The sequence below is a fragment of the Streptomyces sp. NPDC056479 genome (genome assembly GCF_042795335.1).
Classification (GTDB): domain Bacteria; phylum Actinomycetota; class Actinomycetes; order Streptomycetales; family Streptomycetaceae; genus Streptomyces.
Genome location: NZ_JBHTRZ010000007.1, coordinates 114,202 through 169,671, shown reverse-complemented (window position 1 = coordinate 169,671; position 55,470 = coordinate 114,202). Strand labels below are relative to the sequence as shown.

55 protein-coding genes (2 of these 55 cut by a window edge) are annotated in these 55,470 nt (G+C 70.2%); 24 read left to right on the top strand and 31 right to left on the bottom strand.

Translation table 11 applies throughout. The features are described 5' to 3' along the window. A protein-coding gene (locus tag ACFQ6S_RS27110; RefSeq protein ID WP_383414942.1) for an ATP-dependent 6-phosphofructokinase crosses the window boundary here: on the bottom strand, nt 1-666 show its 5' portion. It extends 360 nt beyond the left edge of the window; only the first 666 of its 1,026 coding nucleotides appear in the window; it begins with the start codon at nt 664-666; its stop codon lies beyond the left edge, outside the window. 192 nt (nt 667-858) lie between these two features. Between ACFQ6S_RS27110 and pta the strand changes: the two genes are divergently transcribed. The 3 genes from pta to pyk all read left to right on the top strand — a co-directional run bounded on the left by pta (nt 859) and on the right by pyk (nt 5,686). After that, complete coding sequence (gene pta, locus ACFQ6S_RS27105; protein WP_383414940.1) at nt 859-2,961, top strand: phosphate acetyltransferase; 2,103 nt, start codon at nt 859-861, stop codon at nt 2,959-2,961. Beyond that, nucleotides 2,958-4,172 (top strand): acetate kinase, encoded by a 1,215-nt coding sequence (locus ACFQ6S_RS27100; protein WP_383414937.1) that lies wholly within the window; start codon nt 2,958-2,960, stop codon nt 4,170-4,172. The genes pta and ACFQ6S_RS27100 overlap by 4 nt, the downstream gene beginning before the upstream one ends. 86 nt (nt 4,173-4,258) lie before the next feature. Then, entirely contained in the window at nt 4,259-5,686 is a 1,428-nt protein-coding gene (gene pyk, locus ACFQ6S_RS27095) for a pyruvate kinase (protein WP_383414934.1), read from the top strand. Nucleotides 5,687-5,817: 131 nt separating this feature from the next. Here the strand turns inward: pyk and ACFQ6S_RS27090 are convergent, their stop codons facing one another. From ACFQ6S_RS27090 to ACFQ6S_RS27075, 4 genes are all read right to left on the bottom strand, one after another. Continuing rightward, the gene (locus ACFQ6S_RS27090) at nt 5,818-7,200 is read right to left on the bottom strand and encodes a hypothetical protein (protein ID WP_383414931.1); all 1,383 of its coding nucleotides are present in this window, start codon (nt 7,198-7,200) and stop codon (nt 5,818-5,820) included. Then, on the bottom strand, nt 7,190-7,762 hold the full coding sequence (locus ACFQ6S_RS27085) for a DUF6114 domain-containing protein (RefSeq protein ID WP_383414928.1): 573 nt from the start codon (nt 7,760-7,762) through the stop codon (nt 7,190-7,192). The genes ACFQ6S_RS27090 and ACFQ6S_RS27085 overlap by 11 nt, the downstream gene beginning before the upstream one ends. A gap of 149 nt (nt 7,763-7,911) precedes the next feature. Beyond that, nucleotides 7,912-8,550 (bottom strand): DUF6230 family protein, encoded by a 639-nt coding sequence (locus ACFQ6S_RS27080; protein ID WP_383414925.1) that lies wholly within the window; start codon nt 8,548-8,550, stop codon nt 7,912-7,914. 662 nt (nt 8,551-9,212) lie between these two features. After that, entirely contained in the window at nt 9,213-10,187 is a 975-nt protein-coding gene (locus tag ACFQ6S_RS27075) for a tetratricopeptide repeat protein (RefSeq protein ID WP_383414922.1), read from the bottom strand. Nucleotides 10,188-10,399: 212 nt separating this feature from the next. Here ACFQ6S_RS27075 and ACFQ6S_RS27070 point away from each other — a divergent pair, with 212 nt between their 5' ends. Further along, nucleotides 10,400-11,032 (top strand): TetR/AcrR family transcriptional regulator, encoded by a 633-nt coding sequence (locus ACFQ6S_RS27070; protein ID WP_383414919.1) that lies wholly within the window; start codon nt 10,400-10,402, stop codon nt 11,030-11,032. A 40-nt stretch (nt 11,033-11,072) separates the two neighbouring features. Here the strand turns inward: ACFQ6S_RS27070 and ACFQ6S_RS27065 are convergent, their stop codons facing one another. The 5 genes from ACFQ6S_RS27065 to ACFQ6S_RS27045 form a co-directional block, all read right to left on the bottom strand. After that, entirely contained in the window at nt 11,073-12,773 is a 1,701-nt protein-coding gene (locus ACFQ6S_RS27065; RefSeq protein ID WP_383414916.1) for a methylmalonyl-CoA mutase, read from the bottom strand. 141 nt (nt 12,774-12,914) lie between these two features. Beyond that, nucleotides 12,915-13,253 (bottom strand): DUF3817 domain-containing protein, encoded by a 339-nt coding sequence (locus ACFQ6S_RS27060; RefSeq protein WP_383414914.1) that lies wholly within the window; start codon nt 13,251-13,253, stop codon nt 12,915-12,917. 44 nt (nt 13,254-13,297) lie between these two features. Beyond that, nucleotides 13,298-13,807, bottom strand: coding sequence for a MarR family winged helix-turn-helix transcriptional regulator (locus ACFQ6S_RS27055; RefSeq protein WP_383414911.1), 510 nt, complete (start codon nt 13,805-13,807; stop codon nt 13,298-13,300). A 64-nt stretch (nt 13,808-13,871) separates the two neighbouring features. Continuing rightward, on the bottom strand, nt 13,872-14,201 hold the full coding sequence (locus tag ACFQ6S_RS27050) for an antibiotic biosynthesis monooxygenase family protein (protein WP_383414909.1): 330 nt from the start codon (nt 14,199-14,201) through the stop codon (nt 13,872-13,874). Next, nucleotides 14,198-15,466 (bottom strand): cytochrome P450, encoded by a 1,269-nt coding sequence (locus ACFQ6S_RS27045; RefSeq protein ID WP_383414907.1) that lies wholly within the window; start codon nt 15,464-15,466, stop codon nt 14,198-14,200. The genes ACFQ6S_RS27050 and ACFQ6S_RS27045 overlap by 4 nt, the downstream gene beginning before the upstream one ends. Nucleotides 15,467-15,611: 145 nt before the next feature. Between ACFQ6S_RS27045 and ACFQ6S_RS27040 the strand changes: the two genes are divergently transcribed. Both ACFQ6S_RS27040 and ACFQ6S_RS27035 read left to right on the top strand, forming a co-directional pair. Then, a complete protein-coding gene (locus ACFQ6S_RS27040; protein WP_383414905.1) occupies nt 15,612-17,243 on the top strand; it encodes an FAD-dependent oxidoreductase in 1,632 nt (543 codons plus the stop codon). Nucleotides 17,244-17,302: 59 nt separating this feature from the next. After that, nucleotides 17,303-18,268: an amidohydrolase family protein gene (locus ACFQ6S_RS27035; RefSeq protein WP_383414902.1), complete on the top strand. Its 966-nt coding sequence runs from the start codon at nt 17,303-17,305 to the stop codon at nt 18,266-18,268. 84 nt (nt 18,269-18,352) lie between these two features. Here ACFQ6S_RS27035 and ACFQ6S_RS27030 read toward each other — a convergent pair whose 3' ends face one another. The 9 genes from ACFQ6S_RS27030 to ACFQ6S_RS26990 all read right to left on the bottom strand — a co-directional run bounded on the left by ACFQ6S_RS27030 (nt 18,353) and on the right by ACFQ6S_RS26990 (nt 24,460). Next, nucleotides 18,353-18,676 carry a TcmI family type II polyketide cyclase gene (locus ACFQ6S_RS27030; protein ID WP_383414899.1) on the bottom strand — a complete coding sequence of 108 codons (324 nt, stop codon included), beginning with the start codon at nt 18,674-18,676 and terminating at the stop codon, nt 18,353-18,355. Beyond that, a complete protein-coding gene (locus ACFQ6S_RS27025) occupies nt 18,661-19,116 on the bottom strand; it encodes an SRPBCC family protein (protein WP_383414896.1) in 456 nt (151 codons plus the stop codon). Before ACFQ6S_RS27025 ends, ACFQ6S_RS27030 begins: the two co-directional genes overlap by 16 nt. 1 nt (nt 19,117) lies before the next feature. Further along, nucleotides 19,118-19,384 carry an acyl carrier protein gene (locus ACFQ6S_RS27020; RefSeq protein WP_383414893.1) on the bottom strand — a complete coding sequence of 89 codons (267 nt, stop codon included), beginning with the start codon at nt 19,382-19,384 and terminating at the stop codon, nt 19,118-19,120. An 18-nt stretch (nt 19,385-19,402) separates the two neighbouring features. Continuing rightward, entirely contained in the window at nt 19,403-20,653 is a 1,251-nt protein-coding gene (locus ACFQ6S_RS27015; RefSeq protein WP_383414890.1) for a beta-ketoacyl synthase N-terminal-like domain-containing protein, read from the bottom strand. Beyond that, nucleotides 20,650-21,921 (bottom strand): beta-ketoacyl-[acyl-carrier-protein] synthase family protein, encoded by a 1,272-nt coding sequence (locus ACFQ6S_RS27010; RefSeq protein WP_383414887.1) that lies wholly within the window; start codon nt 21,919-21,921, stop codon nt 20,650-20,652. The genes ACFQ6S_RS27015 and ACFQ6S_RS27010 overlap by 4 nt, the downstream gene beginning before the upstream one ends. Beyond that, nucleotides 21,918-22,382, bottom strand: a complete 465-nt coding sequence (locus ACFQ6S_RS27005; RefSeq protein ID WP_383414884.1) for a cupin domain-containing protein — start codon at nt 22,380-22,382, stop codon at nt 21,918-21,920. The genes ACFQ6S_RS27010 and ACFQ6S_RS27005 overlap by 4 nt, the downstream gene beginning before the upstream one ends. 45 nt (nt 22,383-22,427) lie before the next feature. After that, on the bottom strand, nt 22,428-23,537 hold the full coding sequence (locus ACFQ6S_RS27000) for a SchA/CurD-like domain-containing protein (RefSeq protein WP_383414882.1): 1,110 nt from the start codon (nt 23,535-23,537) through the stop codon (nt 22,428-22,430). Nucleotides 23,538-23,822: 285 nt separating this feature from the next. Continuing rightward, nucleotides 23,823-24,119 (bottom strand): MTH1187 family thiamine-binding protein, encoded by a 297-nt coding sequence (locus tag ACFQ6S_RS26995; protein WP_383414879.1) that lies wholly within the window; start codon nt 24,117-24,119, stop codon nt 23,823-23,825. Continuing rightward, entirely contained in the window at nt 24,116-24,460 is a 345-nt protein-coding gene (locus tag ACFQ6S_RS26990; protein ID WP_383414877.1) for a DUF3817 domain-containing protein, read from the bottom strand. The genes ACFQ6S_RS26995 and ACFQ6S_RS26990 overlap by 4 nt, the downstream gene beginning before the upstream one ends. 434 nt (nt 24,461-24,894) lie before the next feature. Here ACFQ6S_RS26990 and ACFQ6S_RS26985 point away from each other — a divergent pair, with 434 nt between their 5' ends. From ACFQ6S_RS26985 to ACFQ6S_RS26970, 4 genes are all read left to right on the top strand, one after another. Then, the gene (locus tag ACFQ6S_RS26985; protein WP_383415856.1) at nt 24,895-25,527 is read left to right on the top strand and encodes an AIM24 family protein; all 633 of its coding nucleotides are present in this window, start codon (nt 24,895-24,897) and stop codon (nt 25,525-25,527) included. A 1-nt stretch (nt 25,528) separates the two neighbouring features. After that, nucleotides 25,529-26,179: an AIM24 family protein gene (locus tag ACFQ6S_RS26980; RefSeq protein ID WP_383414875.1), complete on the top strand. Its 651-nt coding sequence runs from the start codon at nt 25,529-25,531 to the stop codon at nt 26,177-26,179. 44 nt (nt 26,180-26,223) lie between these two features. After that, complete coding sequence (locus tag ACFQ6S_RS26975) at nt 26,224-26,979, top strand: AIM24 family protein (protein WP_383415854.1); 756 nt, start codon at nt 26,224-26,226, stop codon at nt 26,977-26,979. A 102-nt stretch (nt 26,980-27,081) separates the two neighbouring features. Continuing rightward, nucleotides 27,082-27,558 (top strand): MarR family winged helix-turn-helix transcriptional regulator, encoded by a 477-nt coding sequence (locus ACFQ6S_RS26970; RefSeq protein ID WP_383414872.1) that lies wholly within the window; start codon nt 27,082-27,084, stop codon nt 27,556-27,558. A 37-nt stretch (nt 27,559-27,595) separates the two neighbouring features. Here the strand turns inward: ACFQ6S_RS26970 and ACFQ6S_RS26965 are convergent, their stop codons facing one another. Further along, complete coding sequence (locus tag ACFQ6S_RS26965) at nt 27,596-29,026, bottom strand: sensor histidine kinase (protein WP_383414869.1); 1,431 nt, start codon at nt 29,024-29,026, stop codon at nt 27,596-27,598. Next, nucleotides 29,023-29,742, bottom strand: a complete 720-nt coding sequence (locus ACFQ6S_RS26960; protein ID WP_383414866.1) for a response regulator transcription factor — start codon at nt 29,740-29,742, stop codon at nt 29,023-29,025. Before ACFQ6S_RS26960 ends, ACFQ6S_RS26965 begins: the two co-directional genes overlap by 4 nt. Nucleotides 29,743-29,873: 131 nt before the next feature. Between ACFQ6S_RS26960 and ACFQ6S_RS26955 the strand changes: the two genes are divergently transcribed. After that, nucleotides 29,874-30,500, top strand: coding sequence for a PepSY domain-containing protein (locus ACFQ6S_RS26955; RefSeq protein ID WP_383414863.1), 627 nt, complete (start codon nt 29,874-29,876; stop codon nt 30,498-30,500). 10 nt (nt 30,501-30,510) lie between these two features. Here ACFQ6S_RS26955 and ACFQ6S_RS26950 read toward each other — a convergent pair whose 3' ends face one another. From ACFQ6S_RS26950 to ACFQ6S_RS26940, 3 genes are all read right to left on the bottom strand, one after another. After that, nucleotides 30,511-31,746, bottom strand: coding sequence for an MFS transporter (locus tag ACFQ6S_RS26950; RefSeq protein WP_383414860.1), 1,236 nt, complete (start codon nt 31,744-31,746; stop codon nt 30,511-30,513). 195 nt (nt 31,747-31,941) lie between these two features. Then, on the bottom strand, nt 31,942-32,898 hold the full coding sequence (meaB, locus tag ACFQ6S_RS26945) for a methylmalonyl Co-A mutase-associated GTPase MeaB (RefSeq protein WP_383414858.1): 957 nt from the start codon (nt 32,896-32,898) through the stop codon (nt 31,942-31,944). 34 nt (nt 32,899-32,932) lie between these two features. Beyond that, on the bottom strand, nt 32,933-34,135 hold the full coding sequence (locus ACFQ6S_RS26940) for an acetyl-CoA C-acetyltransferase (RefSeq protein ID WP_383414855.1): 1,203 nt from the start codon (nt 34,133-34,135) through the stop codon (nt 32,933-32,935). A 149-nt stretch (nt 34,136-34,284) separates the two neighbouring features. On the opposite strand from ACFQ6S_RS26940, the gene mce reads away from it, so the two are divergent. The 7 genes from mce to ACFQ6S_RS26905 all read left to right on the top strand — a co-directional run bounded on the left by mce (nt 34,285) and on the right by ACFQ6S_RS26905 (nt 44,007). Further along, the gene (gene mce, locus ACFQ6S_RS26935) at nt 34,285-34,725 is read left to right on the top strand and encodes a methylmalonyl-CoA epimerase (protein WP_383415851.1); all 441 of its coding nucleotides are present in this window, start codon (nt 34,285-34,287) and stop codon (nt 34,723-34,725) included. Nucleotides 34,726-34,936: 211 nt separating this feature from the next. Further along, nucleotides 34,937-38,785: a polarized growth protein Scy gene (gene scy / locus ACFQ6S_RS26930; protein WP_383414852.1), complete on the top strand. Its 3,849-nt coding sequence runs from the start codon at nt 34,937-34,939 to the stop codon at nt 38,783-38,785. Between the two features lie 183 nt (nt 38,786-38,968). Continuing rightward, entirely contained in the window at nt 38,969-39,907 is a 939-nt protein-coding gene (locus tag ACFQ6S_RS26925; protein ID WP_383414850.1) for a cellulose-binding protein, read from the top strand. Nucleotides 39,908-39,993: 86 nt separating this feature from the next. Further along, nucleotides 39,994-40,956, top strand: coding sequence for an ABC transporter ATP-binding protein (locus ACFQ6S_RS26920; RefSeq protein ID WP_383414847.1), 963 nt, complete (start codon nt 39,994-39,996; stop codon nt 40,954-40,956). A gap of 2 nt (nt 40,957-40,958) precedes the next feature. Then, complete coding sequence (locus ACFQ6S_RS26915) at nt 40,959-41,732, top strand: ABC transporter permease (RefSeq protein WP_383414844.1); 774 nt, start codon at nt 40,959-40,961, stop codon at nt 41,730-41,732. 143 nt (nt 41,733-41,875) lie between these two features. After that, complete coding sequence (locus ACFQ6S_RS26910) at nt 41,876-43,138, top strand: ABC transporter ATP-binding protein (RefSeq protein WP_383414842.1); 1,263 nt, start codon at nt 41,876-41,878, stop codon at nt 43,136-43,138. Continuing rightward, nucleotides 43,135-44,007: an ABC transporter permease subunit gene (locus ACFQ6S_RS26905; RefSeq protein WP_383414839.1), complete on the top strand. Its 873-nt coding sequence runs from the start codon at nt 43,135-43,137 to the stop codon at nt 44,005-44,007. The genes ACFQ6S_RS26910 and ACFQ6S_RS26905 overlap by 4 nt, the downstream gene beginning before the upstream one ends. An 8-nt stretch (nt 44,008-44,015) precedes the next feature. Here the strand turns inward: ACFQ6S_RS26905 and ACFQ6S_RS26900 are convergent, their stop codons facing one another. Next, the gene (locus ACFQ6S_RS26900; RefSeq protein ID WP_383414836.1) at nt 44,016-44,348 is read right to left on the bottom strand and encodes an ATP/GTP-binding protein; all 333 of its coding nucleotides are present in this window, start codon (nt 44,346-44,348) and stop codon (nt 44,016-44,018) included. A gap of 223 nt (nt 44,349-44,571) precedes the next feature. Here ACFQ6S_RS26900 and ACFQ6S_RS26895 point away from each other — a divergent pair, with 223 nt between their 5' ends. Beyond that, nucleotides 44,572-45,600 carry an LLM class flavin-dependent oxidoreductase gene (locus ACFQ6S_RS26895; RefSeq protein ID WP_383414833.1) on the top strand — a complete coding sequence of 343 codons (1,029 nt, stop codon included), beginning with the start codon at nt 44,572-44,574 and terminating at the stop codon, nt 45,598-45,600. A gap of 104 nt (nt 45,601-45,704) precedes the next feature. Here the strand turns inward: ACFQ6S_RS26895 and ACFQ6S_RS26890 are convergent, their stop codons facing one another. Then, nucleotides 45,705-46,097: an SCO5389 family protein gene (locus ACFQ6S_RS26890; protein ID WP_383414831.1), complete on the bottom strand. Its 393-nt coding sequence runs from the start codon at nt 46,095-46,097 to the stop codon at nt 45,705-45,707. A gap of 265 nt (nt 46,098-46,362) precedes the next feature. Between ACFQ6S_RS26890 and nucS the strand changes: the two genes are divergently transcribed. Further along, complete coding sequence (gene nucS, locus ACFQ6S_RS26885; protein ID WP_383414828.1) at nt 46,363-47,034, top strand: endonuclease NucS; 672 nt, start codon at nt 46,363-46,365, stop codon at nt 47,032-47,034. A gap of 82 nt (nt 47,035-47,116) precedes the next feature. Here the strand turns inward: nucS and ACFQ6S_RS26880 are convergent, their stop codons facing one another. From ACFQ6S_RS26880 to ACFQ6S_RS26865, 4 genes are all read right to left on the bottom strand, one after another. Then, complete coding sequence (locus ACFQ6S_RS26880; protein WP_383414825.1) at nt 47,117-49,720, bottom strand: ATP-binding protein; 2,604 nt, start codon at nt 49,718-49,720, stop codon at nt 47,117-47,119. Between the two features lie 257 nt (nt 49,721-49,977). After that, the gene (locus ACFQ6S_RS26875) at nt 49,978-50,301 is read right to left on the bottom strand and encodes an STAS domain-containing protein (protein WP_019760944.1); all 324 of its coding nucleotides are present in this window, start codon (nt 50,299-50,301) and stop codon (nt 49,978-49,980) included. Nucleotides 50,302-50,508: 207 nt separating this feature from the next. Beyond that, complete coding sequence (locus ACFQ6S_RS26870; protein ID WP_383414822.1) at nt 50,509-51,357, bottom strand: 3-hydroxyacyl-CoA dehydrogenase family protein; 849 nt, start codon at nt 51,355-51,357, stop codon at nt 50,509-50,511. A gap of 136 nt (nt 51,358-51,493) precedes the next feature. Beyond that, complete coding sequence (locus ACFQ6S_RS26865) at nt 51,494-52,135, bottom strand: TetR/AcrR family transcriptional regulator (RefSeq protein WP_383414820.1); 642 nt, start codon at nt 52,133-52,135, stop codon at nt 51,494-51,496. Nucleotides 52,136-52,214: 79 nt separating this feature from the next. On the opposite strand from ACFQ6S_RS26865, the gene ACFQ6S_RS26860 reads away from it, so the two are divergent. The 3 genes from ACFQ6S_RS26860 to ACFQ6S_RS26850 are packed head-to-tail and all read left to right on the top strand — an operon-like array spanning nt 52,215 to nt 54,346. Beyond that, the gene (locus ACFQ6S_RS26860; protein ID WP_383414818.1) at nt 52,215-52,997 is read left to right on the top strand and encodes an ABC transporter ATP-binding protein; all 783 of its coding nucleotides are present in this window, start codon (nt 52,215-52,217) and stop codon (nt 52,995-52,997) included. Nucleotides 52,998-53,010: 13 nt separating this feature from the next. Next, nucleotides 53,011-53,760, top strand: a complete 750-nt coding sequence (locus tag ACFQ6S_RS26855; protein WP_383414815.1) for an ABC transporter permease — start codon at nt 53,011-53,013, stop codon at nt 53,758-53,760. Nucleotides 53,761-53,773: 13 nt separating this feature from the next. Continuing rightward, nucleotides 53,774-54,346, top strand: a complete 573-nt coding sequence (locus ACFQ6S_RS26850; RefSeq protein ID WP_383414812.1) for a cob(I)yrinic acid a,c-diamide adenosyltransferase — start codon at nt 53,774-53,776, stop codon at nt 54,344-54,346. Nucleotides 54,347-54,459: 113 nt separating this feature from the next. Here the strand turns inward: ACFQ6S_RS26850 and ACFQ6S_RS26845 are convergent, their stop codons facing one another. After that, complete coding sequence (locus tag ACFQ6S_RS26845) at nt 54,460-55,044, bottom strand: hypothetical protein (RefSeq protein ID WP_383414809.1); 585 nt, start codon at nt 55,042-55,044, stop codon at nt 54,460-54,462. 89 nt (nt 55,045-55,133) lie between these two features. Here ACFQ6S_RS26845 and ACFQ6S_RS26840 point away from each other — a divergent pair, with 89 nt between their 5' ends. Continuing rightward, a protein-coding gene (locus ACFQ6S_RS26840) for a sensor histidine kinase (RefSeq protein WP_383414806.1) crosses the window boundary here: on the top strand, nt 55,134-55,470 show its beginning. It continues 914 nt past the right edge of the window; 337 of the gene's 1,251 nt are visible here — the first part of the coding sequence; the start codon lies at nt 55,134-55,136; its stop codon lies off the right edge, out of view.

Genomic DNA, 55,470 nt, shown 5'->3' with positions numbered 1-55,470 from the left:
CTCGGCGACGCAGATCACCGCGAACTTCTTGCCGCGCGAGAAGCGCTCCTCGACCATCTTCACCAGGTCGGCGGGGTCGAAGGGGCGCTCCGGCAGGCAGATGCCGTGCGCGCCGGCCGCCATGCCGGACTCCAGCGCGATCCAGCCGGCGTGGCGGCCCATGACCTCGACCACCATCACACGCTGGTGCGACTCCGCGGTCGTCTTGAGCCGGTCCATGGCCTCGGTCGCGACGCCGACCGCCGTGTCGAAGCCGAACGTGCGGTCCGTCGAGGAGATGTCGTTGTCGATCGTCTTCGGTACGCCGACCACCGGCAGACCGGCGTCGGACAGCATCCGGGCCGCGGTCAGCGTGCCCTCGCCGCCGATCGGGATCAGCGCGTCGATGCCGAAGTCACGGGCGATGTCGGGGGCGCTCTCGCAGGCCTCGCGCAGCCGGTTGCGCTCCAGTCGGGACGAGCCGAGGATCGTGCCGCCGCGGGCCAGGATGCCGCTGACCGCCTCCAGGTCGAGGCTGCGGTAGTGGCCGTCGAGCAGGCCCGCGAAGCCGTCCTCGAAGCCGATCACCTCGTCGCCGTACTGTGCGACGGCTCGGTGGACGACCGACCGGATCACGGCGTTCAGGCCGGGGCAGTCGCCGCCTGCGGTGAGAACTCCGATACGCATCGTGCTGTGTCTCCTGCTCGCTGTTGACACCGGTGAGCCAGTCCGATTGTTTCACGTCGCCGAGGGCGATGTCGCTCCCCTACTGACGGGCGCCTTATCCAGCGCCAAGGGTATTGTCAAGAGGGTTTCGCTCACCTCACTGGGCGATTTTGCGACCCCGACGATGGACGACAGACGAAACGGAGACGACGCGTGACGCGCAGCGTGTACGTGACCGGGATCGACCGAGGAGACGGCCGTCAGGTCGTCGAGCTGGGGGTCATGGAGCTCCTGACCCGCCAGGTCGACCGGGTGGGGGTGTTCCGGCCGCTGGTGCATCACTCCCCAGACCGCCTGTTCGAGCTGCTGCGCGCCCGCTACCGCCTCTCCCAGGATCCGGCGACGGTCTACGGCATGGACTACCACGAGGCGTCCGCCCTCCAGGCCGAGCGCGGCACGGACGAGCTGGTGTCCACGCTCGTCGACCGGTTCCACGCCGTCGCCCGCGACTACGACGTCGTCCTCGTCCTCGGCACCGACTTCGCCGACACCCAGCTCCCGGACGAGCTGTCCCTCAACGCCCGGCTCGCCAACGAGTTCGCCGCGTCCGTGATACCCGTCGTGGGCGGGCGGGGGCAGACCACCGAGTCGGTGCTCGCCGAGACCCGCAACGCCTACCGGGCGTACGAGAACCTGGGCTGCGACGTCCTCGCCATGGTCACCAACCGGGTCACCAGGGCCGACCGGGACGAGATCGCCGAGCGGCTCGACTCGCGGCTGCCGGTGCCCTGTTACGTCGTCCCGGACGAGCCGGCCCTGTCCGCGCCGACGGTCTGGCAGATCGCCCAGTCGCTGGACGCGAAGGTGCTGCTCGGCGACGACTCGGGGCTCGCGCGCGACGCCCTCGGCTTCGTGTTCGGTGGCGCGATGCTGCCGAACTTCCTGACCGCCCTGACCCCGGGCTGCCTGGTCGTCACCCCGGGCGACCGCGCCGACCTGGTCGTCGGCTCCCTGGCCGCGCACAGCGCCGGTACCCCGCCGATCGCCGGTGTGCTGCTCACCCTGGACGAGCGCCCCGGCGACGAGATCCTCACCCTCGCCGCCCGCCTGGCCCCGGGCACGCCGGTGCTGTCGGTCCCCGGCTACAGCTTCCCCACCGCCGAGCAGCTCTTCTCGCTGGAAGGGAAGTTGAACGCGACCACCCCGCGCAAGGCGGAGACCGCGCTCGGCCTGTTCGAGCGGTACGTCGACACCGGTGACCTGCTGAAGCGGGTCTCGGCGCCGAACAGCGACCGGGTCACGCCGATGATGTTCGAGCACAAGCTGCTGGAGCAGGCACGCTCGAACATGCGCCGCATCGTGCTGCCCGAGGGCACCGAGCCGCGCGTCCTGCACGCCGCGGAGGTGCTGCTGCGGCGGAACGTCTGCGACCTCACCCTCCTGGGCCCGGTCGACCGGATCCGCAAGCAGGCCGCCGATCTCGGCATCGACCTGGGCGACACCCAGCTGATCGACCCGGCGACCAGCGAGCTGCGTGACTCGTTCGCCGAGCGGTACGCCCAGTTCCGGGCCCACAAGGGGGTCACGGTCGAGCTGGCGTACGACGTCGTCTCCGATGTGAACTACTTCGGCACGCTGATGGTGGAGGAGGGTCTAGCGGACGGCATGGTCTCCGGGTCCGTCCACTCGACGGCGGCGACCATCCGGCCCGCCTTCGAGATCATCAAGACCAAGCCGGACGCCGACATCGTCTCGTCCGTCTTCTTCATGTGCCTGGCCGACCGGGTCCTCGTCTACGGCGACTGCGCGGTGAACCCGGACCCGAACGCCGAGCAGCTGGCCGACATCGCCATCCAGGCGGCCGCCACCGCCGAGCAGTTCGGCGTGGAGCCGCGGTTGGCGATGCTGTCGTACTCCACGGGTACGTCCGGTTCCGGCGCCGATGTCGACAAGGTGCGCGAGGCGACCGAGCTGGTGCGCGAGCGGCGGCCCGATCTGAAGATCGAGGGGCCGATCCAGTACGACGCCGCCGTGGAGCCCACCGTCGCCGCGACCAAGCTGCCGGAATCCGAAGTGGCGGGGCAGGCAACGGTTTTGATCTTCCCGGACCTCAATACGGGTAACAACACCTACAAGGCCGTGCAGCGCTCGGCCGGCGCCATCGCGGTCGGCCCGGTGCTGCAAGGTCTGCGCAAGCCGGTCAACGACCTGTCCCGGGGCGCTCTTGTCTCGGACATCGTCAACACCGTCGCCATCACGGCGATCCAGTCCCAGTCCCCCGCCCTCTCCTCCGACACGAAGGCCTCCGCCCAGTGATCGCCACCCGCGTCCTCGTCCTCAACTCCGGCTCCTCGTCGGTGAAGTACCAGCTGCTCGACATGCGCGACGGCAGCCGGCTGGCCGCGGGCCTCGTCGAGCGCATCGGCGAGCAGGTCTCCCGGCTCAAGCACAGCCCGCTGGCGGGCGGCGGAGAGAGCCGCGAGTGGACCGGGTCGATCACCGACCACGACGCCGCCCTCAAGGCCGTGGCGGCGGAGCTCGCCCAGGACGGCCTCGGGCTCGACTCCCCGGAGCTGGCCGCGATCGGCCACCGGGTGGTTCACGGCGGCAAGCACTTCACCGAGCCGACCGTCGTCGACGACGCCGTACTCGCCGAGATCGAGCGGCTCATACCGGTGGCCCCGCTGCACAACCCGGCCAACCTCACCGGCATCCGCACCGCCCAGGCGCTGCGGCCTGACCTGCCCCAGGTCGCCGTCTTCGACACCGCGTTCCACACCACGATGCCGGAGTCGGCCGCCCGCTACGCGATCGACGTCGAGACCGCGGACCGGCACCGGATCCGCCGGTACGGCTTCCACGGCACCTCGCACGCCTACGTCTCCCGGGCCACCGCGGAGCTGCTGGGCAAGGCGCCCGAGGACGTGAACGTCATCGTGCTGCACCTCGGCAACGGCGCGTCGGCGTCCGCCGTGCGCGGCGGGAAGTGCGTGGACACCTCCATGGGGCTGACGCCCTTGGAGGGGCTCGTGATGGGTACGCGATCGGGTGACCTGGATCCCGCCGTCATCTTCCATTTGGCGCGTGTTGGCGAAATGTCCATCGCGGAAATCGACACTCTTCTCAACAAGAAGAGCGGATTGATCGGCCTGTGCGGCGACAACGACATGCGGGAGATCCGCCGGCGGATCGACGAAGGTGACGAGCGGGCCCAATTGGCCTTCGACATCTACATTCACCGACTGAAGAAGTACATCGGCGCCTATTACGCCGTGCTCGGCCGGGTGGACGCCATCGCGTTCACGGCCGGCGTCGGCGAGAACGCGGCACCGGTGCGGGAGGCCGCCATGGCGGGCCTGGAACAACTGGGCCTCACGGTGGACCCCGGGCTGAACGCCGTTCGCGGTGACCAGCCGCGGCTGATCTCGCCCTCGGGCGCGAGGGTGGCGGTCGCGGTGGTGCCGACGGATGAAGAACTGGAGATCGCGACGCAGACCTACGCACTGGTGGGGAAGAGCAACGGCTGAGTAACACGGCTGAGCAATGCGCAGCTCATTTGTATCTTCCGCCAGACGGAATATTCCGTAGCGAAACAAACCGATAGGATCGTCCCATGCGCCGTTCGAAAATCGTCTGTACTCTCGGCCCCGCGGTCGACTCCCACGAACAGCTTGTCGGGCTGATCGAGGCGGGCATGAATGTGGCCCGCTTCAACTTCAGCCATGGCACGCACGAAGACCACCAGGGGCGTTACGAACGCCTGCGGGCCGCCGCCGAGGAGACCGGGCGGGCCATCGGTGTCCTCGCCGACCTCCAGGGCCCGAAGATCCGTCTGGAGACCTTCGCCGAGGGTCCGGTCGAGCTGGAGCGCGGTGACGAGTTCGTCATCACGACCGAGGACGTCCCGGGCGACAAGCAGATCTGCGGAACGACCTACAAGGGCCTGCCGGGCGACGTCGCCAAGGGCGACCAGATCCTCATCAACGACGGCAACGTCGAGCTGAAGGTCACCGAGGTCGAGGGCTCCCGGGTGAAGACGATCGTCATCGAGGGCGGCGTCGTCTCCGACCACAAGGGCATCAACCTGCCCGGCGCGGCCGTGAACGTGCCGGCGCTGTCCGAGAAGGACGTCGAGGACCTTCGGTTCGCGCTGCGCATGGGCTGCGACATGGTCGCGCTGTCCTTCGTCCGGGACGCCCACGACGTGCAGGACGTCCACAAGGTGATGGACGAGGAGGGCCGCCGCGTCCCCGTCATCGCCAAGGTGGAGAAGCCGCAGGCGGTGGCGAACATGGAGGACGTCGTGATGGCGTTCGACGCCGTGATGGTCGCCCGTGGTGACCTCGCCGTCGAATACCCGCTCGAGAAGGTCCCGATGGTGCAGAAGCGGCTCATCGAGCTGTGCCGTCGCAACGCCAAGCCGGTGATCGTGGCGACCCAGATGATGGAGTCGATGATCACCAACTCCCGTCCGACCCGCGCCGAGGCCTCCGACGTGGCCAACGCGATCCTGGACGGCGCGGACGCCGTCATGCTGTCGGCGGAGTCCTCGGTCGGCGCCTACCCGATCGAGACCGTCCGGACGATGTCGAAGATCGTCACCGCGGCCGAGCAGGAGCTGCTGTCCAAGGGCCTGCAGCCCCTGGTCCCCGGCAAGAAGCCGCGCACGCAGGGCGGTTCGGTCGCCCGCGCGGCCTGCGAGATCGCCGACTTCCTCGGCGGCAAGGGCCTGGTCGCCTTCACCCAGTCCGGCGACACCGCCCGCCGCCTGAGCCGCTACCGCGCCGCCCAGCAGATCATCGCGTTCACCACGGACGAGTCCACCCGCAACCAGATGACCCTCAGCTGGGGCGTCGAGCCGCATGTCGTCCCGTTCGTGAACAGCACCGACGAGATGGTCGACCTGGTGGACCAGGAGATCGTCAAGCTCGGCCTGTTCAACGAGGGCGACATCGTGGTCATCACGGCCGGCTCCCCGCCCGGAGTCCCCGGCACCACCAACATGGTGCGGGTGCACCACCTCGGCGGCGGACAGAACTGACCGCAGCAGCCTCATGAGCGCCCATAAGGGCCTTGCAAGACACTGAGGGCGCCCCCTGTGGAAGGGGGCGCCCTCAGTGTTTCTGCGGCTCCCGAACGGGCTTGTGGAGGCGTGCGCCTCGGACGTCCGGCTCAGTCGGTCACGTAGTTGTGCAGACCCGGCACGTGCAGGGTGCCGCCGAACTGGCCGGCCTGGGTGACCTTCACCTTGGTGAAGTAGATCAGCGGGATGTTCAGCGGCGGCGGGTGCTCCGGATCGAAGGTGATCGGGATCAGGCCGAGCAGATTCCCCGAGATGCTCTCGGTGTACATCACCGTCTTGCCGTTGCGGATCGTGGACGTCGAGCCCTCGGCCGCCTGCACGTGGTAGGTCTTGCCGGACTGCTTGTCCTGCACCGTCTGGTGCAGGTCGCCGATGTCGGTGCCGTCGGAGATGACGTACTTCAGCACCTTCTTCTTGGTGCCGTTGGCCGTCTTCACCTCGACGACGCCCTGGTAGTCGGCGCCCTTCAGCAGCAGCGAGCTGGCGTTCAGGAACCACGGGTCGTCGGGGAGCGGCACGGTGTTGTCGACGCCGCCCTCCTCGTCCGTGGCGACCGGGCAGTTCTCCGGGTCCGTGGTGGAACTCTCGGAGGGGCTCGGCGTGGCGGTGGCCTCGCCGGCCGCGTCCTCGGCCGCCTCGGTGACGTCCTTCGCCGCCTCGGACGCCTTGTCGGTGGCGCCCCCGACGGTGTCCTTGACCGTGTCGGTGACCTTGTCGGTCGTCTCCTTCACGGGGTCGGACGCCTCGTCGGTGTCCTTGTCGGAGGAGTCGGAGGAGTCGGACGAATCCGAGGAGCCGGACGAGGCCGTCTCACTCTCGCTCGCGGACGGCGTCGGGCTCGCGCTCTCCTCGGCCGTCGAACCGCCCGTGAAGACGCCGGAGATGGCGTCGCCGATGTCCTCCAGCAGGTTGCCGCCGCTCTCGGACGGCGAGGGGGACGCCGTGGCCGTGTCGCCGGACTGGGCCTCGCTCGACTTGCTCGCCGACGGTGACGGCGTGGGCTCGGCCGCGTCGTCGGAACCTGAATCCGACGAAGAGGAGTCGCCCGCGGAGTCCGACGAACCCGAAGAGTCCGAGGAACCCGAGGAGTCGGAGGAGTCCGCGGAGTCCTGGTCGTCGGAGGCCGACGGAGTGGGCTCCGCCGTCTCGTCCTTGTCCGTGGACTCACTGGCGCTCGGGGACGGGGACGCCGACGCGTCGTCCGTCAGCGCCGCCACGCAGTCCTTGTACTCGTCCGCCGTCAGGCTGTTGGACGTCGGCTTGGTGGCGTTGTCGCTGTCGGCCTGCGCGAGCGTGGGCGTGAAGCCCATGCCCATGAGGACGGCGGTCGGCATCGCCGCCAGGGCTATCGCCTTGCCTGCCGGCATGTGGAACCTGGTGAACAGCGGCTTCTTGGGCGCCGCGTGTCGCGGCCCGGTTCTCGCACGGGACTTGTCCACCTCAGTCCCGTGGGTCACCTCGTCAGCCGGCACTGTGCCTCCCGTTCGCCCCGTTCGCCGGGCTCGTTCCTGACAGATCGTTCGGCTCGCCCACCACGGGCTTCAGGATCGTGGTGTCGGGGTCCGCGGCACCCTCGGGTGCGTTCCCCCCGCCCGTCGTGTCCGTCTTCGCCGGAGTTGCGTCGGCGTCCCCGCCGGGCACCCATGACACGGCCATGGCCCCGCCCACGAGGGCGAAGAGGAAGCCGATGAGGAAGCCACCGAGGTTGGACAGCGGGATGGAAACAAGCGCCAGCAGGATCGCCGCGACGCCCGCGAAGGTGCGGACGTGCTTCTGGAACCAGAGAGTGAAGCCGAGGACGACGAGCAGCACACCGATGATCAGGGAGCTGGAGCCCCCCGCGGTCTGCATCGCCAGCGTCAGGTGGCCGATCTGAAGGTTCGCGTAAGGGAAGTAGGCGATGGGGAGTCCGCCGAGCATGACGAACAGACCGGCCCAGAAGGGCCGCGCACCGCGCCAGGCGCGGAAGTTCCGCCGAAAGACCCGGAGGTAGTGCTCGTCATGACCGGGCGCGGCAGGAGTCTCGGCGCTCATCGAAAACAGCTCCCTGGTACGGCTTCGCTGTGGTGGTGGTGCGAAGGTGATGCGGTGATGTGTCGCGGCCGTGTGACCACATGTGAAGAAAGCGGGCTTAGAGTTGACGGGCGGGGGCGCCATCGGCTCCCCCGCCCGTCAGAGAGTGCTTAGTAGCACTCCTTGACACCCGTCGACAGCGACATCTTCAGACCGCTGAGCTTGAAGGTTCCGGCGGTGGTCGCCCACGCCGTCTGCTTCACGTTGCTCAGCGTGGCCTTGTCGGCCTGCTGGGCGAACCCGAAGGGGTTGGCCTGCTCGCCGCCGCCCTTCATGCCCGGACCCTTGTTGGCGTCCTTGGCGGCAACACCGATGTCGATGTTCTCGAACGTCGCGTCGGCCTCGAGGTCGGCGACGTCGATGTAGAGGTTCTTGGCCTCGACCGGCTTGTTCGGGTCTTCGCCCGCCCGCAGGATCAGGCTGACGCTCCCGAGGATCGGGATGTCGGGCGTGACCACGGACTGGCACATGTTGCTGATCGTCGCGGTCTTGAATCCCGAGACGGCGACGGGGTGAACCGTCTTCTTGCCGGAGAGCGTGTAGCCCTCGTCAAGAGCGCCGTACTGCGAGAAACCGTTACCGACCAGCTTGTCGGTGGTGACCTTGAACGACTGGCCGGAGACACTGAACGACGCGGCGAGAGCGCCCTGCGCGAGGGCGACACCTATCGCAGCCGTGGCGGCGACGCTGGGCACCATGACCACAGCGAACCGCTTCCATCTGGTCCCGCCACGCACCTGGGACTCCATATTTCCTCCTTCTCGGACGTACATCTCCTGACCCTGGCTGCCACTGTCGGCACGACGGCTCAGCCGGGCAGGGATGGGAGAAGTGCTACGTCCTCGGGAAGGAGAGCGCCCGTACTCGGAGGCGCGAATCGCACCCGAATCACCGGCGATCACCCCCGAGCGACAACCACTGGTCGCGCCTGACACGCATCACGCACAACCCTGCCGGACAGGCTTCGCCGGGTGGGCGAAGACCCCCCTGTCCAAGAGCCGGCGCCACTGCCGCCGACTCTGCTCGGTGGGGACCCAGGAACTCCCGCGACCCAACCGGCTGTCGGGGTACGGGAACGGACCGAGCGTGGCCGATCGTGGTGCATTCTCGCCGCCCGCACAAGGGGCTTCGTTACTCAGTAGTAACGGCCGGATAACCGAACAACGACCCGCCGGTCTCGGCCGACGACGCAGGGTGGCCTCAAGTGACCGGACAAATCCAGGAATCACGAGACAGAAACCGACAGAACGACGCCCGCGACTTACCCGCAGTAACTGCGGCCGCGATTACCAAGATTTGGTAAAGCGCGGCCGCACTGGTCCTCTGTCGGCAGATCTTTCACTCGGGCAACACATGCCCTTGCGTTTAGCGACTGGTCAGAACAGGGCTACCGCCCCGCTCGCAAACACGGTCAGAACAAGGCACGCGCCAGCGCCCTGCGGGCCGCCGCCACCCGCGGATCGTCGGCGCCCACGACCTCGAAGAGCTCCAACAGCCGAATCCGTACGGTGTCCCGGTCGTCACCCACCGTGCGCCGCACGGCCTCGATGAGCCGCCCGAAGGCGTCCTCCACATGTCCGCCCACCAGATCCAGGTCGGCGGCGGCGATCTGCGCCTGCGCGTCGGAGGGCTTCTCGGCGGCGTCCTTGCGCACCTGCTGCGGGTCGGCACCCTGCACCCGCTGGAGCAACTCGGCCTGGGCGAGCCCGAGTTTGGCCTCGGAGTTCGACGGATCGTCGCTCAGCACGTTCTTGTACGCCTGGACGGCACCGGCGAAGTCGCCCGCGTCCAGGGCCTGTACGGCGGCCTCGAGCAGGACGTCGTGGGGACCGGCCGCGACGGTGGGAGCGGCCGGCGCGGCGCCCGGCTCGGCTTCCGGGTCGACCGTGAGACCGGTCAGGCCGAACCGCTGCTCGGCCACCGTGACGAGCTGGTCGAGCGTCTCGCGGATCTGCCCCTCGCCGGCGGCCCCCTGGAAGAGCGGCAGCGCCTGCCCGGCGACGACGGCGAACACGGCCGGGATCCCCTGCACGCCGAACTGCTGCATCAGCATCTGGTTGGCGTCGACGTCGATCTTGGCGAGGAGGAACCGGCCGTTGTACTCGACGGCGAGCCGCTCCAGCAACGGGCTGAGCTGCTTGCAGGGCTCGCACCACTCGGCCCAGAAGTCGATGACGACGGGCACTTCGGCGGACCGCTGAAGGACGTCCCGCTCGAAGCCCGCCTCATCCACATCGATGACGAGGTCGGCGGGCGAGACAGCACCCGCTCCGCCCTGTCGCGCGGTCTCGGCACGCGCCTGCTCCGCCTTTGCCTTGGCCTCTTGGGCCGCCTTCACCGCGGCGAGGTCGACGACTCCGCTCATGGACATGTTCCGTGGCTGCATGCGTCTATCCTCCCCCGTCCGGCGCGCGCGTGTGAAAAGTGGTCGGAAAGCAGGTTCTGCTCGATGGTGTTCGGCGCCGGGTCCCCACCCCACGCCTGTGGTCGTCGCTTTCGCTACGAGTCGTAGCGTAATGCCAACACGACCCCCGCGAACACCACCCTCCCGTGATCTCCCTCACGAGCACACACGAACCGTCCGGTTATGGTCATGGGATGCAGAGCCGCACCGCCGCCACCCGTCCCGGACGCCCCCGCAGCGCCGCCGCCGACGCCGCGATCCTGGCGGCGACGCGGGAGGCGCTGGTCGAACTGGGCTGGTCCAAGCTCACCCTGGGAGACGTGGCCACGCGCGCGGGGGTTGCAAAAACGACCTTGTATCGCCGTTGGTCCGGGAAGAACGAGCTGGTCGTCGACGCGGTGGCCGAACTCTTCGACGAACTCCGGCTGCCCGACCGGGGAAGTCTCGCCGCGGACATCGAGGGCGTCGTGCTCCAGTTCGCGGCGATCCTGGCCCGCCCGGAGGCGAAGAGTGGCCTGATGGCGGTGGTCGCGGAGTCCACACGCGACGACGCCCTGCGCGAACGCATCCGTGCCTCGATCGTCGACCGCCAGAAGCGGCTGGTCGTGGAGGGCCGGGAGCGCGCCCAGTGCAGGGGCGAGCTCCCCTCGGAGACCGACCCCGCGGATTCCGCCCGCACGGTCGACCTCATCTTCGACCTGGTGGCGGGTGCGGTGGTCCACCGCACGCTGGTGAGCGGCCACCCGGCGGACGAGGAATGGGTGCACGGCTTCACACAGGTACTGCTGCTGGGGCTGACGGGAGCCGCAGACGCCGCCGGGGACTGAGAACAGGAGGGCGGACGACCGCCCTCCTGCTCAGAGCACCTCAGAAGCCCGCGGGCTCGGTGTACACCCCCCACTCGTCCCGCAGCACGTCGCAGATCTCGCCCAGGGTCGCCTCGGCGCGTACGGCGTCGAGCATCGGCTCGATCATGTTGGTGCCGTTGCGGGCGGCGGTGAGCATGGCCTCGAGCGCGGTGCGCACCGCGGCGTCGTCGCGGCCGGACTTGCGCGTGGCCAGCACCCTGACCTGATCGCGCTCCACCTCGTGGCTGACCCGGAGGATCTCCAGATCGCCGGTGACGGAGCCGGTGTTGACGTTGACGCCGACGACCCGCTTCTCGCCCTTCTCCAGGGCCCGCTGGTACCGGAACGCCGACTCGGCGATCTCCCCGGTGAACCAGCCGTCCTCGATCCCCCGCAGGATGCCGGAGGTGATCGGCCCGACGGGGTGCTGCCCGTCCGGGTGGGCCCGCAGCCCTCGTTCCTTTATCTGCTCGAAGATCTTCTCGGCGTCGGCCTCGATCCGGTCGGTCAGCTGCTCGACGTACCAGGAACCGCCCAGCGGATCGGCCACGTTGCCGACCCCGGTCTCCTCCATGAGGACCTGCTGCGTGCGCAGGGCGATCTCCGCGGCCTGCTCGGAGGGCAGCGCGAGGGTCTCGTCGAGGGCGTTGGTGTGCAGCGAGTTGGTCCCGCCGAGCACGGCCGCCAGCGCCTCCACGGCCGTACGCACGACGTTGTTGTACGGCTGCTGGGCGGTCAGCGAGACACCGGCGGTCTGCGTGTGGAAACGCAGCCACTGCGCCTTGTCGGTCTTCGCCCCGTACACGTCCCGCATCCAGCGCGCCCAGATCCGGCGGGCGGCCCGGAACTTGGCGATCTCCTCGAAGAAGTCGACGTGCGCGTCGAAGAAGAAGGACAGGCCGGGGGCGAACACATCGACGTCCATGCCGCGGGACAGGCCCAGCTCCACGTACCCGAAGCCGTCCGCGAGCGTGTACGCCAGCTCCTGCGCGGCCGTCGCGCCGGCCTCGCGGATGTGGTAGCCGGAGACGGACAGCGGCTTGTAGGCGGGGATGCCGGCCGCGCAGTACTCCATGAGGTCGCCGATCAGGCGAAGGTGCGGCTCGGGCTGGAAGAGCCACTCCTTCTGGGCGATGTACTCCTTGAAGATGTCGGTCTGGAGCGTGCCGTTGAGGATGCCCGGGTCGACGCCCTGGCGCTCGGCCGCCACCAGATACATGCAGAAGACCGGCACGGCCGGGCCGCTGATGGTCATCGACGTCGTCACGTCGCCCAGCGGGATGTCCTTGAACAGGACCTCCATGTCGGCGGCGGAGTCGATGGCGACACCGCAGTGCCCGACCTCGCCCAGCGAGCGCGGGTCGTCGGAGTCGCGGCCCATCAGCGTCGGCATGTCGAAGGCGACCGAGAGACCGCCTCCGCCGTTGCCGAGGATCATCTTGTACCGCTCGTTGGTCTGCTCGGCGTTCCCGAACCCGGCGAACTGCCGGATGGTCCACGTCCGCCCTCGGTAGCCGGTCGGATACAGTCCGCGCGTGAAGGGGTACTCTCCGGGCCACCCGATCCGCTCGAAGCCCTCGTAGCCATCACCCGGCCGGGGCCCGTACACCGGCTCCACGGGATCCCCGGAGAGCGTGGTGAAGTCACCGTCGCGCTTGCGCGCGGCGTCGTACCGGGCCTGCCAGCGACGGCGGCCCTCCTCGATGGCGTCAGCGTCCATACCATCAAATTTACTTGGACGTCCTAGTAAATGTCGACGGCTGGCGAAGATTTACTTGGACGTCCTAGTAATATGGCCAGGAAAACCGCCGCAAAAGCGGACTTTGCGGCGGCTTCGATCAGGTGTCGGCCAGGTGTTCGATCAGGCCTTCGCGACCGCTGCCGCGTCCTCCGCGACCTGGGCCTCGAGCTCGTGCGTGACCTTGCGCTCCACGAAGAAGGCGGCCGTCGGGATCGTTCCGGCCAGCAGCACCCACAGCTGTCGCTTCACCGGCCACTTCGCCTTGGAGCCCAGGTCGAAGGCGAAGACCAGGTACAGCACGTAGAGCCAGCCGTGCGCGATTCCGACGACGCTCGTGAAGCCGTCGGCGCCGTCCATCTTCAGCAGGTACTTGGCGATGACGCCCAGCGTGAGCAGGACGAGGAGGACACCGGTCACGTAGGCCATGACGCGGTAGCGCGTCAGCACGCTCTTCTTCATGCCTATGAGCGTAACCACCCGTTCCGGCGGATCTTGCCCCGGGCTCAGCTCTCCTCGAAGTCCTGCGCCGCCACCCGCAGCGGGCGCAGCATGGCGAAGATCTCTCCGCACTCGTCGGCGTCGTACACCCCGAGCCCGAAGTCCATGGCCATCAGGTCACGGGTGGCCGCCTCGACGGCCTCGCGGCCCTTGTCGGTGATGGAGGCGAGCGTGCCACGTCCGTCGTTGGGGTTGGGACGCTTGTCCACGAAGCCCGATCTGACCAGCCGGTCGACGGTGTTCGTCACGGACGTGGGATGCACCATGAGCCGCTCGCCGATCTTGGACATCGGCAGCTCGCCGCCCTTGGAGAAGTTGAGCAGCACCAGCGCCTCGTAGCGCGCGAAGGTCAGGCCGTACGGCTTGACCACCGCGTCGACCTCGGCGAGCAGGATCTGGTGTGCGCGCATGATCGACGTGATGGCGGCCATGGACGGCACGTTTCCCCAGCGCTGCTTCCAGAGTTCGTCGGCGCGCGCGATGGGATCGAAGGGCAGACTGAGCGGCTTCGGCACGGGGCCGACCCTACCGGCCGGTCATATGCTGGTCAGCCCCGTCTCGCCTATCGGTCGGCCCGCCCTAGTGGTCCTCCACCGTCTCTCTCACATGGAAGACCCCTGTCCACCGATCGTCGTGCAGACAGGCGTTCATCGGCTCGACCAGGGTCCGGTGGGCGGAGCCGGTGCGCCAGCTCTTGATGGCTTCGAGGTCGGCCCATTCGCTGGTGAGCAGCCATTGGGCCGGGTCCTCCAGGGAGCGGCACAGTTGTTCGCCGAGGTGCCCGGGCAGTCGTTCCGCTCCGGCACGGACATCTCCGTACGTCCGTACGAACTCCTCCTCCATCCCCTCGCGCACCCGCAGCAGCCGGATCACCCGCACCCGCGCGGGGTCCGAGGTGCCGGCGGTCATGACGGGTCGAGGACGACGGGAAGTTCCGCCAGTCCGCGGAAGGCGGGGAACGGCACGGTCATCCAGCGGGCGTCCTCGGGGGCGCCGGCGAGTGCCATGCGGGGGTGGCGGCCGAAGAGCGTGCCCAGGGCGATCTGCATCTCCAGCCTGGCCAGGGGCGCGCCGACGCAGTAGTGCGGGCCGTAGCCGAAGGCGAGATGCGTGGCCTGGACGTTCGGGCGCGAGATGTCCAGCTCGTTCGGCGCGGTGAACATATCCGGGTCGCGGTTGGCCCCGGTGATGGAGATCTGGACGAGCGCACCCTTGGGGATGAGCGTGTCCCGGATGACGATGTCCTCCTTGGCGTGACGGAACGTGGAGTTCTCCACGGAGGTCTCGAAGCGGAAGATCTCCTCGATGGCCGCGTTCATCGCGCTCGCGTCCCGCAGCGCCAGCTCCTTCTGGTCCGGCCGGCTGAGCAGGTGGTAGACCGCGTTCCCGATCTGGTACGCCGTCGACTTGTGGCCCGCGAAGAGGAGCACCCACGCCGTCGAGACGAGTTCGTGGTCGGTGAGCGAGCCCTCCTGGTCCTGAGCGGTGACGAGCGCGCTGAGCAGACCCGCGTCCGGCTCCCTGCGCTTTCTCGCGCACAGGTCCACCAGATAGTCGCGCAGATTTCCCTCGGCGATCTCCAGCTTCTTCCTCGCCTCCGGTCCAAAACCGGTCTGTGCGACGGTGGCGGACCATTCCTGGGCCTGTTTCCGCTCGTCCTCCGGAACGCCCAGGAGTTCACAGATCACATGGAGGGGCAGCGGGAAGCAGAATTCCGGGAGCAGATTCACCGGGCCGGTCGTCGGACACTGGTCGAGCAGGTCGTCGGTGATCTGCTGCACGCGCGTCCGCAGCGATTCCACCCGCTTCGGGGTGAAGGTGTTGCCGACGATCCGGCGGAGCCTGGTGTGCTTCGGCGGGTCCGAGAAGAGCATGTTGTCGTCGAGCGCGATCGACGAGTCACCGAAGATGCGGTGGTAGGCGTCGATGGCGCCGTACATGTCCTTGCTGAGCCGGGGGTCGGCCAGTGCGGCTCGGGCGTCGTCATAACGCGTGATCAGGTACGTCTCCACACCGTGGGGCGGCGACAGCGGGCACACCGGCGCCGTCTCCCGGAGCGCGGCATAGACGGGATGCGGGTTGGCGCGGAACTCCCGGCTGCATGAGGAAGCCGCGGCCGCGGCCTCCTCGGACGACATTGCCTCGGATTCCTCGGATGCGAACGCTTGCGTCATGACTGGTCCCCGGGTCGGCGTGAATTTTCCGTGATCAGTGCCACCGTTTCCCGGGCCGCAGGGCGCCGCAAACGGCGCTGCGCCATATGGGTCGGGTCGCCGGACGACGTGTGTGTGACAGTCCGACTTGGTAAACATCGTCGACGTGAGCGGACACGAAGCCGAATCTGTACCAGTTCTCATCGTCGGCGGATCCCTGGTGGGTCTTTCCACTTCGGTTTTCCTCGGGCGTCTGGGAATCGAGCACATGGTCGTGGAACGCCATGCCGCGACATCGACGCACCCGCGTGGCCGCGGCAACAACGTGCGCACGATGGAGATCTACCGGACCGCCGGACTGGAGTCACGCATCCGGGAGGCGGCCCGTGTGCTCGCCGGGAACGACGGCATCCTCCAGGTGGACACCCTCACGGGGACGCAGCGCCGCTGGATCATCGGGGACATCTCCGGAGGCATGGACATCACCCGGGTGAGCTCGTCCGGCTGGTGCCTGTGCAGCCAGAACGATCTCGAACCGGTGCTGCTGGAGTACGCCCGCGAGCAGGGCGCCGACATCCGCTTCGGCACGGAGCTGCTCTCCTTCGCGGAGCACGGCGACGGAGTGACGGCCCGGGTCAGGAACCGGGACACCGGCGAGACCTACAGCGTGAACGCCGAGTACCTGGTGGCCGCCGACGGGCCCCGCAGCCCCATCCGCAATCACCTGGGGATCGGCCAGTCGGGTCCGGGCGAGCTGTTCCACAACGTCAGCGTCACGTTCCGCAGCAGGGCGCTGAAGAACCACGTCGGAGAGAAACGATTCGTCGTCTGCTACGTCACCGACCCCGACGGCGAGGGCGCCCTGCTGCCGGTGGACAACGAGGAGCGCTGGGTGATCCACGTTCCCTGGCACCCCGACCGGCGTGAGGAGTTGGAGGACTTCACCGACGAGCGGCTGGCCGCGCACATCCGCGCGGCCGTCGGCGCGCCGGACATCGACGTCGAGATCACCGGCAGGGCACCCTGGCACGCCTCGAAGCGGGTCGCCGACAGCTACGGCGAGGGCCGGGTCTTCCTGGCCGGTGACTCGGCCCACGAGATGCCGCCCACCGGGGCGTTCGGCTCCAACACCGGGATCCAGGACGCCCACAACCTCGCCTGGAAGCTGGCGGCGGTGCTGCGCGGCTGGGGCTGTCCGTCGTTGCTCGACAGCTATGAGCTCGAACGCCGCCCCGTCGCCCTCGCGACCGGCACCCGCGCATGCGTCCAGGCGGCCGACGAACAGCACCCGGGGTTCAGCCCGGCCGCCGGACGCAACAACGATCCGGCCGACCTGATGACCGTCGCCCTGTGCTACCGGTACGCCTCGAACGCCGTGGTGGGTGTCCCGCCAGAGCAGCCGATCGTCCCCGACGCGTTCCGGCTCGGCGGCGAACCGGGCAGCCGGGCACCCCACATGTGGGTCATGCGCGGGGCCACCAGGATCTCCACGCTCGATCTGTACGAGCGGTCCTTCGTGCTGCTCGCCGGGTCCGGGGGGCAGAAGTGGCGGGCCGCGGTGGAGAAGGCCGCGGGCAACCTGGGTGTCCCCGTCGAGGCGTATCTCGTGGGCACGGGCCCCGATCACGACCTCGCCCCCGACGCGGACTCCGACTGGGCGGAGCTGCACGGCACCGCCGAGGACGGTGCCGTGCTCGTACGTCCCGACGGATTCGTCGCCTGGCGGGCGGACGCCGCGATGCCGGACGCCGACCGCGTCCTGACGAAGGTGCTGCAGAGCGTGCTCTGCCGCGACTGAACCCCGACCGGACCCCGCTGGTCCCTCCCCTCACCCCCACCGAACGACGAGGACGCCCCATGACCCCTGCCGGACGCATCGACGTCCACCACCACTTCACCGCCCCGGCCTGGCTGGACTGGGCGGAGGAACGAGGTGTCGTCAACCGCGAGAAGCTGCCCTGGTGGACACGCTGGGACCTGACGGCGGCACTGGAGATCATGGACAAGACGGGCATCGGCACCTCCGTGATGACCGTCGCCATGCTCGGCCGGCTGCGGGAGCGCGCCGAGCGCCAGGAGAGCGCACGTGTCGCCCTGCGGGCGGCGGCCGACGTCGTGGAGGCCAACCCCGCGCGCTTCGCGTTCTTCACCCCGATCTTCCTCGACGACCTGGAACTGTCCTCGTGGAGCATCGGGTACGGCCTGGACGAGCTCGGTGCCATCGGGGTGAGCACGCGCACGAGCATGGACGGCATCTTCCTCGGCGACGCGTCGCACGACCGTCTGCTCCAGGAGCTGAACGAGCGGTCCGCGGTCATCAGCACGCACCCCATGGACGTACCGGCCGGGAAGGACGGTGCCCCGGGAATGCCGGGGATGCCGCCCTTCGTGTGCGACTTCCTGCTGGACACCACCCGCGCGGCCGTCAACCTCATCAGGAACGGCACCCTGGACCGCTATCCGAATCTCAGCTTCGTGCTGCCGCACGGAGGGGGCTTCCTCCCCTACATGGCCACCCGCCTCGAACTCTTCGGCGGACGGATCGACCCGCCGATCGAGCCCGGCCGGGTCCGTGATTACCTGCACCGGTTCTACTTCGACACGGCCGGACCCATGTCCCCCTCGGCCACGCCCACCCTGCTGGCCACGGTCGACCCCGACCGCATCCTCTTCGGCACCGACTGGCCGCCCACGCCCGCACATGTCCTCATCGACAGCGTGACACCGGCCCTGGACAGCGACCCCTTCCTCTCGGAGGAGCAACTCCGGGGCATCAACCGGGAGAACGCGCTGCGGCTGATGCCGGGGCTCGCCCGGTCGTAACCGCAGGCAGGGGAAAGAAGAAGGCCGCCGCCCGCGCTCGGTCAGCGCGGGCGGCGGCCTTCCCCGTTCGGGCGGCTTCCCCGGTCAGTCCTTCTGCCAGTGGTAGAAGCGCCGGGCCATCGCGTCCTTCGGACTCCGCCAGGTCTGCGGGTCGTACGGACTGACGAACGCCTCCAGCCGGCGGCTGATGTCGACGAACTCGGGGTGCCCGCTCACCTTCGCGATGGCGGGTCCCGGGTCCTGCTCGGCCTCGATGAAGTGCATGTACACATCGCCGAACTGGAACAGGGAGCGCTGGGTCACCCCGACGAGGTGCGGCAGTTCGCCGCGGTCGGAGTCCGCGAAGACGCCGGCGATGTCCTTGGCCGACCGCGGTGCCATCCTGGCGACGATCAGTGCGTGGTGCATGCCGCCTCCACACGGTCGCGGATGAGGGCCATCTGGATGGGCGAGTTGCGGTTGATGATGTCCGTCATCCCGGCGTCGTCGACCGGGGCTTCGGGCTTCATGGCGAAGTCCTGCGTCCAGTGCATCCGGGTGCCGGCCGGGGTCTCCTCGTACTCCCACACGATGTTCATGTACGCGAAGGGACCGGTCTCGACCCTGCGGGCGCGCACGACGAGCTTCTCGCGGTCGGCGACCCGCTCCGAGACCCAGCTCCACACCTTGCCGTTCTCGTCGGGGTGCATGGTCAGGCGGAAGGTCACGGTGTCGCCCTCGCGGGACAGCACCTCGCAGGAGGCGTACTCGCTGAAGAGCTGCGGCCAGCGGTCCAGGTCGTTCGTCATGTCCCAGACGAGGTCGACGGGAGCGGCGATGGTGATCTCGTTCTCGGTGTGTCCGGCCATGTCAGGCTCCCGTCGTGAGTGCGCCGTTGACCAGGGCGAGGAAGGCGCGGGGGCTCTTGCAGCGCTCCGCGTCGGTGGGCAGCGCCCGGCCGTGCCGGTTCTCCAGCTCGCCCACGATGCCGAGGAGGCCGAGCGAGTCCAGCCCGAACTCGGCGAAGGGGGTGTCCGCACGGCGTTCGAGGTCCTGCGGGTCGACGGTGACGCCGGCGGCCTTCTTCATCAGCGCCGCCAGTTCCTCGACGGTCAGTTGGTTCACTTCGGTGGTCATGAGGTTCTCCTTGTCGTTCTATGCGGCGGATCCGGGACCCCGGCGCAGGACGAGCGCCGCGTTGGAGCCCATGAGTCCCCGGCTGAGGACCAGGGCCGTACGCAGCTCGGCCGGGCGTGCCGTGGCGGTCACCAGGTCGATGTCGTGACAGATGTCGAAGACGCCCGGGGTCGGCGGTATCTGCCCGTGCTCCATGGCCTGCACCGCGGCCACGATGTCCAGCAGAGGCGCCCCGCAGTACGACCGCCCGATGCCGGCCTTGGGTGCCGTGACCGGCACGCGGGTGCCGTGCGGGCCGAGGGCGTCGGCGAGGGCGAGGGCCTCGGCGCGGTCCGCCTCGGGCACACCCAGCGCGTCGGCGAAGACCACGTCGATCTCCTCCGGTGCGCAGCCGGCCTCGTCCAGGGCGCCGCGAATGGCCTGCGCGAGCCCCTCCCGCGACCGGTCCCAGCGCGAGGCGCCGGTGAAGGTGGCCGCGTGTCCGGCCACGGTGGCGCGGACCACCGCGTCCCGGCGCCGTGCCCGGTCCAGGTCCTCCACGACCAGCACTGCACCGCCCTCGGCAGGCACGAAACCGCAGGCCGCCGAGGTGAAGGGGCGGTAGGCGCGGGCCGGGTCCGCCTCGGTGCTGAGCTCGCGGTAGCCGAGCTGGCAGACGCCCGAGTACGGGGCGAGCGGCGCCTCGGCCGCCCCGACCACGACCACGTCGGTCCCCCGGTGCACGGTACGGGCGGCGTGCGCGACGGCGTCCAGGCCGCCCGCCTCGTCGCTGGCCACCACCCCGCAGGGGCCCTTGAAGCCCTTGCGGATGGAGATCTGGCCGGTGCTGGCCGCGTAGAACCAGGCGATGGACTGGTAGGGCCCGACGAACCGGGAGCCCTGTCCCCACAGCTTCTGCAGTTCCCGCTGGCCGAACTCACCGCCGCCGGACCCGGCCGCGGTGACGACGCCCACGGAGTACGGCGCGTCGGCCCAGGCGGACTTGCTCAGTCCGGCGTCGGTCAGGGCGGCGTCGGCCGCCGCCAGCGCGAAGTGGGTGAACTTGTCGGTCTGGACGAGGAAGGTCTCCTCGATCAGCGCCGACGGGTCGAAGCCGCGGACCTCGCCCGCGACGCGGAGCGGCAGATGCTCGCAGCCCTCACGGGTGACCCGGTCGAGGACGCTCGCGCCCTCCTTGACGTTCTTCCAGTAGGTGTCGGCGTGCAGGCCGTTGGGCGCGACCACACCGATGCCCGTGACGGCGGTGTGCCGGGCGCGTGGACCACTCATCGTCGTCTCCTTCCACCGGGCCCCGTCAGGAGCACCGCTGACTGGAACCCGCCGAAGCCGCTGCCCACGGAGAGCACGTGGTCGAGCCGGCGGGAGCGAGCGGTGCGCGGGACGTAGTCCAGGTCGCACTCGGGGTCCGGGGTCTCGTAGTTCGCCGTCGGCGGCACCACCTGGCGGGCCAGCGCGAGCACACAGGCGACGACCTCGATCGCGCCGATCGCGCCGAGCGAGTGGCCCACCATGGACTTGATGGAGCTCATGGGCGTCTCGTAGGCGTGGGAGCCCAGCGACTTCTTGACGGCGGCGGTCTCGTGCCGGTCGTTCTGGCGGGTTCCCGAGCCGTGCGCGTTGACGTAGTCGATCTCCGTGGGGTCCACGCGCGCGTGGTCGAGGGCGTCGTCGATGGCACGGGCCATCTCCAGGCCCTCACTGGTCAGACCGGTCATGTGGTAGGCGTTGCCGAAGGTGGCGTAGCCGCTGATCTCGCAGTAGACATGGGCGCCGCGCGCCCGGGCGTGCTCCAGATCCTCCAGTACGAGGACGGCGGCGCCCTCGCCCATCACGAAGCCGTCGCGGTGCGCGTCGAAGGGGCGGGAGGCGTGCGCCGGGTCGTCGTTGTGGGGCGACGTCGCCTTGATGGCGTCGAAGCAGGCCATGGTGATCGGGGAGATCGGGGAGTCGGACGCCCCGGCGATGCAGAGGTCGGCGCGGCCCTCCTCGATGGTGTGGAAGGCGTAGCCCACGGCGTCGAGTCCGGAGGTGCAGCCGGTGGAGACGGTCTGCACCGGGCCCTGGGCGCCGAACCGTTCGGCGACGTCGGCCGCCAGCGTGCTGGGCGAGAACGCCCGGTGCAGCTGGGGCTCGGCGGCGTGGTGGTCGACGTCCCAGCGCCGGCCACCCTCGCTGACCAGGACGTAGTCGTGTTCGAGGCGGGTCGTGCCACCCACCGCGCTGCCCAGGGACACGGCAACGCGCCAGGGGTCCTCGGCGGCGAAGTCGACACCGCTGTCGGTCACGGCCTCCTCGGCGGCGGCCAGGGCGAACTGTATGTACCGGTCGGCGCGTTCGACGACCTCGGCGTCCAGGCCGTGCGCGAGCGGGTCGAAGTCGCACTCGGCGGCTATCCGGGAGCGCAGGCCCTCGGGGTCGAACAGGGTGATGCCGCGCGTCGCCGTACGGCCGTTGGACAGCAGGTCCCAGAACGCCGGTGCCCCGATCCCGCCGGGGGCGACCACCCCTATGCCGGTGACCGCCACGCGCCGCGTCATGACAGCACCCCTGGGCGTTCCGGCTGCGCACCCTCCTCCTGGACCAGCGGGTACGGCTTGATGTCGTCGCTGATCTCCGGAGCCTCCGTGTCGACGTGGCCGAGGCTCGGCTTGGGCGCGAGCGGGCTCAGATGGAAGATCATCCGGGCCTCCTCGTCACCGACGTTGCGGAAGCGGTGCCGCATGTCGATGGGGATCATGAGGCCCTGGTCGGCACGGAGGGGAAACGTTTCGCCGTCCAGGTCGACCTCCAGCCGGCCCTCGACGACGTAGATGAACTCCTCGGAGTACGGGTGGTAGTGCTCGCTGATGCGTTCGCCGGGCCGCATGATGGCCAGGCCCATGAAGCCGCTCGTGGCACCCACCGTGACAGGGGTGAGCAGGGTGCGCAGGTCGCCGCCGCGCTTGCGGTTGGGCTCGATCTCGTTGACGTCCACGACGCGCGGGCGCATCTTGTCCATGGTTCTGTCTCCAGGTCGGTCGGTGGGGTGGTGGTGCCTGCGCCGTCAGGACTGCGCAGCCCTGCGGTCGGTGATCAGCGCCATGTCGGTGTGCGCCAGGAGGCGGTTGGCGTCCCGTTCGCCGGTGAGCCGTCCCGTGACGCCGAGCGCGATGCCGTCGAGCAGCCGGGCCAGCACGGCGGCCTTCCTCGGGCCGTGGATGCCGAGCGCCATGACCGGGTCGGTTTCGGGATCGCCCTGTACGTCGATCAGACGGACGACGATGTCCTCGCGCTGGAAGACGGTGCTGCGGTGCACCGGGGACGCGGGGTCGGCCGCGGCCGCCTCGTCCTGTCGGGCGAGATACCGGGCCAGCGCCATCCCGCAGCCCTCTTTGGCCGGGTAGTAGAGGGCGTGCCGCCTGATGTCGGACGGCTCCGGACCGCCGCGCGCCACGTGGTGGACGGGCGGCATGGCGGCACGGATGAAGAAGGTCCGCGCGGACTCGGGGTCGGCGAGGTCGCGGTCCTGCTCGAGGTAGGGGTTGATGGCCTCCTCGACGGCCCGCACCTCGGGCTGGCGGGAGACATGCCGCAGGGCGGCCATCAGGTCGCCCTCCACCTCGACGGTGCGCACGACACGGTTGCCGTGCATGAACAGGGTGGTGCGGCGCAGCCGTGTGGTGTCGTCGACGCGGGCCTCGGGCGGGGCGTAGCCGGCGAGGATCTCCGCGACCTTGGACTCGGAGCCGGGTTTCACGGTGAAGGTCAGGGCGTGGCGGATCACGCCGTCGCCGACCCGTGCGGCCGTCTGGAGTGCACCGGCCGCCGGACGGTCGCCGCCGGTCTCGCGGACGATGCCGTACCGCATCGAGCGGAGCTCACGGACGCAGTTCTGCAGCGGCCGGACCGTCTCGAGATGCTCATCGCTGTTCACCCAGGCGAGGTACGGCGGGGCGGTGGCCCATTCGCTCGTGATGACCCACTGGGAGGGGTTCTCCACGGACTGGCAGAGCTGGTCACCGAGGTGACCCGGGACCGAGGCGACTCGGTCGCGCATCTGCTCGTACGCGTCAAGGAACTGTTGCTGCGCGCCTTCATGGAGGTCGACGAGCAGGAGGACGCGCATCCTGGAGCCGTCGAACGCCGACTGCGACGTGTAGGGCGAAGTGGTCATCCTTCGGACCCTTCCTTCGCGGGAGCAAGCGGCGGCCGTCCCTGTTCACCAGCGCGAACGCGGGTTTCGGCCCTGAGCCTTCATCGTGGGTCAGGGCCTTGGGGTCCGCGAGCCATTGCGGGCCAAAGGGGGGAACTGCCCGCCGGGCAGGCCGCAATGCCTTCGCGCGAGCACAGCCGGAGAACGCCGAAGGCGCCCTCGTCGCCGAGGACGCCTTCGAAGTCGCGGTTGCTCGCGGGGACTTGGAACGGGTGCCCGACCGTCGTACGGCCTCCCCCGCGTCCCCTACTCGGCGAGGTGCCGCTCCACCGTCTCCACCTTGGAGGTGAGACCGTCCGTCACGCTGGGCCGGATGTCCGCCTTGAGCACCAGGGACACCCGCGGCGCCCGCTCCTCGACGGCGGCCACGGCGCGCTTGACGACGTCCATGACCTCGTCCCAGCTGTCGCCCTCGATCGAGGTGAACATCGCGTCGGTGCGGTTGGGCAGGCCCGACTCGCGCACCACGCGGACGGCGTCGGCGACGTACTCCCCCACGTCCTCGCCGACGCCGAGCGGCGTCACGGAAAACGCGACGATCATGCGCCCACGATTCCTTCCTTGCGGGCGCGGGTGGCGATCACCGCGTCCTCGGCCTCGCGCTTGAGCTTGCGCTCGGCGAAGAAGCCGCCGGTCGGCAGGACGGAGAGGACGAAGTAGAGCGCGGCGGTCTTCAGCGACCACTTGGTGCGGTTCCAGGCGTCCGCCCAGAAGATCACGTACAGGATGAAGAGAACGCCGTGGATCATGCCCATCGCGGGCACCGCGTTGAAGTCCGTCGTCCGCTTCAGCACCGAGCAGACGAGCAGCAGCAGGAACGACACCGCCTCGGGGGCCGAGACGAGACGGAGGCGGCGGAGGGCGGTGGCGGTCTTGATGTCCACGGGTCACCTTCGGGGTGGAGTCGGTGGGAGAGACGTCGGCCGGCTCGGATCAGCTTGTGAACGCAAGCACAAACGCTCGCCCATTGTGGCAAACCCCGGGGGGTGGTCGGGGCCCGGGGTCGGCGTCCGCACCGGGAGACGACCGAGTGGGGGACAAAGGCTTCCCGCGCGCGGGACGCTTGTCCAGGCCGACCACAGGGAGTTCGTGTGCAGTTCGTCTTCTTCATGACTCTGCCGGGCCTCGTGGTTCTCTCCGGGGAAGCAGAGCGAGCTGGAGGACGGGGCGCCCCCGAGGTCCACGGGCGATCTCGGCAGGGGGACGGCGGTCGTCCGGCCGCGGTCGGACCAAGCCCTCTAAGGGTGTCATCAGGGGTGAAGTCCACCCACGGGATCTGTTGGCGACGGGCGGCGGCGGCTACCTTCGCTGCGTGGCGATGTTCCGACTTCAGGGCAGCAAGGTGCTCGCCGTCGACATGACCGGGGACGCCGTGAAGGCGAAGAACGGCTCGATGGTCGCGTACGACGGGCAGATGGCCTTCAAGAAGATGAGCGGCGGCGGCGAGGGCATCCGGGGGATGGTGACCCGGCGCCTCACCGGCGAGCAGATGACGCTGATGGAGGTGAAGGGGCACGGGACGTGCTGGTTCGCGGACCGCGCCTCCGAGATCAACCTCGTCGGCCTCCAGGGCGACAAGCTCTACGTCGAGTCGAGCAACCTGCTCGCGACCGACGGGGGGCTGCGCACCGGCACGACCTTCACGGGCATGCGCGGCGCCTCGCAGGGCAACGGCCTGTTCACGACCACCGTCGAGGGGCACGGACAGGCGGCGATCATGTCGGACGGCCCGGCCGTGGTGCTGCGGGTCAGTGCGCAGTACCCGCTGACGGTCGACCCGGGGGCGTACGTGGCCCACCAGGGGAACCTGCGGCAGTCCTTCCAGTCCGGTGTGACGTTCCGCACGCTCATGGGCGAGGGCGGCGGCGAGGCCTTCCAGATCCGGTTCGAGGGGGACGGCCTGGTGTACGTACAGCCGAGCGAGCGGAACACGATCGCGGGGGACGTGTGACATGACCTTCCGCGAGATCAACTCCAAGATGGTCGAGGCGACGGTCACGCCCGGCCGGAAGCTGTTCAGCCAGCGCGGCGCGATGCTCGCCTACCAGGGCGAGGTGTCCTTCACCCCGAGCATGGCCGGCGGCCAGGGCGGGATCATGTCGATGATCGGCCGCCGGGTGGCGAACGAGGACACCCCGCTGATGACGGTCGAGGGCAGCGGCACCGTGCTCTTCGGGCACGGCGGCCACCACGTCCAGGTGATCAACCTCACCGGCGACACACTGTGCGTCGAGGCGGACCGCCTCCTCGCCTTCGAGGGTGCCCTCCAGCAGGGCACGATGTTCCTCGGCTCACAGGGCGGGGTCATGGGCATGGTCCGGGGACAGATCAGCGGGCAGGGGCTGTTCACGACCACCCTCAAGGGACACGGGGCCGTGGCGGTCATGGCCCACGGCGGCGTCTTCGAGATCCCCATCACCCCGCAGCGCCCCGTCCACGTCGACCCCCAGGCCTACGTCGCCCACCACGGCGACGTACGGAACAAACTGTCCACCGCGCTCGGCTGGCGCGACATGGTGGGCCGCGGCTCCGGCGAGGCCTTCCAGCTGGAGCTCAGCGGCAACGGCGCGGTGTACGTCCAGGCGTCTGAGGAGAAACTGTGAGCGCCCCCTACGGAACCCCCGGCGGCCCCGCGGTCCTCGACCCGATGACGCTGCCGTCCGACGACAACGTCAACGCCTACACCTTCTGCGTGGAGCTCAAGGGGAGCCAGTGGTTCCTGCAGAAGGGGAAGATGATCGCCTACTACGGCTCGATCGACTTCAACGGCGTCGGGCACGGCCGACTCGACCGACTTGTCCGTACGTCCTTCCATTCGCCTCTGCACGCGAGCGACTGGGTCGTGGCGGAGGGCTCCGGCAAGATGCTGCTGGCAGACCGGGCATTCGACGTGAACTCGTACGACCTGGAAAACGGCAACTTGACCATTCGCTCGGGCAACCTGCTCGCTTTTCAGCCAAGTCTTGCCCTCAAGCAGTCGATCGTGCCGGGTTTTCTGACCCTGATCGGAACCGGAAAGTTCGTGGCCGCATCTAACGGTCCGGTGGTGTTCATGGAACCCCCGATCCGGGTGGACCCGCAGGCACTCGTCGGCTGGGCCGACTGCCCCTCCCCGTGCCACCACTACGACCATGGCTACATGACCGGCGTGATGGGCGGTCTACGTGCACTGACAGGCCTCGGCGGGGCCTCCGGAGAGGAGCATCAGTTCGAGTTCGTGGGGGCCGGCAACGTCCTGCTCCAGTCGACCGAGACCCTCATGGCCGAGCAGGCCACGGGGGGCGTTCCGCCGGACGCCGGAGTGCCTGGTTCCGGTGGGTCGCACACAGGCCCTTCACAACCGGCCGGGGTACCGCGCCTTCCCGGACAGCTGGGAGACCTCCAGCGTCGCTTCGGGCTGTGAGCGGTAGTCTGCGGAGTGTGACATCGAACGTGTGCGCACACAGTCGTGTCACAGATAACCCCTCACTAGTTCGCCTTTCAACTTCTTAGGTAGACTTCATTCATGGAGACCGAGACGGCCACACGCTGGCTGACCGATGCGGAGCAGTGCGCCTGGCGCACCCACTTGGAGGTCAACAGGCTGTTGACGTACCAGCTCGAGAAGGACTTGCAGCCGTTCGGCCTGACGATGAACGACTACGAGATCCTGGTGAATCTCTCCGAGTCGGAGGACGTACGGATGCGGATGAGCGACCTCGCGGCCGCCACCCTCCAGTCCAAGAGCCGCCTCTCCCACCAGATCACCCGGATGGAGAACGCGAACCTGGTCCGGCGTGAGAACTGCGAGTCCGACCGTCGCGGACTGTTCGCCGTCCTCACCGACCACGGCATGGAGACGATGAGGAAGGTCGCGCCACACCATGTGGCGTCCGTGCGCAGGCACTTCATCGATCTGCTGTCCCCCGACGCCCGCACTGAGCTCGACAAGTCCCTCAAGCCGATCGCGGAGCACCTGCGCGGACAGCGCGGCCGTCCGTGACCTCGGCGACCCCGGCGAACCCGGCGAACCCGGCAGCCTAGCGAGCCTGTGGCAGGCGGAGTTCGAACAGGGCTCCGCCCGCCGGTGCCCGGCCCACGGTGAGCGTGCCACCGTGCCGTACGGCCACATCCCGGGCGATGGCCAGACCCAGCCCCGCGCCACCGTCGTCGCGGCTACGGGCCTCGTCCAGCCGTACGAACCGCTCGAAGATCCGCTCCCGGTCCGCCTCGGCCACCCCGTCCCCGTCGTCGGCGACGGCCACGACGGCCCAGGACCCCTCCTCCCGGACGGTCAAGGTGACCGCCGCACGCGCGTGCCGCCGGGCGTTGTCCAGCAGGTTCGTGAGCACCCGCCCGACCTGCCCCCGCGACCCGGTCACCTCCACGGCCTGCGCCCGAACCGTCACGTTCACCCGCCCCTCGGCCTGCTTCCGGGCCAGCGCACCCAGGTCGAACCGTGTGTCGCCGGGCCGCTCCCCCGCGTCCAGGCGGGCGAGCAGCAGCAGGTCGGAGGCGAGGTCCTGGAGTCGTACGGTGTCCTCCACGGCGCCGCCGAGGTCCAGCAGCTCGGGGTGCGCGGTGCCCACCTCCAGTTGGGTGCGCAGGGACGCGATCGGGCTGCGCAGCTCGTGCGAGGCGTCGGCGACGAACCGGCGCTGGCGTTCCACCGAGGTCTGCAGGGCGGCCAGCGTCTCGTTCGTGGTCAGCGCGAGGCGGGCGACCTCGTCATGCGTGCCCGGCACCGGCACACGGCGCGCGAGGTCCTCGGACGCGGTGATCGCGGCCATCTCGCCGCGGATGCCCTCGACCGGGCGCAGGGCACGCCGGGTGACCAGCCAGGTGACGCCGGCGACGACGGCGAGCAGCAGCGGGAAGCCGATGAGCATGACGGTGAGCGCGGTGCCCACGGCGCTCTGCTCGGCGTCCAGCGAACCTCCGGCGTAGACGGTGAGCCGCCCCCGGTCGCCGGCCTCCACCGGGACGGCGGCGAAGCGGTAGTCGGCGGTGTCGCCGTCGATCGTCGCGGAGCCGTCGGTGAACTCGGTCCCCTCGCCGATCTCGCCTGCCTCGTCCCGGGCGGTGTCGTCGTCCGAGTCGTCGTCGGCATCGTCACCGCTCGTGCCGGGCGTGCTACCGGTACCGCCCGGCTGCGGCCGTGGCTTCACGGCGTCGGTGGCCGTGCCGCTGATCCGCTCCAGATCGTCGCCGGCCGCGACCAGCGTGCCGTCCGCGTCGACGACCTGGACGGGGCTGTCGTCGTCCAGGTCCAGCTGGTCGTAGGCCTTCCCGGCGGCGAGCTGGGCGACGACGTTCTGCGCCGTGCGTTCCGCCTCGTTGCCCGCCTGGTCGATCAGGTTGGACCGCAGCGACAGCAGCACCGCCGTCCCCGCCGCGAGCAGCGCCACGGCGACCACGACGGTGGCGCCGAGCGTGGCCCGGGACCGGACCGAGCCGAACAGCCTTCTCATCGCTCCCACTCCAGCCGGTATCCGGCGCCGCGCACCGTCCGGATGAGCCCGGCGCGCAGCTTGCGCCGCAGGGTGCTGATGTACACCTCGACGATGTTGGGATCGCCTTCGTACGCGAAGTCCCAGACGTGCTCCAGGATCTCGGCCTTGGACACCACCTCTCCGGCCCGCGTCACGAGCTGCTCCAGGACGGAGAACTCCTTGGTGGTGAGCGTCACTTCGGCGTCGCCGAGGAACACCCGGCGGGCGGCGGTGTCGACCTTGAGGTCCCCGTGGACGTGCACCGGCGAGGCCCCGGCGCCCTGTCCCCCGCGCCGCAGCAGCGCCTTGACGCGGGCGACCAGGACGACATACGAGAACGGCTTGGTGAGGTAGTCGTCCGCGCCGGTGTCCAGTCCCTCCGCCTCGTCGTACTCGCCGTCCTTGGCGGTGAGCATCAGGATCGGCACGTCGTGGCCGGCGGCACGCAGGGCGGAGCAGACGCGGTAGCCGTTCATGCCGGGCAGCATGATGTCGAGGATCACGAGGTCGTACGACCCCTCCGAGGCCCGGTACAGCCCTTCCCGGCCGTCGTGGACGACGTCCACGGCGTATCCCTCGGCCGTCAGCCCCTTGGCTAGCGACAGGGCCAGCCGCTTCTCGTCCTCCACGATCAAGAATCGAAAGAGGTGACGCGAAGCGTCTCGAGCAGGGTGGTGGGTGACGGGCGGGCGCATGCGTCAAGGTTCGCAAAGCGAAGCTGAAGATCTCTTCAGGGTCCTTCAGGTTCCTCTCAGCGTCGGTTCGGCAGTTTGGTCTGCGTCGAAACGAAAACGACTCGGAACGAAATGACTCGGGAGGAACCGGGATGAAGCGCAACATCGTCATCGCCACCGTCGCCGCAGCGGCCCTGATCGGCGGCGGTACCGTCGCTGCCTACGCTGCCGGTGGCGACTACGGCGCGCCCACGCAGCGGCAGTCGAGCGTAAAGGTCGCCGACGACCGGGACGACGCCGCGGACGACCGGGACGACGACGGCACCGAGGTCCGTTCGGAGGCCGCCGCCGCCAAGGTCACCGCCGCCGACGCCATCGCGGCCGCGCTGAAGCACACGCCGGGCACGGCCGTCTCCGCCGACCTGGACGACGACGGTTCGGACGCCTGGGTGGTGAGCGTCGTCAAGGGCGACGGCACCGACCACGACGTGCGGGTCTCCGCGAGCGACGGCAAGGTCCTCGGCACTCAGCGCGACGACGACGATGACGACGACGCCCGCGACGACCTCGCCGCGCTGAAGGGCGCGGGCGTCGACGCCCGCGAGGCCGCCGAGACCGGGGCGGCGAAGGGCACCGTCACCGACGTCGACCTGGAAGACGACGGCCCCGCGGCCTGGAGCGTGGAGACCACGAAGGGCGAGTGGAAGGTCGACCTCAAGACGGGCAAGGTCACCCAGGACCACGACGACCGCGACGGCGACGACGGCCACGACGACTGACGCCGGGCCTTCACACGAGGGGTACGGGATGTCCCGTACCCCTTTTTCGTCCCGCACCGCGTGCCACGGCCACGGCCGTCAGCAGCATCACCGCACCGGTCACCGCGAAGCACATCCCCGCCGACAGCGACCCGGCCAGCACACCGGCCGCCGCGGCACCGGCCGTACCGCCCGCGTTGACGGCCGTGTTGACCCAGGCCCCGGCCTGGACGCGGGCCTCGGGCGCGGCGGTCTCGTCGGCGATGAGGTACGCGGTGGTGATCAGCGGCGCCACGAAGACGCCGGCGACCGCGACCGCCACGGCCAGGGTGCCCAGCCCCTGGGCCAGCCCGGCCCCGCACAGCGCCAGCCCCAGTCCGGCCGCCTGCGCGGCGAGCCGGGCCCCGGCGGACGCCCGCCACGCGACGGCGCCGTTGAGCAGGCCGCCGACGGCGCTTCCGGCGGACAGGGCGGCCAGCACCCAGGCCGCCCCGGCACCGCCATGGCCATGCCCCTCCGCGAAGGCCACCACCAGCAGGTCGGTCACGCCCAGCGCGAGCCCGACCCCGGCGGCGGCGATCACCGGCCGCCCGAGCCCGCGCAGCGCCCGCCGACCGGCCGCGGACGACCCCGCCGCGCGCCCGCCGGCCGGCACCACGCGCACGACGGGCGACGACACGAACCCGGCCGTCCCCACCACCATCAGCCCCGCCCCGACGAGCACGCCGACGGCCGGCGGGGCGAAACCGACGAGCACGCCCACCAGCAACGGCCCCGAGACGAAGAGCAGTTCCTCCGCGACGGCGTCGAGACTGTAGGCCCGTTGCATCAGCGCCCGGTCCGGCGCCAGCCGCCCCCACACGGCTCGCATGGTGGGCCCGAGCGGCGGAGTACAGGTGCCTGCGGCGGCGGCCACGGCACCGAGGACGATCGCCGACGCGGTGCCCGGCCGCCAGACCAGGACCGCCAGCAGCCCGAGCAGCGAAGTGTGGGCCGCGACCATGGGCACGAGCGCCCGCCGCGGCCCGTACCGGTCGATCAGAGCCGCCCGGGCGGGCGACAGGAAGACGCTGGTGCCGGAGAACAGCGCCATGACGACACCGGCCACCGCGTACGACCCGGAGGCCCGGGTCACGGCGAGCATCACCGACAGCGGGGCGACGCCGTACGAAAGCCTGCCGAGCAGGGCGGCGGCGAAGGTGCGGCGGGCATGGGGGATCCGGAGAACGGCGGCATACGAAGGCCGCACGACAGACGTGGCAGACACAGGGGTTCCTCGACTCGAGGCGGAAAGGGGACGCCGAAGCACCGCGACGGTCCCGGCCGACCGGCCGTTCACCGTGCGCGGGCGGGGCGTGCCCTATGCCAAGAGGAGATACATGCGAGTCAACCTAGCAGCGGGGAGGGGGAGTTGACCACGGAGGAATGCCCGGAATGCCGGTTCTGTACGGACCCTCGGGACTCAGCCCTTCGTCAGTCCCGCCACCAGCTCGTCGGCCGCCCGATACGGATCCAGCTCCCCGGCGACGATCTTCTCCGCCAGTGAGCCGAGGCGGCGGTCGCCGTGGAGGTCGGCGATGCGTTCACGCAGGGCCGTGACCGCGATGGTCTCCACCTCGCGGGCGGCGCGGGCGCGGCGGCGTTCGGACAGGACGCCGCGCTCCTCCATCCAGGCCCGGTGCTTCTCCAGGGCCTCCACCACCTCGTCGATGCCCTCGGCACGGGCCGCGACCGTCTTGACGATCGGGGGGCGCCAGTCGCCGGGGCCGCGGGACTCGCCGAGGCCGAGCATGTGGTTGAGCTCGCGGGCGGTGGCGTCGGCGCCGTCGCGGTCGGCCTTGTTGACGACGTACACGTCGCCGATCTCCAGGATGCCCGCCTTCGCCGCCTGGATGCCGTCGCCCATGCCGGGGGCGAGCAGCACGACGGAGGTGTCGGCCTGGGAGGCGATCTCGACCTCCGACTGGCCCACGCCCACCGTCTCGACCAGGATCACGTCGCAGCCGGCCGCGTCCAGGACGCGGATCGCCTGCGGGGCGGCCCAGGCGAGGCCGCCCAGATGACCCCGGGTCGCCATCGAGCGGATGTAGACGCCGGGGTCGGAGGCGTGGTCCGACATCCGGACCCGGTCGCCGAGCAGGGCGCCGCCCGAGAAGGGCGAGGACGGGTCGACGGCCAGGACGCCGACCCGCCTGCCCTGCTTGCGGTACGCGGTGACCAGAGCGGAGGTGGACGTCGACTTGCCGACGCCCGGGGAGCCGGTCAGGCCCACCACGTAGGCGTTGCCCGACAGCGGGGCCAGCGCCGCCATGACCTCCCGCAGCTGCGGGGACGCCCCCTCCACCAGGGAGATCAACCGGGCCACCGCCCTGGGCCGGCCCTCCCTTGCCTGGGCCACCAGCGTGGAGACGTCCTGCATCACAGCTCCGTTCCGAGAGTCACGTACAGCGGGTTCAGGCCTTTGGTACCCGCACGATCAGCGCGTCACCCTGACCGCCGCCACCGCACAGCGCGGCCGCGCCGACGCCGCCGCCCCGCCGCTTCAGCTCCAGGGCGAGGTGCAGGACGAGTCGCGCACCCGACATACCGATCGGGTGGCCCAGGGCGATGGCTCCGCCGTTGACGTTCACCCTTTCCGTGGACACGCCGAGGTCCTTCATTGACTGCACCGCCACCGCGGCGAAGGCCTCGTTGATCTCGACCAGGTCGAGGTCGGAGACCTCCAGGCCCTCCTTCTTCAGGGCGTGCTGGATGGCGTTGGACGGCTGGGACTGCAGGGAGTTGTCCGGGCCCGCCACATTGCCGTGGGCGCCGATCTCGGCGATCCAGTCCAGGCCGAGCTCCTGCGCCTTGGCCTTGCTCATCACGACGACCGCCGCGGCGCCGTCCGAGATCTGGGAGCTCGAACCGGCCGTGATCGTGCCGTCCTTCGAGAACGCCGGACGCAGCTTGCCCAGCGACTCCGCCGTGGTGTCGCCGCGGATGCCCTCGTCCTTGCTGAACAGGACCGGGTCGCCCTTGCGCTGCGGGATCTCGATCGGGGTGATCTCGGCCTCGAAGATGCCGTTCTTCTGGGCGGCGGCCGCGCGCTGGTGGGACGCGGCGGCGATCTCGTCCTGCTCTGGGCGCAGGATGCCGAGGCGGGTGTTGTGCTTCTCCGTGGACTCGCCCATGGCGACGCCCTCGAAGGCGTCGGTCAGACCGTCGTACGCCATCGCGTCGAGCATCTGCACCGCGCCGTACTTGAAGCCCTCACGGGACTTCGGCAGCAGGTGCGGGGCGTTGGTCATGGACTCCTGGCCGCCCGCGACGATCACGTCGAACTCACCCGCGCGGATCAGCTGGTCCGCGAGCGCGATCGCGTCGAGGCCGGACAGACACACCTTGTTGATGGTGAGCGCCGGGACGTTCATGGGGATGCCGGCCTTGACCGCGGCCTGGCGCGCCGGGATCTGCCCTGCCCCGGCCTGGAGCACCTGACCCATGATCACGTACTGCACCTGGTCGCCACCGATACCCGCACGGTCGAGGGCGGCCTTGATCGCGAAGCCGCCGAGGTCGGCTCCGGAGAAGGACTTGAGCGAGCCGAGCAGCCGCCCCATCGGGGTGCGGGCACCCGCGACGATCACGGACGTCGTGCCGTTTCCAGAAGACATGAGGTGCGATCCCCTTCCAGCTTGGACAGCCGAGGAGTGAACGAGGGTTTACTTCGAATGTACTGAGTGGCACTCCGTGCCGTCACCGGGCCGTCGGTGTGATCGCGCGCACGTTGCGTAACCACCTCCGTGGCGCTCCACTGAACAACATGCTGACGCGAATCGACCACATCGGAATCGCCTGTTTCGATCTCGACCGGACTGTCGAGTTCTACCGGGCCACATACGGCTTCGAGGTGTTCCACTCCGAGGTCAACGAGGAGCAGGGCGTCCGCGAGGCCATGCTCAAGATCAATGAAACCTCCGACGGCGGTGCCTCCTACCTGCAGCTTCTCGAGCCCACGCGCCCCGACTCGACCGTCGCCAAGTGGCTCGACAAGAACGGCGAGGGTGTCCACCACATCGCTTTCGGTACGGCGGATGTGGACGGCGACGCCGCCGACATCAAGGACAAGGGCGTACGCGTTCTGTACGAAGAGCCCCGGCGCGGCTCCATGGGGTCACGAATCACCTTCCTGCATCCAAAGGATTGCCACGGAGTACTGACAGAACTGGTCACTTCGGCGCCTGTTGAGTCACCTGAGCACTGACCCTCGTACATATGGGCCGGTAGGGTTGGGGGCGGTCGCTCCTCGAACCGGGGTGGCCGCATGCCGGGGTCCGGATTTTCGGGGGGCGAGCGTCGGGGCAGCAGCCCAGGCTCTGCCGTTGATCTGACACCATTCCCCGGGGGCCCCGTTCGGCGGACGGACGGAGCCCGTTTGGCCAGACTTGCGACCAGGGGACGGATGGGACCGCGCAGTGCGGGGCTACGAACGCCAGGAGCGAGAGCCGGCGGCTGACGTCGACCACCTCTCTCGGTTCGAGGCCGAGATGGATCGGCTGAAGACCGAGCGAGAGAAGGCGATCCAGCACGCCGAGGACCTCGGCTACCAGGTCGAGGTGCTGCGCGCCAAGCTTCACGAGGCGCGGCGGACCATCATGTCCCGGCCCGCCTTCGACGGCGGCGACATCGGCTATCAGGCCGAGCAGTTGCTGCGCAACGCCCAGGTCCAGGCGGACCAGCTGCGCCAGGACGCCGAGCGCGAGCTCAGTCAGGTCCGGGCGCAGACCCAGCGGATCCTGCAGGAGCACGCGGAGAACGCGGCCCGGCTGCAGGCCGAGCTGCACCAGGAGGCGGTGACCCGTCGCCAGCAGCTGGACCAGGAGCTGGCCGAGCGCCGCCAGACCGTCGAGTCGCACGTCAACGAGAACGTGGCGTGGGCCGAGCAGCTGCGCGCCCGCAGCGAATCGCAGGCCCGCCGTCTCCTCGACGAGTCGCGCGCCGAGGCCGACCAGGCCATGGCGGCCGCGCGCGCCGAGGCCGAGCGGCTGACCGGCGAGGCCCGGCAGCGCCTCACCGGCGCGGCCGAGGAGGCCCGCGCGGAGGCCGAGCAGATTCTGCTCCGGGCCCGTACGGACGCCGAGCGGCTCCTGAACGCCGCGTCCACGCAGGCTCAGGAGGCCACCGACCACGCGGAGCAGCTGCGCACCTCCACCGCCTCGGAGTCGGACTCCGCCCGCCGCTCCGCGCAGGAGATGAGCCGCGCCGCCGAGCAGCGCATGACGGAGGCCGAGGAGGCGCTGCGCAAGGCGCAGGCCGAGGCCGAGAAGCTGGTCGCCGAGGCCACGGCGGCCGCCGAGAAGGCGCTCTCCGGTGCCGAGTCGGCCAACGAGCAGCGCATGCGTACGGCGAAGGAGCAGGTCGCCCGCCTGGTCAGCGAGGCCACCAAGGAGGCGGAGACCACCAAGTCGGACGCCGAGCAGGTCGTCGCCGACGCCCGCGCCGAGGCCGAGAAGATCGTCGCCGAGGCCGGCGAGAAGGCCCGCACGATCACCGCCGAGGAGAGCGCGACCCAGCTGTCGAAGGCGGCCAAGACCGCCGAGGACGTCCTCAACAAGGCGCAGGACGACGCACAGAACACCACCAAGGCCGCGGCCGAGGAGGCCGAGCGGATCCGCTCGGAGGCCGAGGCCGAGGCGGACCGGCTGCGCGCCGAGGCGCACGACATCGCCGAGCAGCTCAAGGGCTCGGCGAAGGACGACACCAAGGAGTACCGCGCCAAGACGGTCGAGCTGCAGGAGGAGGCGCGCCGGCTGCGCGGCGAGGCCGAGCAGCTGCGTTCCGAGGCCGTCGCCGAGGGCGAGAAGATCCGCGCGGAGGCCCGCAAGGAGGCCGTCCAGCAGATCGAGGAGGCGGCCAAGACCGCCGAGGAGCTGCTGTCCAAGGCCCGGCAGGACGCGGACGAGCTGCGCCAGAAGGCCACGACGGACAGCGAGAAGGTCCGCACCGAGGCCATCGAGCGGGCGACGACGCTGCGCCGGCAGGCGGAGGAGACCCTTCAGCGCACCCGCCAGGAGGCCGAACGGCACCGCGACGAGGTCGTCGAGCAGGCCGAGGGCATCAAGGCCGACGCCGAGCGCGCCGCGGTCGAACTGCGCGAGGAGACCGAGCGCGGCGTGGAGGCCCGCCGGGCCGAGGCCGCCGAGGAGCTGACCCGCCTTCACACCGAGGCCGAGCAGCGGCTCACGGCGGCCGAGGAGGCGCTCAGCGACGCCCGCGAGGAGGCCGCCCGCATCCGGCGCGAGGCCGCCGAGGAGACCGACCGGCTGCGCGCCGAGGCCGCCGAGCGGATCCGCACGCTGCAGCAGCAGGCCGAGGAGGAGACCGACCGGCTGCGTAACGAGGCCGCGTCGGACGCGTCCGCGTCCCGTGCCGAGGGCGAGGCCATCGCCGTACGCCTGCGGTCGGAGGCCGCGGCCGAGGCCGAGCGGCTGAAGTCGGAGGCGCAGGACACCGCCGACCGCGTACGGACCGAGGCGCAGGCCGCCGCGGAGCGACTCGCGACCGAGGCGTCCGAGACGCTGGCCGCCGCGCAGGAGGAGGCCGCCCGGCGCCGCCGCGAGGCCGAGGAACTCCTCGGTTCCGCCCGCCAGGAGGCCGACCAGGAGCGCGAACGGGCCCGCGAGCAGAGCGACGAGTTGCTGGCCGCGGCGCGGGGCCGCGTGGAAGAGGCACAGGCAGAGGCGGTGCGGCTGGTCGAGGAGGCCGACCGGCGCGCCACCGAGATGGTCTCCGCCGCCGAGCAGCACGCCCAGCAGGTCCGCGACTCCGTGTCCGGGCTGCACGAGCAGGCACAGGAGGAGATCACCGGGCTGCGCAGCGCCGCCGAGCACGCGGCGGACCGTACCCGCCGGGAGGCCGAGGAGGAGGCGGACCGGGTCCGCGCCGACGCCTACGCCGAGCGGGAGCGGGCCAGCGAGGACGCGGGCCGCGTCCGGCGCGAGGCGAACGAGGAGTCGGCCGCGGCCAAGTCCCTCGCCGAGCGCACCGTCGGGGAGGCCATCGCCGAGTCGGAACGCCTGCGGGCGGACGCCACCGAGCACGCGCAGCGGATCCGTACCGAGGCCTCCGACAAGATCGCCGACGCCGAGCAGGCCGCGTCCCGCACCCGTGCGGACGCCCGCGACGACGCCAACCGGATCCGTTCGGACGCGGCGACGCAGGCCGACACCCTCATCACCGAGGCGCGTTCCGAGGCGGAGCGGCTCCAGTCGGAGACGATCACGGAGGCCGACCGGGTGCGCGCCGAGGCGCTCGCCAAGGCCGAGAAGCTCGTCGGGGACGCCACGTCGGACGCGGAGCGGCTGCGCGCCGAGGCCGCGGAGACGGTCGGGTCGGCGCAGCAGCACGCCGAGCGGGTCCGCAGCGAGTCCCAGCGCGTCAAGGCCGAGGCGGCCGCGGAGGCCGAGCGGCTGGTGACGACCGCGCGCGAGGAGGCCGAGCGCACCCTCGACGAGGCCCGCAGGGACGCGGGCAAGCGGCGCCAGGACGTGGCCGAGCAGGTCGACAAGCTCATCACGGAGACCACGGCCGAGGCCGACAAACTGCTCACCGAGGCGCAGCAGCAGGCGCACAAGACGACCGCCGACGCCGAGGGGCAGGCCGACACCATGGTCGGTGCCGCCCGCACGGAGGCCGACCGGCTGGTCTCCGAGGCGACGGTCGAGGGCAACTCGCTGGTGGAGAAGTCCCGCACGGACGCGGACGAGCTGCTCGTCGGCGCCCGCCGGGACGCCACCGCGATCAGGGAGCGCGCGGAGGAGCTGCGCGACCGCATCACGAGCGAGATCGAGGGGCTGCACGAGCGCGCCCGCCGCGAGTCCGCCGAGACGATGAAGTCGACCGGCGACCGCTGTGACGCCCTCATCAAGGCCGCCGAGGAACAGCTCGCCAAGGCCCAGTCGAAGGCCAAGGAGCTGGTGTCGGACGCCAACTCCGAGGCCGGCAAGGTCCGTATCGCCGCCGTCAAGAAGGCCGAGGGCCTGCTGAAGGAGGCCGAGCAGAAGCGGTCCTCGCTCATCAAGGAGGCCGAGGAGCTCAGGGCCGAGGCGATCCGCGAGGCCAAGCGCACGGTCGAGGAGGGCAAGCGCGAGCTGGAGGTCCTGGTGCGGCGCCGCGAGGACATCAACGCCGAGATCTCGCGCGTCCAGGATGTCCTGGAGGCCCTGGAATCCTTCGAGACGCCGGCCGGCGGCAAGGACGGCGGGGTCAAGGCGGGTGCGACAGTCGGAGCACCCCGATCGGGTGGCAAGTCGTCAGACGGCTAGCGCGTCGGGCGCGTTCCGATGTCTCCTGGGGCCTTTGACCTAGTTTTTGGCAAGCCGTCCGACGGTTAGCCACTCAAAAGGGGTCTCATTCTCCAGATCAAACACGTATCCGCTCGATGACACACCGCTTCGGCCCCTAGGATTCCACTTATCACCTCACCGGTCTCATTCGACAGGAACCCCATGAGCGACACTTCCCCCTACGGCTTCGAGCTTGTGCGGCGTGGGTACGACCGCGCGCAGGTGGACGAACGAATCTCCAAGCTCGTCTCCGACCGTGACAGCGCTCTCGCCCGCATCACCGCTCTGGAAAAGCGCATCGAGGAGCTCCATCTCGAAACGCAGAACGCCCAGGCCCAGGTGACCGACGCAGAGCCGTCGTACGCCGGTCTCGGCGCGCGTGTCGAGAAGATCCTCCGCCTCGCCGAGGAGGAGGCCAAGGATCTGCGCGAGGAGGCCCGCCGCGCCGCCGAGCAGCACCGCGAGCTCGCCGAGTCGGCGGCCCAGCAGGTCCGCAACGACGCAGAATCGTTCGCTGCGGAGCGCAAGTCCAAGGCCGAGGACGAGGGCGTCCGGATCGTCGAGAAGGCCAAGAGCGACGCCTCCCAGCTGCGCGCCGAGGCGCAGAAGGACGCGCAGTCGAAGCGTGAGGAGGCCGACGCCCTCTTCGAGGAGACCCGCGCCAAGGCCGCTCAGGCCGCCGCCGACTTCGAGACGAACCTCGCCAAGCGCCGCGAGCAGTCCGAGCGGGACCTGGCGTCCCGTCAGGCCAAGGCCGAGAAGCGCCTCGCGGAGATCGAGCACCGCGCGGAGCAGCTGCGCCTGGAGGCCGAGAAGCTGCGCACCGACGCCGAGCGCCGTGCCCGCCAGACGGTGGAGACGGCTCAGCGCCAGGCCGAGGACATCGTGGCCGACGCCAACGCCAAGGCCGACCGGATCCGTTCGGAATCCGAGCGCGAGCTCGCGGCTCTCACCAACCGCCGCGACAGCATCAACGCTCAGCTGACGAACGTCCGCGAGATGCTGGCGACGCTGACCGGTGCCGCGGTGGCGGCGACCGGTGCGCCGGCCGCCGAGGACGAGCCGATCTCCCGTGGGGTTCCCGCCCAGCAGTCCCGGTAACGATCCGGCGCACGTCTGCTGAATTTTGGCAAAGCCCTCTGCCACTGGGGTGGCAGAGGGCTTTGTCCCGTTTTAGCGTGGGCGGCATGATCGAGCTCGAGGGGCTGACGAAGCGGTACGGCGAGAAGGTGGCGGTCAACAACCTGACGTTCACCGTCAGACCAGGCATCGTCACGGGCTTCCTGGGCCCGAACGGCGCCGGCAAGTCGACCACCATGCGGATGATCCTGGGCCTCGACCGGCCCACCGCCGGGGACGTCCGTATCGACGGCAGGCACTACGACCGGCTCAAGGACCCGCTGACCAATATCGGCGCCCTGCTGGAGGCCAAGGCCTGGCACGGCGGGCGCAGCGCCTACAACCATCTGCTGTGCCTCGCGCAGAGCAACGGCATTCCCAGCAGCCGGGTGCGTGAGGTGCTGGAGACGGTCGGTCTGACCGCCGTCGCCAAGAAGAAGACCAAGGGCTTCTCGATGGGCATGGGCCAGCGGCTCGGTATCGCGGGCGCGCTGCTCGGCGATCCGCGGATCCTGATGTTCGACGAGCCGGTCAACGGGCTCGACCCCGAGGGAATCCACTGGATCCGGAACCTGATGAAGTCCCTTGCCGCGCAGGGCCGGACCGTGTTCGTCTCCTCCCATCTGATGAGCGAGATGGCCCTCACCGCCGACCATCTCGTCGTCATCGGACAGGGCCGGCTGCTCGCCGACACGTCCATGCCCGAGTTCATCGCACGCAACTCGCGGTCGTACGTCCGTATCCGCACCCCGCAGCGCGAGCGGCTGCTCGATGTGCTGCAGCAGGGCGGGATCACGGCCGTGGAGACGGGCAACGGCACGCTGGAGGTGGACGGCACCAAGTCCGAGCAGATCGGGGAACTGGCCGCGCGCCACCAGATCGTGCTGCACGAGCTGAGCCCGCAACAGGCCTCCCTGGAGGAGGCGTTCATGCAGCTGACCGCGGAGTCGGTGGAGTACCACGCGCACGCCGACACAGCGCTCCCGCCGCCGCAGCAGCGGCAGTGGGGCGAGGACTGGAAGAGGAGCTGAGCATGGCGGTCACCACCCAGGTCATCCGCTCCGAATGGACCAAGGTCCGGTCCGTGGCATCCACCGTGTGGACGCTTTCGCTGGCCCTGGTCGTCACGGTCGCGCTCGGCATGCTGATCTCGGCCCTGTCGAAGAACGAGTTCGACAACATGAGCCGGCAGGACCAGCTGTCCTTCGATCCGACCTTCATCAGCTTCGCCGGCATGGGCCTCGGTCAGCTCGCGATGATCGTGTTCGGGGTGCTCGTCGTCTCGAACGAGTACAGCACCGGCATGATCCGCACCTCGCTGGCCGCCGTGCCACAGCGCGGCACCTTCCTGTTCGGCAAGATCGCGGTGGCGGCCGGCCTGTCGCTCGCGGTCGGCCTGGCCACCAGCTTCCTCACCTTCTTCCTCGGGCAGGCGATGCTCGGCGAGCACAAGGCGCAGATCGGCGACCCGGGGGTGCTGCGGGCGGTGATCGGCGGCGGGCTCTACATGACCCTCATCGCGATGTTCTCGATGGGGGTCGCGGCGATGCTGCGCTCGCCGATGCTGTCGCTGGGCATCCTGATGCCGTTCTTCTTCCTGGTCTCCAACATCCTCGGCAATGTCTCGGCCACCGAGAAGATCGGCCGCTATCTGCCCGACCAGGCCGGCAGCAGGATCATGCAGGTGGTCACCCCGATCGACGACGCCAAGCCGTACGGCCCCTGGGGCGGGCTCGGGATCATGGTGCTGTGGGTGATCGCGGCGCTCGCCGGCGGCTACCTCACCCTCAAGAAGCGGGACGCGTGAGCGCTCCGCCGAATGCGCCGTGGGGCATCGCCGGGAGAATGCGGTACTCGCCCTTGAGCGGAACCGTCAGCGCCTCGGTATCCTCCTAACCCTTACGGGGGGCGTGTGCCCCGCTGTCCTGAACCTTTTGATGGGTGCGGAGCATGATCGAGGCTGTCGGCCTGACCAAGCGCTACGGCGACAAGACCGCTGTGTACAACCTGTCCTTCCAGGTGCGGCCCGGCGCCGTCACCGGCTTCCTGGGCCCCAACGGCTCCGGCAAGTCGACGACGATGCGGATGATCCTCGGCCTGGACAACCCGAGCGCGGGGCATGTCACGATCGGCGGCTACCCGTACCGCAGGCTGCCCAACGCCCCCCGCCAGGTCGGCGCCCTGCTGGACGCCAAGGCGGTGCACGGCGGCCGCGCGGCCCGCAACCATCTGCTGAGCCTCGCCCAGCTGTCCGGCATCCCGCCCCGGCGGGTGGACGAGGTGCTGGGCGTGGTCGGTCTGCAGGACGTGGCCAGGAGGCGCTCCAAGGGCTTCTCCCTCGGCATGGGCCAGCGTCTCGGCATCGCCGCCGCGCTGCTCGGCGACCCCCAGGTCCTGCTGTTCGACGAGCCGGTCAACGGCCTCGACCCCGAGGGCATCCTCTGGGTGCGGAACCTGATGAAGTCGCTGGCCGCCGAGGGCCGCACCGTCTTCGTCTCCTCGCACCTGATGAGCGAGATGGCGCTGACCGCGGACCACCTGATCGTCATCGGGCGCGGTCAGCTGCTCGCCGACATGGGCGTCAAGGACTTCATCGCGGCGAACTCCGCCGGCTTCGCCCGGGTCCGTACGCCCGACACCGAGCCGCAGCTGCGCGAGAAGCTGGCCGGCGCGCTCACCGAGGCGGGCGGGCATGTGCTGCCCGAGCAGGACGGTGCGCTCCGGGTGACCGGGCTGGCGCTCCCCCGCATCAGCGACATCGCGCACGACACCGACGTACGGCTGTGGGAGCTGTCGCCGCACCAGGCCTCGCTGGAGGAGGCGTACATGCGCATGACACAGGGCGCGGTCGACTACCGCTCGACGATCGACCAGAAGGAAGGGCTGATGCAGCAGCTGCCGCCGGGCGCGCAGCCGCCGATGCCGGTTCCGGGTCAGGGCCAGCCTGGCTGGTACGCCCCGCCGCCACCCCAGCAGGGCGGGCAGCCGTTCACCGCGCCGCAGGGCCAGCCGGGTCCGTACGGCGCCCCGGCGGCGCCCGGTGCGGGGGCGCCCAACCCGTACGCCCAGGCGGCCCCGCAGGCGCCTCAGGCGGCCCCGGGCCAGGCTCCGGCCGCTCCCGTGCAGCCCGCGCCGCCGGTCCCGCAGAGCCCTGCCCAGCCGCCCGTCGCCCCGTCGACCCCCGCCCCGACCAAGCCCGAGGACGCCCGATGAGCACGCCCCAGCCCCCGATGCCGCAGACCGCCGCACCGAACTGGCAGGCGGCGCCCGGCTCGTCGTACCCCACCTACACCTCGCCGATCCCGGTGGTGCGCACGCACCTCGGGCACGCGCTCTCCTCGGAGTGGACGAAGATCCGCTCGGTGCGCTCCACGATGTGGACGCTCGGTGTGTTCGTGCTGCTCGTCATCGGCATCGGCCTGGCCGCCGCGGCGCTGGTCTCCTCCAACTCCTCCGAGGCGAGCCTGGCCGGCCAGAACCCACTGTCGTTCGGATTCTTCGGGCTGCTGCTCGGCAGCATGTGCATCATCACGCTCGGCGTGCTGACCACGGCCTCGGAGTACGGCACCGGCATGATCCGCACGACGATGACCGCGTGCCCCACCCGTGGCCGGGTGCTGGCGGCCAAGGCGATCGTGTTCTTCGTCGTCGCGTTCGTCGTGACGCTGGTGTCGTCCGTCCTGGTCGCCCTCGCGGACGTGGCGCTGCTGGAGGGGGCCCGGGAGCCGTCCGGGCAGGAGTGGCTGAAGGGCACGGTCGGCATCTCGTTCTACATCGCGCTGCTCGGCCTGCTCTCGCTGGTCGTCGGCTCGATCATCCGGCACTCGGCGGGCGCGGTCACGATCATGATCGGTGTTCTGCTGGCCCCGCTGGTCATCGCGCTGTTCATGTTCTCGGAGTCGCTGAAGGACCTCCAGCAGGCCCTGTTCGAGTACTCGATCCCGAACCAGCTCAGCGTCTTCTACGCCCAGTCCCTGTCCGAGTCCGGTCCGTCCGGCTGGGACCCGCTGTGGATCATGCTCGGCATCACGGCGGCCGCGTTCGCCGGCGCCTTCGCGCTGCTGGAGAAGCGGGACGTGTAAGGCCGGCTTCAGAACCTCGGCGCGTTACGGGACCGCTGCACCCGCATGGTGCGGCGGTCCTTCGCGTTCCAGCACGCCTTGTGCCAGTGGCGGCGGTCGTCGACGCCCGCGTGGTCGGGCCAGGCGACGACGTGCGGGACGCCGTCCGGGATCAGCTGCTCGCAGCCCGGGCAGCGGTAGGCCTTGCCCTGCGCGCTCGCGCCCGCCACATGCCGTACGTTCCAGTCCTCGCCCTGCCAGTTCTCCGTGGACTGCCAGCCGCCGTATCGGCCGGACCGGTCGTCCTCGGCGCTGTGGCCGGACAGGCCGGAGTCCTTCGGTCGGTTGCGACGCGGGGACACGGAACACCTCACGGGGCTATACAGGATGCACGGGTCATGTCCAGCCTACGCGGCACGGACAGGGGTAGCCGTACGGCACCAACCCCCACAAGTCCCTCACTCCGGCAATGCATTCTCCCGACAATCCGCAAATCTCTTCGTCAAGCCGTGTCCTCGGCACGTGTCAGACGGTTATGCCCTGTGGGGGAGCTCCGCGTCGGAGCCAAGGAAGCAGGAAAGAGCAATGCGCGTAGGAAGTTTCGTGTTGGCGGCCCGGTTCCCGGGACAGGGCGACGGGGAGGCGCTGCACCGGGCGGTCCGCTCCGCCGAGGTCGCCGAGGAGGCGGGGCTCGACACGGCCTGGCTGGCCGAGCACCACTTCGTGCCGTACGGCACCTGCCCGTCCGCGATCACCCTGGCCGCGTTACTGCTCGGCCGCACCAGCCGGCTGCGGGTCGGCACGGCGGTCAGCGTGCTGCCCACCGCCCACCCGGTGGCCCTCGGCGAGCAGGCCGCGCTGCTGCACATCACCTCCGGCGGGCGCTTCTCGCTGGGCGTGGGGCGCGGCGGGCCGTGGGTCGACCTGGAGGTGTTCGGGCAGGGCCTCAAGGCGTACGAGGAGGGGTTCCCGGAATCACTCGATCTGCTGCTGCGCTGGCTGCGCGAACCCTCGGTCGCGGCCGGCGGTGAGCGGTTCGGATTCCGTGAAGTCCCCGTCGTGCCAAGGCCGTCGGAGTGCCTCACGGACGTCGAGGGGCCCGAGGTCGTCATCGCCTGCACCTCTCCGCGGAGCGTGCGCCTCGCGGCCGAGCGCGGGCTGCCGATGCTGCTCGGGATGCATGTGGGCGACGAGGAGAAGGCCGAGATGGTCGCCCTGTGGCGGGAGCACGCGCGCGCGGGCGGGCGTCCGGCGGACGAGATCCTCGGCGCGGCCCATGTGTCGGCCGGCGTCTGCCAGATCGCGGACCGCCGCACGGAGGCGGTCGAGACACTCACGAAAGCGATGCCGGGCTGGCTCCGCCAGGGCCTGGAGGCCCATGTGACGGTGGACGGCCGCCATCGCGCGATGCGCGACCCGCTGGCATACACCGAACTGCTCTGCGGGCTGCACCCGGTGGGCACCCCGCGGCTGTGCGCCGGCCGCCTGGCGGCGACCAGCGAACGGACCGGGATCTCCCGCTTCGCCCTGCTCGTCGAGGGCTCGGGCGACCTGGCGGCGACCGAGGAGAACGTACGGCGGCTGGGCGCCGAAGTGCTGCCGCACCTCGGCTGAATCGCCCCGCGCGTACGCAACGGCCTCGGTTCGCCAGGGGGCTTGCCGCCCCAGTACTGATTGCACCTCCCGCGTACGGAGCGGCAAGCAAGCGGCTGGCTGCGTCAGCAGTCCCTGAGCTCCGGGGACTGGTTCAGCAGCTGATTGCGCACCGAGGTGAAGCGAGCCAGCGTCTCGTCGACCGAGGAGTCAAGCGGGAACACCGCCACCCGGTGGCAGTTCTGGAAGGCCAGTCGCACCCCGAAGTGCCGCTGCAGCGCGCCGCGTATCGCGTCACTCGCAAGCGCACGCAGCAGCTGGCCACGTGCCTGCTCGTCCGGCGGGGGCGTCTGGTTGTCGGCGAAGGAACCGCCGTCGACCTTCAGCTGGGCCACCAGGGAGCTGATCATCTCCCATGCGTAGGGCAGGGAGGTCCGGACGCAGTCGACGAAGGCGGCTTCGTCGACCTCGCCTCGCTCGGCCTGTTCGAGTAGGGCCGGTGAGACGTCGAGCGACATGGGTTCTCCTCTCGCACCCCCGAAGCAGCGGGGGTTGCCGGACAGATGCGGGAGTTCGCGATACCGGACACGCTGTGTACACGCCTCGCGACCTCCCGTTTAATACGGTAGGCAACAGACGGTGACGGCACCAGGAGAATGCGTACATGGGCAGGCCTCGTTAGGCGCACAATCGGCCAGAAATGAACAGGGGCAGTCCGGGGTGTTACGGACTCCCCCAGGGCGGATCGCGTAGACATGGGCCCGTCGAGTAGCGTTGCGGACCATGCGTCTCGTCATTGCCCGATGCTCCGTCGACTACGCGGGCCGGCTCACCGCCCATCTGCCCTCGGCGCCCCGTCTGATCCTGGTCAAGGCGGACGGAAGCGTCTCGATCCACGCGGACGACCGGGCCTACAAGCCCCTCAACTGGATGTCGCCGCCCTGCACGCTGAAGGAGGGGGACGGCGAGCAGAAGGACGTCTGGACGGTCACCAACAAAGCGGGCGAGAAGCTGATCATCACAATGGAGGAGATCCTCCATGACTCCTCGCACGAACTGGGTGTGGACCCCGGTCTGATCAAGGACGGCGTGGAAGCGCACCTCCAAGAGCTCCTCGCCGACCGCATCGAGACCCTGGGCGAGGGCTACTCGCTCATCCGGCGCGAGTACATGACGGCCATCGGCCCGGTCGACATCCTGTGCCGGGACGCTGAGGGACAGACGGTCGCGGTCGAGATCAAGCGGCGCGGCGAGATCGACGGCGTGGAACAGCTCACGCGCTACCTGGAGTTGCTGAACCGGGATCCGCATCTCGCGCCGGTGCGCGGCATCTTCGCGGCCCAGGAGATCAAGCCCCAGGCCCGCGTCCTCGCGACGGACCGGGGCATCGGCTGCCAGGTGCTCGACTACGACGCGATGCGGGGCATCGAGGACGACAAGCTGCGGTTGTTCTGACCGACGGGTCGCCTGCGGCCGTACGACATCGAGGGCCGGGTCCGTCGGACGGACCCGGCCCTCTCTTGTCCTGATCGGTGGGTCAGATCAGCGAATCCGCACCGGTGCTCGGGGTGTCCGCGTCGGTGGCCGTCGGGGCGCTCGCCGAACTGGTGGTCTCCGCCGGGCTGGAGGAGGCGGGGCCGCTGGCCGAGGTCGAGGAGGTCGGAGGGTCCGTCGGGTCCTGAGTCGTCGGCTCGTCCGTCGGTGTCGGGTCCTGAGTCGTCGGCTCATCGGTAGGCGTCGGATCGTCCGTCGGCGACTGGCTCGGCGGCTTGGTCGGGGAGGACGGCGGCTTCGTCGGCGACGACGGTGGCTTGGTCGGCGAGTGCGATGGACCGCCGCCCGGCCCCTGCGTACCGCTCGGGTCGTCCGACGGATCCGTCGGATCGACCGTCGGCGTCGGGTCGTCCGACGTGCCGTAGGTGCCGTCGGGTCCCGGATCCGTCGGCCGGCTGGTCGCCGAACCGGTGTCGCCGGAGCCCTTGTCCTTGTCGCTCTCCACCTTGTCCGCGCCCAGGCTGTCGTCCCCGGGGCCCTGGCTGGCGGACGGGTTGACGCCGACCTGGTTGGACGGGGCGTTCGGGTCGTTGTCGGAGGTGGCCCCGAGCGTCACGACCGTGCCGAGCACCGCCACGAGCAGCGCGCCCGCGCCGGCCGCGACGAGGTTGCGCCGCGCGAAGCTCCGGACGCCGCCGCGGCCCTTGTGCGAGGCCCCGAAGGACGAAGGCGCGGACGCCTGGTGGGTGACCAGCGTCGTGGTGTCCCCGGCGGGCGGGAACACGGCCGGCACGCCACCGGGCGGCGACTGCGACTCCTCGTACCTCGCGTCCGGCACCTCCTCCCCCGCCGTGGCGGCGAAGGCGGCGACTCCCGGCGTCGTTCCGGAGCGGTCGGAGACCAGCGCGAGGGCGCGCCGGCCGGCGACGGTGCCGCGCTTGTCGGCGAGGGCGCCGCGCAGCCCGATGGAGGTCTCCAGCTCGGCGCGGGCCCGGTCCAGCTGGTCGACGCAGAGCGCGAGGATGCCCAACTCGTGGTGGAAGTAGGCCTGTTCCGAGACGTCACCGGCGAGACGGGCGGCCTCGGCACCCGCCCGCAGCGCCCGCTCCCAGGCGCCCCAGTGCAGCCCCGCCGCGAACGCGGGCGCCGCCGTGCGGGCCAGCTGCACGGTCGGGCTCTCCTCACCCTCTGCGGGCGGTGATGGGGGTCCCCCCGCTCGAGCGGAGTCGAGAGTGGGGGAGGCCGGCACCAGCACGCCCAGCGCGGCGAGCACGGCGTCGGCCTCGGCGGACACACGCTCCGGTGTGACCGAGGGGTGCCCGGCCCACCAGGCGTAGTGCCGGACGGCGGTGAGGGCGTCGTCCCGCGCCGCCTCGGCGTATCCGGCGCCCTCCAGCTGGGCCTGCACCCCGGCGGCGAGCCGGTAGCGGGAGCCGACCGGCGAGACCAGCCCGCAGTCGGCCAGCTCGCCCAGCGCGGCGTCCGCATGGGTGTCACCGACCAGCGCGGGCAGATGCGCCTGGTGCGGCACCTCCCCGCCGAGCGCGACCGCGAACCTCAGGGTGGCCCGGGCCGACGCGCTGAGCCGGGAGGCGAGCAGCCGCGCCGGGCCGGCCGCCTCGCCGAGCGACGGCAGGGGCGTCTCCACGCCGGCGCCCTCGGTCTCGTACGAGGCCTCCAAGGGGGCGTCGCCCGGCGAGGCGTCCTCGAAGACGCCGTACTCGTCGACGGCGTCCGCCCCGGCCCGCAGCCGGTCCCGCTGCCGCAGCAGCGCCCCGGCCTGGACGAACCTGAGCGGCAGGCCCTCGGACTCGAACCACAGATCGCCGGCCCAGTTGGCCTCGTCCTCGGTGAGGACCCGGCCGATCCCGCGCTCCAGGAGCTCCATGCTCGCGGGGCGGTCGAGACCCTCGAGGGCGACCTCCTCGATGCCGGAGTCGGCGGACGGGGCGGGCACTTCGGGCGTGGCGCCGATCACGAAGGCGCACTCGGGGGTCGCGTCCAGCAGCTCGTCGAGCGCGGCGCCGCCGAACTCGATGTCGTCCAGCACGACGACGGCACCGATCTCCCGCACACAGGAGAGCAGTTCGTCCCGATCCGGGCGGTACAGCGGCGCGCTGAATACGGCGTGGAAGAGGTCGTACAGCAGATCGGCGGGCGTGCGGTGGAAGCCGGTGAGGCGGATCACGCCGTCGGGCGCGAGGTCCCCGCAGTCGTCGGCGACGAGGTCGAGCAGGCTGGTGCGGCCGGCGCCCCGGGGACCGACGAGACGTACGGACCGGCCGCGGGCGAGCATCCGTACCAGCTGTTCGCGCTCGTCCTGGCGGGCCAGCAGCGGCTCCGCGGGACGGGTCGGCCCGGGCGGGACCGGCGGCCTCGCGGCGCGGTCGATCTCGGCGCGTTCGGCCGGGGCCAGCTTCTCGGGACGTGCGGGCCGCTCCGCGGGCGGGCAGACCTCGATCTCGCTGCCGTCCACGGGGTTGACGGTGAGCAGGAAGTCGCCCGAGACCAGTTGCACCGTACGGGCGAGTGCGGGCGTGTGCTGTCCGAAGTCGGGTGTGAGGGGATCCCTGGGCGGGCGCTGGCGCGACGATTGGCCGTCAGCGTCAAGGCCGTACTCCTCGGGTCCCCGGTTGTTCGGGTCCATAGGTCAAGCCCCCCAAAAGCGTCGTGTGCTGTTTGCGGCCCCTCCCGGCCTTTGCACACCGCGCTGTCGCTTCTGGTCCGGGCCCGCTCGAAGGGGTTTGTCTAGGCAGCGGGCAGCCGAACCCTAAACCTTCGCACAGTATCTACGACAGGTCGGGGTACCGCGCCGCCCGAGACATCACAGTCTCGTGAGGATTGTGCGTGACGTGCGCTTCGCAGCCGGAACGCCCGGCTGTCGCGCCCCACCCGTTCCGGGTGTCACACCCGCGGCAGTGACTCCACCCCGATGCCGCCCTCGATCGCCAGGATCCGGTGCAGCCGGGTGGCCACCAGCAGCCGCTGCATCTGCGGCGGCACGCCGCGCAGCACCAGGCGCCGGCCGCAGCGGCCGGCCCGCCGATGGGCCCCCATGATCACCCCGAGTCCGGTGGCGTCCCAGAACTCAAGCTCGGACAGGTCGAGCACCAGATCGCCGACTCCGTCGTCGACGGCCGAGTGCAGGACCGTACGGGCGTCCGCCGCGCTGCGGACGTCGAGGCGGCCCCCGACGACCAGCTCGGCGTGGTCGCCCCTGATGTGCATATGCGCTCCCCAAGCGTGCGTTCGTGCTCCGCGGTGTGTTGTCTGTGTATGTGCCTGTGTCTGTGTTGGCTATGAGTCTTCGTTGCGGCCGGTGATGCAACCTCTGACTGCGTTGAGCGGTCAGAGGTTGCCGTCTGTAAGCGAACCGATACCGAATTCACCCCATCGCGTGACGCGTCGGGGGGCTGTGCGGTGGTCTACGAAACCTCAGTAGCTGTAAAAGCCTTGCCCGCTCTTGCGGCCGATGTCACCCGCGTCCACCATCCGGCGCATCAGCTCCGGCGGGGCGAACTTCTCGTCCTGGGACTCGGTGTAGATGTTGCTGGTGGCGTGCAGCAGGATGTCGACGCCGGTGAGGTCCGCCGTGGCAAGCGGACCCATGGCGTGACCGAAGCCGAGCTTGCAGGCGAGGTCGATGTCCTCGGCGGTGGCGACGCCCGACTCGTAGAGCTTGGTGGCCTCGACGACGAGGGCCGAGATCAGCCGGGTGGTGACGAAGCCGGCGACGTCCCGGTTGACGACGATGCAGGTCTTGCCGACGGACTCGGCGAACTCCCGCGCGGTGGCGAGGGTTTCGTCGCTCGTCTTGTAGCCGCGGACGAGCTCGACGAGCTGCATCATCGGCACCGGTGAGAAGAAGTGCACGCCGACGACCCGCTCGGGGTGCGCGGTTGCCGCCGCGATCTTGGTGATCGGGATGGCGGAGGTGTTGGAGGCGAGCACGGTGTCCTCGCGCACGATCTTGTCGAGCGCGCGGAAGATCTCGTGCTTGACCTCGAGCTTCTCGAAGACGGCCTCGACGACGACGTCCGCGTCCGCGGCGGCGTCCAGGTCGGTGGTCGCGGTGATCCGGGCGAGGGCCGCGTCGGCGTCGTGCGCCTCCATCTTGCCCTTGCCGACGAACTTGTCGTACGACGCCTTGATACCGTCGGTGCCACGCGTGAGCGCCTCGTCGGTGACGTCCCTCAGAACGACGTCCCAGCCCGCCTGAGCGGAGACCTGGGCGATCCCGGAACCCATCAAGCCGGCGCCGATGACGGCAAGCTTCCGTGCCACTGTTGCGACTCCCCTTTGAAACGCCTTACACCCTGTTTACGTTGCTCTTCGGCGGACCTTAGCGGGCGTGAGGCACTGTGTGACCGGTTAGTAACGCGAGTCACGTCTCATCTGACGGACATCACACCGGCACGGGTCATGGAGCGCCTCGGACGGCGTAGTTGAGCACCTTCTCGCTCAACAGCTCCTCGACGTCGTCGAGAAGGACCAGCACCTCACGTGACACTTTGCCCGGATTTCGCCCGGCGACCATCTCCTGCCCGATGCGGACGAACACGGTCTGGTGGATCCACGCGATCTGACCGGCGATCAGCCCCGGCAGCGGGTCGGCGGCGTCCGCGCCGGCCTCCTCGCGCAGGGTCGCCTCCAGGTGGTCGTGGATCTCCTGCTGCATGCTCCATAGCCGCGAGCGCAGCGGCGGCGCCTCATGGATGCAGCGCATGAAGCGGTCGTAGCCCTCCATGAGTCCGACCCGGGGCGAGACCGCCTCGACCTCGGCGCGCAGTTCGCGCAGCACGGCGCGGGCGGCCGACTCCCCCTTCTCGCGGCCGCGCACCCAGCGGGAGAGCTGTTCGACGACGCCGGCGGAACGGTCGAAGAAGAGGTCCTCTTTCGCCGGGAAGTAGTTGTAGACGGTGTTCACGGAGACGTCGGCGGCCTCGGCCACCTCCGCGATGGTCACGGTCACGAAGCCGTGCTCCAGGAACAGCCCCGTCGCGATGTCCGAGATCCGCTGTCTCGTCTCGCGCTTCTTCCGCTCCCTGAGCCCTTCCGCCATGACCCCATCCTAGCTTTGATGGGTTCTCTTAAATTTTGGAGTCATTGCAAAATTTAAGAGACTCTGTTTTTCTGGGGCCATGCCCATCATCAGTACGGCCGGACTGGCCCGTACCTTCCAGACCAAGCTCGGCCCGGTCGAGGCCGTGCGCGGCATCGACCTCACCGTTCGGGAGGGGGAGATCCTCGGCTTCCTGGGCCCGAACGGGGCCGGCAAGACGACGACCCTGCGGATGCTGACGACCCTGCTGGCACCGACCGGAGGCGCGGCCACCGTGGCGGGCCGCGATCTCGCGACCGACCCCGCGGGAGTGCGCCGGGCGTGCGGGTACGTGGCGCAGTCGGGTGGGGTGGACCCGCAGATCACCGTGCGGGAGGAGCTGGTGACGCAAGGCCGTCTGTACCGCCTGACGAAGGCGCAAGCGAGCGAGCGCGCCGGGGAGTTGGCCCGCGACCTGGGCCTGACCGGCCTCCTGGACCGCAAGGCCGGCGCCCTGTCCGGCGGCCAGCGGCGCCGGCTCGACATCGCGATGGCGCTCACACACCGCCCGAAGGTGCTGTTCCTCGACGAGCCGACGACCGGACTGGACCCCGGCAGCCGGGCCGACCTGTGGGACCTGATCCGGAGTCTGCGCGACGAGCACGGCACGACCGTCTTCCTCACCACGCACTACCTGGACGAGGCGGACGCGCTCGCCGACCGCCTGGTCGTCGTCGACCAGGGCGTGGTCGTGGCGGAGGGAACGCCGGGCGCGCTGAAGCTGGAGTACGGCGGCTCGATCGACGCGACCCTCCAGGACACCTTCCTCGCCATCACCGGCCGCAGCGCCACCCCGGCCGACTCCGCCCCCGTAGCCGTATAGGAACCCCACGAAGATGCTGCTGCACGACACGGCCCTCATCTACGGCCGCTACCTCCGCCAGTCCCTGCGCTCCCGTTTCGCCCTGCTCTTCGGGGTGCTGATGCCGCTGCTGTATCTGCTGTTCTTCGGCCCGCTGCTGACGGATCTGCCACTGGGCGGGACGGGCAGCTCCTGGCAGGTGCTCGTCCCCGGGCTTCTGCTTCAACTCGGCTTGTTCGGGGCGTCGTTCGCGGGCTTCTCGGTCATCATCGAGCAGGGTCAGGGGGTGGTGGAGCGGATGCGGGTGACGCCCGTCAGCCGGCTCGCGCTGCTGCTGGGCCGGGTGCTGCGCGACGCCACGGTGTTCGTGTTCCAGGCGGTGCTGCTCGTGCTGGCGGCCCTGGTGATGGGGCTCAGGGCTCCGCTGCCCGGCGTGCTGATCGGCTTCGCGTTCGTCGCGCTGCTGACGGTGTCGCTGGCCTCGCTGTCGTACGCCCTCGCGATGAAGGTCCGCACCCCGCAGGAGTTCGGCCCGGCGATCAACGCCATGACGATGCCGATGATGCTGCTGTCGGGCCTGATGCTCCCGATGACCCTGGGTCCGACGTGGCTGGACGTGCTGTCCCACTTCATCCCGTTCCGCTATCTGGTGGACGCGGTGCGGGACGCGTACATCGGCTCGTACGCCACGGCGCACATGCTGTACGGCGTCCTGGTGGCCCTCGCCTTCGCGGCACTTGCCGTGACGGTCGGCACACGCGTGTTCCGAACGGCCGGGGCGTAACTACGCTGGTCGCATGGTCAATCTGACGCGCATCTACACCAGGACCGGCGACCAGGGCACGACCGCCCTCGGCGACATGAGCCGGGTCGACAAGACCGATCTGCGGATCTCGGCGTACGCCGACGCCAACGAGGCGAACGCGGTGATCGGCACGGCGATCGCGCTGGGCGGGCTGGACGAGGAGGTCGTCAAGGTCCTCACCCGGGTGCAGAACGACCTGTTCGACGTGGGCGCGGACCTGTCGACGCCGGTGGTGGAGAACCCGGAGTTCCCGCCGCTGCGGGTGGAGCAGTTCTACATCGACAAGCTGGAGGCGGACTGCGACCGCTTCAACGAGCAGCTGGAGAAGCTCCGCTCCTTCATCCTGCCCGGCGGCACCCCGGGCGCGGCCCTCCTCCACCAGGCCTGCACGGTCGTCCGCCGGGCCGAGCGCTCGACCTGGTCGGCCCTGGAGACCCACGGCGAGACGATGAACGCCCTGACCGCGACCTACCTCAACCGCCTGTCCGACCTCCTGTTCATCCTGGCGAGGACGGCGAACAAGGAGGTCGGGGACGTGCTGTGGGTGCCGGGCGGGGAGCGCTAGGCGGCCCTGGCGGAGACGCGCCCCAAAGGGCGCGGGGAACTGCGCGACCAGCCACGACGGGCCCGCCGATGATCGACGGCCAGTCGTGGCACATCCCGCGCGGCGCCGGACACTCATCGCCGGGCCCGCTCCTTGGACGTGGCGAGCCGGTCGACGGGCCCAGGCTCGCCCTTCGGCTGCTTCGGCCAGATCAGGTAGGCCAGCGCGACCAGGCCATGGATGCCCGCCGCACGCAGTGCCGCCCACTGGAACGACCGCAGGGACGAGGTGTCACCGTCCCCGACGTACCAGACCGCGCCCTGGAGAAGTGCACAGGCCACGGCCGCCGCGAGCAGCGTACGAAGCCACAGCCGGCCCTCGTGCCGGGCCCGCGCCATGCCGTACTGCGGAGGCTTGGGCGGGCGCGGGGCACCGGCCAGGCGGTGCGCGGCGTGGCCGTCCAGCCAGCGGATCGTGTAGTGGCCGTACGCAACGGTGTAGCCGATGTAGAGCGCGGCCAGGCCGTGCTCCCAGCCCGGCTCGGCGCCGTTCTTCAGGTCCACCGCCGTCGCCACGAAGAGCACCAGCTCCAGCACCGGCTCGCACAGCAGCAGCACCACGCTCGTACGGCGCCACTTCAGCAGGTAGCGGACGGCGAGGCCCAGCGCCAGCAGCACCCAGAATCCGACCTCGCAGGCGATGATGAGGGCGACGATCACAACTTGCTCCCTTCGGTCACCCTTCCAGGCTTCCGTCGGGACCGGCCGCTTTCGTCGTCGCCACTGACGAACTCGCGGTACATCGAAGGATGCAGTCCAGGACCCTTCCCGGGAATCAGGCGCGGACCGGGCACACCGTGTTGGATGGAGCCATGCTCCTCCCCCGCCCGCGCCGCTTCGACGTGTACATCGCTGTCGGCGGGCTGCTCGGCGGCGTGCTGCTGGTGGGCATCGGCCTGGGCACCCGGCCCGCCGACGATCCGATCACGCTCTTCGACGGCCCCTGGCCGATCCTGGTGCCGCTCGGCGTCATGGCCTGCTGCGAGCTGCTGCGCCGGGCGGCCCCGCGCACAGCCCTGCTGACCGGCTCGGTCGCGATCTGCGCGGACGTCGTGACGCAGGGCAATCTGGCCACGGTCCTGATGT

Coding starts and splice junctions, on each gene's coding strand:
- pyk (WP_383414934.1), top strand. CDS start 4,259: ATGCGCCGTTCGAAAATCGTCTGTACTCTCGGCCCCGCGGTCGACTCC.
- ACFQ6S_RS27085 (WP_383414928.1), bottom strand. CDS start 7,762: ATGAGCGCCGAGACTCCTGCCGCGCCCGGTCATGACGAGCACTACCTC.
- ACFQ6S_RS27080 (WP_383414925.1), bottom strand. CDS start 8,550: ATGGAGTCCCAGGTGCGTGGCGGGACCAGATGGAAGCGGTTCGCTGTG.
- ACFQ6S_RS27075 (WP_383414922.1), bottom strand. CDS start 10,187: ATGCAGCCACGGAACATGTCCATGAGCGGAGTCGTCGACCTCGCCGCG.
- ACFQ6S_RS27070 (WP_383414919.1), top strand. CDS start 10,400: ATGCAGAGCCGCACCGCCGCCACCCGTCCCGGACGCCCCCGCAGCGCC.
- ACFQ6S_RS27065 (WP_383414916.1), bottom strand. CDS start 12,773: ATGGACGCTGACGCCATCGAGGAGGGCCGCCGTCGCTGGCAGGCCCGG.
- ACFQ6S_RS27060 (WP_383414914.1), bottom strand. CDS start 13,253: ATGAAGAAGAGCGTGCTGACGCGCTACCGCGTCATGGCCTACGTGACC.
- ACFQ6S_RS27050 (WP_383414909.1), bottom strand. CDS start 14,201: ATGACCGCCGGCACCTCGGACCCCGCGCGGGTGCGGGTGATCCGGCTG.
- ACFQ6S_RS27045 (WP_383414907.1), bottom strand. CDS start 15,466: ATGACGCAAGCGTTCGCATCCGAGGAATCCGAGGCAATGTCGTCCGAG.
- ACFQ6S_RS27035 (WP_383414902.1), top strand. CDS start 17,303: ATGACCCCTGCCGGACGCATCGACGTCCACCACCACTTCACCGCCCCG.
- ACFQ6S_RS27030 (WP_383414899.1), bottom strand. CDS start 18,676: ATGCACCACGCACTGATCGTCGCCAGGATGGCACCGCGGTCGGCCAAG.
- ACFQ6S_RS27025 (WP_383414896.1), bottom strand. CDS start 19,116: ATGGCCGGACACACCGAGAACGAGATCACCATCGCCGCTCCCGTCGAC.
- ACFQ6S_RS27020 (WP_383414893.1), bottom strand. CDS start 19,384: ATGACCACCGAAGTGAACCAACTGACCGTCGAGGAACTGGCGGCGCTG.
- ACFQ6S_RS27015 (WP_383414890.1), bottom strand. CDS start 20,653: ATGAGTGGTCCACGCGCCCGGCACACCGCCGTCACGGGCATCGGTGTG.
- ACFQ6S_RS27010 (WP_383414887.1), bottom strand. CDS start 21,921: ATGACGCGGCGCGTGGCGGTCACCGGCATAGGGGTGGTCGCCCCCGGC.
- ACFQ6S_RS27005 (WP_383414884.1), bottom strand. CDS start 22,382: ATGGACAAGATGCGCCCGCGCGTCGTGGACGTCAACGAGATCGAGCCC.
- ACFQ6S_RS27000 (WP_383414882.1), bottom strand. CDS start 23,537: ATGACCACTTCGCCCTACACGTCGCAGTCGGCGTTCGACGGCTCCAGG.
- ACFQ6S_RS26995 (WP_383414879.1), bottom strand. CDS start 24,119: ATGATCGTCGCGTTTTCCGTGACGCCGCTCGGCGTCGGCGAGGACGTG.
- ACFQ6S_RS26985 (WP_383415856.1), top strand. CDS start 24,895: ATGTTCCGACTTCAGGGCAGCAAGGTGCTCGCCGTCGACATGACCGGG.
- ACFQ6S_RS26980 (WP_383414875.1), top strand. CDS start 25,529: ATGACCTTCCGCGAGATCAACTCCAAGATGGTCGAGGCGACGGTCACG.
- ACFQ6S_RS26975 (WP_383415854.1), top strand. CDS start 26,224: ATGACGCTGCCGTCCGACGACAACGTCAACGCCTACACCTTCTGCGTG.
- ACFQ6S_RS26970 (WP_383414872.1), top strand. CDS start 27,082: ATGGAGACCGAGACGGCCACACGCTGGCTGACCGATGCGGAGCAGTGC.
- ACFQ6S_RS26965 (WP_383414869.1), bottom strand. CDS start 29,026: ATGAGAAGGCTGTTCGGCTCGGTCCGGTCCCGGGCCACGCTCGGCGCC.
- ACFQ6S_RS26960 (WP_383414866.1), bottom strand. CDS start 29,742: ATGCGCCCGCCCGTCACCCACCACCCTGCTCGAGACGCTTCGCGTCAC.
- ACFQ6S_RS26955 (WP_383414863.1), top strand. CDS start 29,874: ATGAAGCGCAACATCGTCATCGCCACCGTCGCCGCAGCGGCCCTGATC.
- meaB (WP_383414858.1), bottom strand. CDS start 32,898: ATGCAGGACGTCTCCACGCTGGTGGCCCAGGCAAGGGAGGGCCGGCCC.
- ACFQ6S_RS26940 (WP_383414855.1), bottom strand. CDS start 34,135: ATGTCTTCTGGAAACGGCACGACGTCCGTGATCGTCGCGGGTGCCCGC.
- mce (WP_383415851.1), top strand. CDS start 34,285: ATGCTGACGCGAATCGACCACATCGGAATCGCCTGTTTCGATCTCGAC.
- ACFQ6S_RS26925 (WP_383414850.1), top strand. CDS start 38,969: ATGAGCGACACTTCCCCCTACGGCTTCGAGCTTGTGCGGCGTGGGTAC.
- ACFQ6S_RS26920 (WP_383414847.1), top strand. CDS start 39,994: ATGATCGAGCTCGAGGGGCTGACGAAGCGGTACGGCGAGAAGGTGGCG.
- ACFQ6S_RS26915 (WP_383414844.1), top strand. CDS start 40,959: ATGGCGGTCACCACCCAGGTCATCCGCTCCGAATGGACCAAGGTCCGG.
- ACFQ6S_RS26910 (WP_383414842.1), top strand. CDS start 41,876: ATGATCGAGGCTGTCGGCCTGACCAAGCGCTACGGCGACAAGACCGCT.
- ACFQ6S_RS26905 (WP_383414839.1), top strand. CDS start 43,135: ATGAGCACGCCCCAGCCCCCGATGCCGCAGACCGCCGCACCGAACTGG.
- ACFQ6S_RS26895 (WP_383414833.1), top strand. CDS start 44,572: ATGCGCGTAGGAAGTTTCGTGTTGGCGGCCCGGTTCCCGGGACAGGGC.
- ACFQ6S_RS26890 (WP_383414831.1), bottom strand. CDS start 46,097: ATGTCGCTCGACGTCTCACCGGCCCTACTCGAACAGGCCGAGCGAGGC.
- nucS (WP_383414828.1), top strand. CDS start 46,363: ATGCGTCTCGTCATTGCCCGATGCTCCGTCGACTACGCGGGCCGGCTC.
- ACFQ6S_RS26880 (WP_383414825.1), bottom strand. CDS start 49,720: ATGGACCCGAACAACCGGGGACCCGAGGAGTACGGCCTTGACGCTGAC.
- ACFQ6S_RS26875 (WP_019760944.1), bottom strand. CDS start 50,301: ATGCACATCAGGGGCGACCACGCCGAGCTGGTCGTCGGGGGCCGCCTC.
- ACFQ6S_RS26865 (WP_383414820.1), bottom strand. CDS start 52,135: ATGGCGGAAGGGCTCAGGGAGCGGAAGAAGCGCGAGACGAGACAGCGG.
- ACFQ6S_RS26860 (WP_383414818.1), top strand. CDS start 52,215: ATGCCCATCATCAGTACGGCCGGACTGGCCCGTACCTTCCAGACCAAG.
- ACFQ6S_RS26855 (WP_383414815.1), top strand. CDS start 53,011: ATGCTGCTGCACGACACGGCCCTCATCTACGGCCGCTACCTCCGCCAG.
- ACFQ6S_RS26850 (WP_383414812.1), top strand. CDS start 53,774: ATGGTCAATCTGACGCGCATCTACACCAGGACCGGCGACCAGGGCACG.